The organism is Arenibacter sp. ARW7G5Y1 (assembly GCF_003201775.1).
In the GTDB taxonomy this organism is placed as follows: Bacteria; Bacteroidota; Bacteroidia; order Flavobacteriales; family Flavobacteriaceae; genus Arenibacter.
The window spans coordinates 57,672-104,630 of record NZ_QJJZ01000016.1; the positions used below are offsets into that span (position 1 = coordinate 57,672).

47 protein-coding genes and 1 pseudogene (1 of these 48 cut by a window edge) are annotated in these 46,959 nt (G+C 38.9%); 44 read left to right on the forward strand and 4 right to left on the reverse strand.

Annotated features, from left to right (window positions below):
* The 7 genes from C7972_RS19415 to C7972_RS19445 all read left to right on the forward strand — a co-directional run.
* A protein-coding gene (locus tag C7972_RS19415) for a M14 family metallopeptidase (RefSeq protein ID WP_110357836.1) crosses the window boundary here: on the forward strand, positions 1 to 2,275 show its 3' portion. Its footprint begins 182 nt before the window's first position; only the last 2,275 of its 2,457 coding nucleotides appear in the window; the start codon falls outside the window, past its left edge; it ends in the stop codon at positions 2,273 to 2,275.
* Positions 2,276 to 2,527: 252 nt separating this feature from the next.
* Positions 2,528 to 2,980, forward strand: a complete 453-nt coding sequence (locus C7972_RS19420; RefSeq protein ID WP_110357837.1) for a DUF1569 domain-containing protein — start codon at positions 2,528 to 2,530, stop codon at positions 2,978 to 2,980.
* 157 nt (positions 2,981 to 3,137) lie between these two features.
* Positions 3,138 to 5,234, forward strand: a complete 2,097-nt coding sequence (locus C7972_RS19425; RefSeq protein ID WP_110357838.1) for a family 20 glycosylhydrolase — start codon at positions 3,138 to 3,140, stop codon at positions 5,232 to 5,234.
* Between the two features lie 130 nt (positions 5,235 to 5,364).
* On the forward strand, positions 5,365 to 6,099 hold the full coding sequence (gene rluF, locus C7972_RS19430; protein ID WP_110357839.1) for a 23S rRNA pseudouridine(2604) synthase RluF: 735 nt from the start codon (positions 5,365 to 5,367) through the stop codon (positions 6,097 to 6,099).
* A gap of 43 nt (positions 6,100 to 6,142) precedes the next feature.
* Positions 6,143 to 7,672 carry a carbon-nitrogen hydrolase family protein gene (locus C7972_RS19435; protein ID WP_110357874.1) on the forward strand — a complete coding sequence of 510 codons (1,530 nt, stop codon included), beginning with the start codon at positions 6,143 to 6,145 and terminating at the stop codon, positions 7,670 to 7,672.
* Positions 7,673 to 8,131: 459 nt separating this feature from the next.
* Positions 8,132 to 9,469, forward strand: a complete 1,338-nt coding sequence (locus tag C7972_RS19440; protein ID WP_110357840.1) for a carboxypeptidase-like regulatory domain-containing protein — start codon at positions 8,132 to 8,134, stop codon at positions 9,467 to 9,469.
* 90 nt (positions 9,470 to 9,559) lie between these two features.
* Positions 9,560 to 10,618 carry an LD-carboxypeptidase gene (locus C7972_RS19445; RefSeq protein ID WP_110357841.1) on the forward strand — a complete coding sequence of 353 codons (1,059 nt, stop codon included), beginning with the start codon at positions 9,560 to 9,562 and terminating at the stop codon, positions 10,616 to 10,618.
* A gap of 169 nt (positions 10,619 to 10,787) precedes the next feature.
* Here C7972_RS19445 and recQ read toward each other — a convergent pair whose 3' ends face one another.
* Entirely contained in the window at positions 10,788 to 12,989 is a 2,202-nt protein-coding gene (gene recQ, locus C7972_RS19450) for a DNA helicase RecQ (protein WP_110357875.1), read from the reverse strand.
* A gap of 210 nt (positions 12,990 to 13,199) precedes the next feature.
* Here recQ and C7972_RS19455 point away from each other — a divergent pair, with 210 nt between their 5' ends.
* The 5 genes from C7972_RS19455 to tatC (C7972_RS19475) all read left to right on the forward strand — a co-directional run bounded on the left by C7972_RS19455 (position 13,200) and on the right by tatC (C7972_RS19475) (position 17,634).
* Entirely contained in the window at positions 13,200 to 14,165 is a 966-nt protein-coding gene (locus C7972_RS19455) for an SIS domain-containing protein (RefSeq protein ID WP_110357842.1), read from the forward strand.
* A complete protein-coding gene (gene tatC / locus C7972_RS19460; protein ID WP_110357843.1) occupies positions 14,165 to 15,004 on the forward strand; it encodes a twin-arginine translocase subunit TatC in 840 nt (279 codons plus the stop codon). The genes C7972_RS19455 and tatC (C7972_RS19460) overlap by 1 nt, the downstream gene beginning before the upstream one ends.
* Positions 14,988 to 15,338, forward strand: coding sequence for a carboxymuconolactone decarboxylase family protein (locus C7972_RS19465; protein WP_110357844.1), 351 nt, complete (start codon positions 14,988 to 14,990; stop codon positions 15,336 to 15,338). Before tatC (C7972_RS19460) ends, C7972_RS19465 begins: the two co-directional genes overlap by 17 nt.
* Before the next feature lie 63 nt (positions 15,339 to 15,401).
* The gene (gene lptB / locus C7972_RS19470) at positions 15,402 to 16,142 is read left to right on the forward strand and encodes an LPS export ABC transporter ATP-binding protein (protein WP_093978757.1); all 741 of its coding nucleotides are present in this window, start codon (positions 15,402 to 15,404) and stop codon (positions 16,140 to 16,142) included.
* Positions 16,143 to 16,803: 661 nt separating this feature from the next.
* Complete coding sequence (gene tatC, locus C7972_RS19475) at positions 16,804 to 17,634, forward strand: twin-arginine translocase subunit TatC (protein WP_110357845.1); 831 nt, start codon at positions 16,804 to 16,806, stop codon at positions 17,632 to 17,634.
* 189 nt (positions 17,635 to 17,823) lie between these two features.
* On the opposite strand, the gene C7972_RS19480 is transcribed toward tatC (C7972_RS19475), so the two are convergent.
* Entirely contained in the window at positions 17,824 to 18,585 is a 762-nt protein-coding gene (locus C7972_RS19480) for a phosphatidylcholine/phosphatidylserine synthase (protein WP_110357846.1), read from the reverse strand.
* Between the two features lie 198 nt (positions 18,586 to 18,783).
* Here C7972_RS19480 and C7972_RS19485 point away from each other — a divergent pair, with 198 nt between their 5' ends.
* The 8 genes from C7972_RS19485 (at position 18,784) to C7972_RS19520 (ending at position 28,679) form a co-directional block, all read left to right on the forward strand.
* Positions 18,784 to 19,968 (forward strand): DUF4105 domain-containing protein, encoded by a 1,185-nt coding sequence (locus C7972_RS19485; RefSeq protein WP_258364900.1) that lies wholly within the window; start codon positions 18,784 to 18,786, stop codon positions 19,966 to 19,968.
* An 8-nt stretch (positions 19,969 to 19,976) separates the two neighbouring features.
* Positions 19,977 to 21,857: an ABC-F family ATP-binding cassette domain-containing protein gene (locus C7972_RS19490; RefSeq protein ID WP_110357847.1), complete on the forward strand. Its 1,881-nt coding sequence runs from the start codon at positions 19,977 to 19,979 to the stop codon at positions 21,855 to 21,857.
* Positions 21,858 to 21,880: 23 nt separating this feature from the next.
* Positions 21,881 to 22,387 carry a hypothetical protein gene (locus C7972_RS23695; RefSeq protein ID WP_146216354.1) on the forward strand — a complete coding sequence of 169 codons (507 nt, stop codon included), beginning with the start codon at positions 21,881 to 21,883 and terminating at the stop codon, positions 22,385 to 22,387.
* 46 nt (positions 22,388 to 22,433) lie between these two features.
* A complete protein-coding gene (locus C7972_RS23920) occupies positions 22,434 to 22,589 on the forward strand; it encodes a hypothetical protein (protein WP_181422940.1) in 156 nt (51 codons plus the stop codon).
* A gap of 105 nt (positions 22,590 to 22,694) precedes the next feature.
* On the forward strand, positions 22,695 to 23,270 hold the full coding sequence (locus C7972_RS19500) for a cob(I)yrinic acid a,c-diamide adenosyltransferase (RefSeq protein WP_110357849.1): 576 nt from the start codon (positions 22,695 to 22,697) through the stop codon (positions 23,268 to 23,270).
* Positions 23,271 to 23,406: 136 nt separating this feature from the next.
* Positions 23,407 to 23,631, forward strand: coding sequence for a DUF2795 domain-containing protein (locus tag C7972_RS19505; RefSeq protein WP_013994285.1), 225 nt, complete (start codon positions 23,407 to 23,409; stop codon positions 23,629 to 23,631).
* Between the two features lie 172 nt (positions 23,632 to 23,803).
* Entirely contained in the window at positions 23,804 to 27,163 is a 3,360-nt protein-coding gene (gene secA / locus C7972_RS19515) for a preprotein translocase subunit SecA (protein WP_110357851.1), read from the forward strand.
* Positions 27,164 to 27,470: 307 nt separating this feature from the next.
* On the forward strand, positions 27,471 to 28,679 hold the full coding sequence (locus C7972_RS19520) for a sensor histidine kinase (protein ID WP_110357852.1): 1,209 nt from the start codon (positions 27,471 to 27,473) through the stop codon (positions 28,677 to 28,679).
* Positions 28,680 to 28,963: 284 nt separating this feature from the next.
* On the opposite strand, the gene C7972_RS19525 is transcribed toward C7972_RS19520, so the two are convergent.
* The gene (locus C7972_RS19525) at positions 28,964 to 29,203 is read right to left on the reverse strand and encodes a hypothetical protein (protein ID WP_110357853.1); all 240 of its coding nucleotides are present in this window, start codon (positions 29,201 to 29,203) and stop codon (positions 28,964 to 28,966) included.
* A gap of 504 nt (positions 29,204 to 29,707) precedes the next feature.
* On the opposite strand from C7972_RS19525, the gene C7972_RS19530 reads away from it, so the two are divergent.
* From C7972_RS19530 to C7972_RS19600, 19 genes and pseudogenes are all read left to right on the forward strand, one after another.
* On the forward strand, positions 29,708 to 30,271 hold the full coding sequence (locus tag C7972_RS19530) for a TetR/AcrR family transcriptional regulator (RefSeq protein WP_110357854.1): 564 nt from the start codon (positions 29,708 to 29,710) through the stop codon (positions 30,269 to 30,271).
* Between the two features lie 76 nt (positions 30,272 to 30,347).
* Positions 30,348 to 30,911 (forward strand): carboxymuconolactone decarboxylase family protein, encoded by a 564-nt coding sequence (locus C7972_RS19535; RefSeq protein WP_110357855.1) that lies wholly within the window; start codon positions 30,348 to 30,350, stop codon positions 30,909 to 30,911.
* A gap of 79 nt (positions 30,912 to 30,990) precedes the next feature.
* Complete coding sequence (locus C7972_RS24225) at positions 30,991 to 31,317, forward strand: SDR family NAD(P)-dependent oxidoreductase (protein ID WP_258364901.1); 327 nt, start codon at positions 30,991 to 30,993, stop codon at positions 31,315 to 31,317.
* A gap of 88 nt (positions 31,318 to 31,405) precedes the next feature.
* Positions 31,406 to 31,507: pseudogene (locus tag C7972_RS24230) on the forward strand (short-chain dehydrogenase); the annotation flags it as partial.
* Between the two features lie 39 nt (positions 31,508 to 31,546).
* On the forward strand, positions 31,547 to 31,744 hold the full coding sequence (locus C7972_RS24235) for a hypothetical protein (protein WP_258364902.1): 198 nt from the start codon (positions 31,547 to 31,549) through the stop codon (positions 31,742 to 31,744).
* A 29-nt stretch (positions 31,745 to 31,773) separates the two neighbouring features.
* On the forward strand, positions 31,774 to 31,953 hold the full coding sequence (locus C7972_RS24355) for a hypothetical protein (protein ID WP_309148938.1): 180 nt from the start codon (positions 31,774 to 31,776) through the stop codon (positions 31,951 to 31,953).
* Between the two features lie 126 nt (positions 31,954 to 32,079).
* Complete coding sequence (locus tag C7972_RS24360; RefSeq protein WP_309148939.1) at positions 32,080 to 32,259, forward strand: tyrosine-type recombinase/integrase; 180 nt, start codon at positions 32,080 to 32,082, stop codon at positions 32,257 to 32,259.
* Between the two features lie 347 nt (positions 32,260 to 32,606).
* Positions 32,607 to 33,440, forward strand: a complete 834-nt coding sequence (locus tag C7972_RS19550; RefSeq protein WP_110357856.1) for a helix-turn-helix transcriptional regulator — start codon at positions 32,607 to 32,609, stop codon at positions 33,438 to 33,440.
* Positions 33,441 to 33,559: 119 nt separating this feature from the next.
* Positions 33,560 to 34,162, forward strand: a complete 603-nt coding sequence (locus tag C7972_RS19555) for a collagen-like protein (RefSeq protein ID WP_110357857.1) — start codon at positions 33,560 to 33,562, stop codon at positions 34,160 to 34,162.
* A 153-nt stretch (positions 34,163 to 34,315) separates the two neighbouring features.
* Positions 34,316 to 34,510 (forward strand): hypothetical protein, encoded by a 195-nt coding sequence (locus C7972_RS19560; RefSeq protein ID WP_146216355.1) that lies wholly within the window; start codon positions 34,316 to 34,318, stop codon positions 34,508 to 34,510.
* Positions 34,511 to 34,534: 24 nt separating this feature from the next.
* Positions 34,535 to 35,866 carry a hypothetical protein gene (locus C7972_RS19565; RefSeq protein ID WP_110357859.1) on the forward strand — a complete coding sequence of 444 codons (1,332 nt, stop codon included), beginning with the start codon at positions 34,535 to 34,537 and terminating at the stop codon, positions 35,864 to 35,866.
* Between the two features lie 197 nt (positions 35,867 to 36,063).
* Positions 36,064 to 37,011, forward strand: a complete 948-nt coding sequence (locus tag C7972_RS19570) for a BspA family leucine-rich repeat surface protein (RefSeq protein ID WP_181422941.1) — start codon at positions 36,064 to 36,066, stop codon at positions 37,009 to 37,011.
* Positions 37,012 to 37,122: 111 nt separating this feature from the next.
* Entirely contained in the window at positions 37,123 to 38,049 is a 927-nt protein-coding gene (locus tag C7972_RS19575) for a BspA family leucine-rich repeat surface protein (protein WP_110357861.1), read from the forward strand.
* A 302-nt stretch (positions 38,050 to 38,351) separates the two neighbouring features.
* Positions 38,352 to 38,492 (forward strand): leucine-rich repeat domain-containing protein, encoded by a 141-nt coding sequence (locus C7972_RS24460; protein WP_375334794.1) that lies wholly within the window; start codon positions 38,352 to 38,354, stop codon positions 38,490 to 38,492.
* 18 nt (positions 38,493 to 38,510) lie between these two features.
* Positions 38,511 to 39,080: a peptidoglycan DD-metalloendopeptidase family protein gene (locus C7972_RS19580; RefSeq protein ID WP_110357862.1), complete on the forward strand. Its 570-nt coding sequence runs from the start codon at positions 38,511 to 38,513 to the stop codon at positions 39,078 to 39,080.
* Between the two features lie 618 nt (positions 39,081 to 39,698).
* Complete coding sequence (locus C7972_RS19585) at positions 39,699 to 39,905, forward strand: EthD family reductase (RefSeq protein WP_258364904.1); 207 nt, start codon at positions 39,699 to 39,701, stop codon at positions 39,903 to 39,905.
* A gap of 53 nt (positions 39,906 to 39,958) precedes the next feature.
* Positions 39,959 to 40,603 (forward strand): DsbA family oxidoreductase, encoded by a 645-nt coding sequence (locus C7972_RS19590; RefSeq protein ID WP_110357864.1) that lies wholly within the window; start codon positions 39,959 to 39,961, stop codon positions 40,601 to 40,603.
* A 75-nt stretch (positions 40,604 to 40,678) separates the two neighbouring features.
* Positions 40,679 to 41,920, forward strand: coding sequence for a beta-ketoacyl-ACP synthase II (gene fabF, locus C7972_RS19595; protein ID WP_110357865.1), 1,242 nt, complete (start codon positions 40,679 to 40,681; stop codon positions 41,918 to 41,920).
* A gap of 166 nt (positions 41,921 to 42,086) precedes the next feature.
* Complete coding sequence (locus C7972_RS19600) at positions 42,087 to 42,329, forward strand: DUF1059 domain-containing protein (RefSeq protein WP_110357877.1); 243 nt, start codon at positions 42,087 to 42,089, stop codon at positions 42,327 to 42,329.
* Between the two features lie 207 nt (positions 42,330 to 42,536).
* On the opposite strand, the gene C7972_RS19605 is transcribed toward C7972_RS19600, so the two are convergent.
* The gene (locus tag C7972_RS19605; RefSeq protein ID WP_110357866.1) at positions 42,537 to 42,776 is read right to left on the reverse strand and encodes a hypothetical protein; all 240 of its coding nucleotides are present in this window, start codon (positions 42,774 to 42,776) and stop codon (positions 42,537 to 42,539) included.
* 422 nt (positions 42,777 to 43,198) lie between these two features.
* Here C7972_RS19605 and C7972_RS19610 point away from each other — a divergent pair, with 422 nt between their 5' ends.
* From C7972_RS19610 to arsB, 5 genes are all read left to right on the forward strand, one after another.
* Positions 43,199 to 43,831 (forward strand): trans-aconitate 2-methyltransferase, encoded by a 633-nt coding sequence (locus tag C7972_RS19610; RefSeq protein WP_110357867.1) that lies wholly within the window; start codon positions 43,199 to 43,201, stop codon positions 43,829 to 43,831.
* 73 nt (positions 43,832 to 43,904) lie between these two features.
* Positions 43,905 to 44,237, forward strand: a complete 333-nt coding sequence (locus C7972_RS19615) for a helix-turn-helix transcriptional regulator (protein ID WP_110357868.1) — start codon at positions 43,905 to 43,907, stop codon at positions 44,235 to 44,237.
* 47 nt (positions 44,238 to 44,284) lie between these two features.
* A complete protein-coding gene (locus tag C7972_RS19620) occupies positions 44,285 to 44,758 on the forward strand; it encodes a DUF6428 family protein (protein ID WP_110357869.1) in 474 nt (157 codons plus the stop codon).
* A gap of 30 nt (positions 44,759 to 44,788) precedes the next feature.
* Positions 44,789 to 45,421, forward strand: coding sequence for a low molecular weight phosphatase family protein (locus C7972_RS19625; RefSeq protein WP_110357870.1), 633 nt, complete (start codon positions 44,789 to 44,791; stop codon positions 45,419 to 45,421).
* A 3-nt stretch (positions 45,422 to 45,424) separates the two neighbouring features.
* Entirely contained in the window at positions 45,425 to 46,477 is a 1,053-nt protein-coding gene (gene arsB / locus C7972_RS19630) for an ACR3 family arsenite efflux transporter (protein WP_110357871.1), read from the forward strand.
* Positions 46,478 to 46,959 lie beyond the last annotated feature (482 nt).

The window sequence follows — 46,959 nt, forward strand, 5'->3', positions numbered from 1 at the left end:
ATATGGAAAAACCAATGAACGTAGGCCCCTGATCGTTGCCTTTGTTTCTACTTCGGAAAACATGGCAAATTTGGAGAGCATTAGATTGGAGCACATGATGAATACCACGGGCCAGGGATCACCCACCAAGGCCGTCGTTTGGTTAAGTTACAATGTTCACGGCAATGAAAGCGTAAGTTCCGAAGCTTCCATGCAGACCACTTATGAACTTTTGACCAGTAAATCGGCTTATTTGGAAAATACGGTAGTAATCATAGACCCCTGCATTAATCCAGATGGTCGCGATCGATATGTTAACTGGTACAATCAATTCAAAAACACTCCCCACAATATAGACCCCAACAGCAAGGAACACCATGAAGGTTGGCTTAACGGGCGTTCCAACCACTATATGTTCGACCTAAACCGGGATTGGGCATGGCTTACCCAAATTGAGAGTCAACAACGTATAAAAGTTTTCAACCAATGGTTACCACATGTACATGTTGATTTCCATGAACAAGGAGTAAACAACCCCTATTATTTTGCCCCGGCCGCTGAACCCTTTCATGAAGTGGTAACCGATTTTCAACGCGATTTTCAGATTACCATTGGGAAGAACCACGCAAAGTACTTTGATGCCAATGGCTGGTTTTATTTTACAAAAGAAGTTTTTGACCTTTTATATCCCAGTTATGGTGATACCTACCCCACCTATAATGGCGGCATTGGAATGACCTATGAGCAAGGAGGCAGTGGACGTGCCGGACTGGGAGTAAGAACCTTTATTGGGGACACCCTTACCTTACATGACCGTATTGCCCATCATCTTACCACTGGTCTCTCTACCGTGGAAGTAGCTTCCAAAAACACAGAAAAATTAAATAGGGAATTCAAGAAGTTTTATCAGGAAAAAAGTTTCAAATACAAAAGTTACGTAATGAATGGGGATCCCGATAAAATTGATGCTCTTGCGAACCTCCTTAGGTCCCATGAGATTAAATATGGCTGGGCCAAAGAGGGTACTGCCAAAGGCCATCTTTATAGTTCGGGTAAATTGGGCTCCATAAAAACCACCCCATCCAGTTTGGTGGTTTCCAGCGATCAGACCAAAGGCACCCTGGCCCAGGTTCTTTTGGAACCCAGTACAAAGCTAAGTGATTCACTTACCTATGATATAACCGCATGGTCCTTACCTTATGCATACGGCTTGGAGGCTATTGCTTCCCAAGCATTAGTGGAATCTGTACCCTCTGGGGACTGGGAAATTTTCCCTCCCATGTCCGCCAACATCAACCTGGACACCTATGCCTATATAAGCGATTGGTCCAGCATGAAAGACGCCCGTTTTTTAACTGCATTGTTGAATGAAAATATCAGGGTGCGATTTGCTAAAAATCCTTTTCGGGCAGAAGGCAAAAAATTTGACCGGGGGAGCTTGATCATTACCAAAGGCGACAATAAAAACCACAAAGACTTTTTGGAAACCTTGAGTCGCGTTGCGAACAACACTAGGACCATATTGACCCCAGCCAATACCGGATTTGTGGAAAAAGGAAATGATTTTGGTTCCAGCTATGTCCCTATGATTACCGATACCAAAATAGCCATGCTATCCGGAGAACCTGTGAGCACCCTCGAATTTGGGGAAATTTGGCACTTTTTTGAACAACAACTTCACTATCCACTAACTATTTTGGATACCGAATATTACGATGAGGTGGATTTGTCCGAATACGACGTCCTTATACTACCCAACGGTTGGTATAGCCAATTCTTTACCAAGGAGAAACGACAAGAACTAAAGGACTTTGTCTCCAATGGAGGAAAGTTGATTGCCATGGAAGGAGCCATAAAAGGTATAAATGGGGAGAACGGGTTTGCCATAAAGGAAAAGGAAACAAAGAAAGACAGTACAGAGAATATACTCCCATATGAAGATGCGGAACGCGAAAATATTAAAAATGCAATTACCGGCGCCATCTTTAAAACCAAGGTCGACCAAACACATCCCTTGGCATATGGTTATGGCGATCGTTATTTTACCCTTAAATTAAGTGACGATGCCTTTGAAAAATTAGAGACCGGGACCGTGGTCTACTTGGAGAACGCCAATTCAAAGGTTGCAGGCTTTGCTGGTAGCGAGGCAAAGAAAAAAATTGCCAATACAATGGTATTCGGTGTAGAGGAAGTGGGCAAGGGCCAAGTTATTTATATGGTAGACAACCCATTGTTTAGGGGCTTTTGGGAAAATGGCAAACTCTTCTTCGTCAATGCACTTTTTATGGTAAAATAATGCAAGTAGGACCACTTCAGCCCTTTTACCAAACAAGTTCTATTTACTATCGCAACCTTTTAACATATTAATAAAAATCAAAAAAAAAAAAACATGTAGTAATTTTACACACCCCTTCCTAACCTAGGCACAAATTTGAATTTTATCCAGATCTTAAAATTGGACCAAAGCGGGCAACCCAAATATTTTGAATGCTTTACCCAAACCATACGATCGGTATAAGAAATAGCAACAACCATAAGATATTGAAACATGAAGAACATTTTTGAGAAAAAAGTAGTAGACGGACTTATAGAAAGAATCAATAAATTAACTCCCAAAAGCAAGGGAATATGGGGCAAAATGAATGTTGCCCAGATGTTGGCCCACTGCAATGTCCCCTATGAAATGGTGTATACCGAAAAGCACCCCAAACCCAACGGACCAATAAGGCTTATGCTTAAACTTTTTGTAAAAAAAACTGTGGTCGGTGAAAAACCTTATAAAAGAAATAGCAGAACTGCTCCAGCCTTCTTAATCGTTGACGAAAGGGATTTTGATGATGAAAAGATGCGATTGATAGACCATTTGATACAAACCCAAGAATTGGGGGAGGATTACTTTCACAATAAGGAATCACATTCTTTTGGAGCCTTGGGCAAAACGGAATGGAACAATATGTTTTACAAGCATCTCAATCATCATCTGGAACAATTTGGAGTATAGCAAATAAAGGAATATAGCTTTTAGCCACTTAATAAATACCTTCCCAGAGAGCTCTGTATCGTTCCCTGAAAAATGATTTATTATTTGAATATTATTCAATATTTTTACAGATTAATCAAAATACCAATTCCACTATCAATTCCCAATTTTAAATTTCATGAAAAGAATTACAAGTTTCTATCTATTGGCAATCTCCATTTTACTCCTCTCTTGTTCCCAAAAAAACAATAAGTTGGGCGACTTTAAATTGCTGCCACAACCTCAAGAATTTGAAGTGTCCGGTGTTAGTTCAATTTCCCACGATGGCATCCTCAAATTAAAAGCAGAAAACGGGGAAGCAACACCTGTAATCAACAAGGATATTTTAATGCTTGGAGCAGGAGGTAAATATACTTTGATCTACGGGATAGATGACAATCTTGATACTCCTGCCGAAGGTTACACCCTGTCTATTTCCGAGGAACAGATCCATATAAAGGCTAAGGATGAGACCGGATTGTTCTATGCCTTCAAAACCCTGGAACAATTGATGGTGGATGCTAAGGACCAGAAGGTGAACCTGCCACTGTGCCAATTAAAGGATTACCCCCTTTTAGCCTACCGTTCCATACACCTGGATGTAAAACACCATTTGGAAAAAACAGAATACTATTATGAATTGATGGATAAGTTAGCCAGCTACAAGATCAACGGTATTATTTTGGAAGTTGAGGACAAATTGAAATTTAAACGCCAACCTATAGTTGCTTCCGAAGATGCCTTGAGTATTGAGGAATGGAGAAAGATCAGTGATTACGCCAAGGACCGCCATATAGAAATCAGTCCATTGGTACAGGGTTTGGGACATGCCTCCTTTATTCTAAAGCACCCCGAATACAAGGAGTTAAGAGATAGTCCGGAAAGCGATTGGGCCTTTAATCCACTGGATCCCAAAACTTACGAAGTACAATTTGACCTTTATTTGGACGCAATGGAGGCTTTTCCTTACGGAAGATACCTGCATGTTGGAGGAGACGAGGTACACACTACTGGACGGGGCAGTAAGGAATCTCCTTTAAAACTACAGTTGATGTGGTTGGACAAAGTGTCCAAATTTGCTGAAGAACACGGAAAAACCCCTATTTTTTGGGATGATATGCCTCTAAAACAGGCCGATGTCTACGACCCCATGTTCAAAAAGGAAATGACACAGGAAGAAGTGGATCAGGTTTGGAAGGATAACGAGCACAAGTTATTGGAGTTTCTGGATATCTTCCCTAAGAATTGCATCTATATGCGATGGAACTATAGTTCACCACAAGCCTTGGGGAACATCAAGGCCATGCAATGGTTTACAGACCATGGCATGGAGGTTATGGGTGCCACGGCGGGGCAAACCAGGTGGGTTTTAATGCCTCAGGAAGAAAGTAATATGGAAAACATCCGATCTTTTGCGGTTAGCTCCATAGACAGTGGTCTAAACGGATTGTTATTAACCTTATGGGATGATGATTCACCGCATTTTGAATTGTACATGAGAGGTATCCTGGCCTTCGCTGAATATGCTTGGATAGGTGACAAACGAAATAAGGAGGAAATAAAATCGGCTTTTAGACAAAGGGAATATGGTTACACCATGGCCGATACCAATAAGGCTTTTATCACTGAACTTGAATCCCCAGTGGCCTTTTGGAAAAATGCACTACTTAAAAAGAACCAACGCAATTACCTTCCTAAGATGGAAGACCCCTTGAAAGAGGCCGTTATCGAATTCCCCAACAAAGAAAATATTGGGGCATGGAGCAAGGCCCAGGAGGAACGATTAAAGACTGCCGCCCAAACTTTATCCCTAACCGATAGTATAGCTAAAAAAATAGAGGATGCCCGTGCCCTAGCCTTGAGAAACGATTACAACCTACAAGTATATGCACAGGTAAACAAACTGGTAGGCTTTAGTCCAAAAATATTGCTGGCCCTACAAGATTACGATATGGCGCAAAGTAGGGAAGACATCATAGCCACCGCTTCAAAACTAAAGCAATTGGAGTCGGAATTTGATAGCCTTAGAAAGGAATTGGAAGTGGTATATGGCAAAACCCGTAAATTGAACAAACCGGATAGTTATATTTTAGACCAGGACCATCATGTGCATTTGGCAAATCAATCCTTAAATTTCGATTGGCAATTCTATGCAGAAATACTCTTCTTTAAAAAGTTGAACCAAGAACTTGAAAAGGAGATTTACATGGAGAATGCAGATTCCCTAAAAAAATAATTTTCCGCCAATATTTACTTCTGTAAAAAAAGGGGTGAAATATCTTGCGCCGATGTTAACAATAATAAGCGTTTAATTAAGTATATTTCGCCTCTAAATCCAATTTGGTAATCGGACTTAAGGAGCGTATATGAAAGAGAAGGAAGCCACCCGAATAAACAAGTTTTTAAGTGAAATGGGATATTGTTCACGTAGGGCCGCGGACAAACTTATTGAGCAGGGACGGGTAACCATTAATGGAAAAGTTCCTGAAATGGGCACCAAGATCACTACGGACGACGAGGTACGTGTAGATGGGGAACTTATTTCCGAACCACAAGAAAAGCCCGTATACATTGCCTTTAACAAACCTATTGGTATTGTCTGTACTACCGATACCAGGGTGGAGAAGGACAATATTATCGACTATATAAATTACCCAAGCAGAATATTCCCAATTGGAAGATTGGATAAACCTAGTGAAGGCTTAATTCTATTGACCAATGACGGGGATATAGTCAATAAAATTTTAAGGGCGAGAAACAATCACCAGAAAGAATATATAGTTACCGTAGATAGGCCCATCACCAAAGCTTTCCTTGAAAAAATGGCCAATGGGGTCCCTATCTTGGACAGGGTAACCCGAAAATGTGAAATTGAGGAAATTGGAAAGTTTCAGTTCCGGATTATTCTAACACAGGGCCTTAACCGCCAGATACGGCGCATGTGCGAGTATCTTGGATATAATGTAACAGCCTTAAAACGGATTAGGATCATGAATATTCAATTGGACGTTCCGGTTGGCAAATGGCGATATCTAACCGAAAAGGAATTGGGTGAAATCAATGAAATGATTTCCGACTCCACAAAGACCCATCACAAGTAAACATAAAAACAACCACCCCTAATTTAATTTTAATAACATGGCTATGAAGATGGAAGAAATAGAAAATATTGAGTTATTGTACTTGAGTGCGGACGACTACCAAGAGCTTAAAACAGCCATGATAGAATCTTACACCACTATGCCGGAATCTTACTGGCGGGAGCATCAAATAGACAATTTAATATCCAAATTTCCAGAGGGACAGGTGGTCATAAAAGTTAATGGCCATATTGCAGGCTGCGCGTTGTCCATTATTCTGGATTACGACAAATTTGAGGATAAGCACACCTACCAACAAATAACCGGAAATTACACTTTTAACACCCATTCCCCGGATGGGGATATACTTTATGGGATAGATGTATTTATAAAACCTGAATACAGGGGCATGCGTTTGGGCAGAAGGTTGTACGACTACAGAAAAGACCTTTGTGAACGCCTAAACCTAAAAGGGGTTGCCTTTGGCGGTAGGATTCCCAATTACCACAAATACATGGATAATTTATCCCCAAAGGAGTATATAGAGAAAGTAAAGCGTAAGGAAATAAACGACCCTGTTCTTAATTTTCAGATTTCCAACGATTTCCATCCCAGTAAAATTCTAAAAAACTATTTGGATGGTGATTCGGCCTCCAACGACTACGCCGTGCTTTTGGAATGGGACAACATATACTATGAAAAGAAGAACAAAAAGGCTAGTGTCGTAAAAAAGGTGGTACGGGTCGGACTCATACAATGGCAAATGAGACCCTATAAAAATTTGGATGATGTATTACAACAAGCAGAGTATTTTATAGATGCGGTTTCGGGTTATCGCTCAGACTTTGCCCTGTTCCCCGAATTCTTTAATGCTCCCTTAATGGCAGAGAACAATCATTTGTCCGAATCCGCTGCCATCCGGGAATTGGCAAAGCATACCTCCACCATTGTCCAACGATTTTCGGAACTGGCCATTTCCTACAATATCAATATCATATCAGGGAGTATGCCAGAAATAAAGGATGAAAGTCTTTACAATGTTGGGTATATCTGCAAAAGGGACGGTACCAAGGAGCGATATGAAAAGCTCCATGTAACCCCGGATGAGGCTAAAGTATGGGGCATGCAGGGAGGTAACGAACTAAAGGTATTTGACACGGATTGCGGAAAGATAGGTGTCTTGATCTGCTACGACTCCGAATTTCCGGAATTAAGTAGATTATTGGCAGACGAAGGAATGGATATTTTATTTGTCCCCTACCTTACCGATACGCAAAATGGCTTTTCCAGGGTACGGAATTGCGCCCAGGCAAGAGCCATTGAAAATGAGTGTTATGTGGCCATTGCAGGAAGTGTGGGCAACTTGCCCAAAGTTCACAATATGGATATACAATATGCCCAATCCATGGTGTTCACCCCCTGCGACTTTGCTTTCCCTGCCAATGGGATAAAGGCCGAAGCCACACCAAACACGGAAATGATACTTATTGTTGACCTGGATATAGATTTATTAAGGGAACTCAACCAATTTGGCAGCGTTAGAAATCTAAAAGATAGAAGAAAGGACATTTTTGAGGTGCGCAGAAAGAACTAAAACATGACCCCCACATAAAAGACCTTAAAGTATGCCGATCAACACATAGGGGCCAGGTACCTACTACGGCCAAATTGTGCTGGGATAATCATTAGGGCGAAGGCTCTTTCAATAGGTTGGTTGATTTAATTCTTGTCTCCCAAAAGCAACAATGCAAGCAAATTTGCCATGTACCTACACCGATTTCCCCCACAAAAATTGGCTTTAAATGCACCGCTAACTCTGTGGGCGTGTAAGACCAAACTCCAAAAGAAAGGGTTCAACACCTAGGGCCAACTAAAATTTAAACAAAATTTTCATAGGGTATTTCATTAAAAATCACTAACTTAGAAAGACGTATCGTTCATTGATATAAGTAATAGGCACATAGCTTGTATTTACCTTTGCCAACCTACACCAACTACTATTTAAATTTATTGCGATTACCTCTGAACGACCTGTACCATAAAATTTAAACAGATGAAACTCAAAAAAAATCCCATTGTAAAAACACCCCTTATAGCTGCAATATCAATTTTATTGTTCTTTGGGGCAATGCCCTCCGTTTCGGCGGCCTTCCCGTACCAAGATACACAGGAGCAGGAAAGTTCCTTTAACCAATACCAAGGTAAAATTATTGATAGTGAAACCAAACATCCATTGGTCTTTGCCACCCTTTCCATTGAAAACACGAACATTAGTACCGTCAGTAATACCGAAGGTTATTTTTCATTAAAAGTTCCCAAAGATATTAGCGAGGGACAGGTTATCGTTTCCTTTTTAGGATATAGGACCAAAACAATACCCTTAAGCCAGTTGAAGGAAAATAAAAATGAAATTGCCCTGGATGTAAGCTTCACGGAATTGTCAGAAGTAAGCCTTGCCGTACCGAAAGACGCAAAGGCCCTGGTTAAGGAGACCTTGCTCCGAAGAGGTGACAATTATTTTGACGACCCCACCTTAATGACTGCCTTTTACAGGGAAACCATTAAAAAAAGAAGGAAAAATGTATCCCTCTCAGAAGCCGTTGTCAATATTTACAAATCTCCCTACAATTCCGATCGTAAGGATGCATTACAACTGTACAAGGCCAGAAAAAGTACAGATTATGACAAATTGGATACCTTGGCCATTAAACTTCAAGGAGGACCTTTCAATACCCTCTTTGTGGATATGATCAAATACCCGCAATATATCTTTACGGAAGACACATTTGATGATTACAACTTTAGCTTTGAAAATTCCACCAAAGTCAACGACATACTTATCTTCGTTATAAATTTTAAACAAAAGGAATCTATCACAGACCCCTTATACCAAGGTAAATTGTACATAGATGCCGATAAAAAAATTCTTACCAGCGCCATTTATTCCCTAAACATTACGGATAGGGAAAAGGCTGCCAAAATGTTCGTTCGTAAAAAGCCTGCCCATGCCAATGTTTGGCCAACGGATATTGCCTACCGTGTGGATTACAGGGAAAAAAACGGAAAATGGTATTACGGATACAGCAACGTTCTATTGGAATTCAAGATAAATTGGGACGATCGACTTTTCAATTCGATTTATAGCATGACCTGTGAAATGGCCATTACCGACTGGGAGAAGAACACCACAGGTGAATCGCCCAAATATAAGGACCGGATTAAATCTTCCATAATTTTGGAGGACGAGGCCATTGGATTTTCAGATCCAGATTTTTGGGGGGAATACAATATCATCGAACCTGAAAAATCCATAGAATCCGCTATCAGGAAAATACAGAGACAACTAAGAAGGTCCAAGTCCAAAGAAGACTCCTCCTCCTTGGGCATGTAATTTTTTTATTTGAACAATAAAGTCCGTCAGGTTATTGGCGGACTTTTTTATGCGATTATTTATATCTTTAGGTGTCATAAAATATGATTAATGAAAAAAAGGAGACAGTTCTTTAAAACGGCCCTCGGGGCCGGGATAGCAACCATGGTGCCTGCAACAATATTTGCCAATCCTCTTGAAAAACAATCGCCCCCCACAAACCTAAAGCCCAGAGCATTGAAAAAGGGGGATACTATTGGACTTATTGCCCCTGGTTATGCCATAAAACCCGAAGTTTTGGTGGAGGCCAAAGCAACTTTGGAAAAAATGGGATTTAAACCTTTCCATACGGATCGCATACATGGAAACCATGGCTACTTTAGCAACACGGATAGGGAAAGGGTAGCAGATCTCAACGAAATGTTTGCCAATAAAAAGGTAGATGGAATACTTTGCGCACGTGGCGGATACGGATGTACCAGGATTATGCATTTAATCGATTATGAATTAATTGGCAAGAACCCCAAAGCTTTAATTGGTTTTAGCGACATAACGGCCCTTTTAAATGGTATACATCAAGAAACAGGACTTATCACGTTTCACGGGCCCGTTGGCAGCACCCTTAACGACCCCTATAGTATTGAGCAACTGCAAAATGTGGTAATGAAATCCGAAGATTTGCCACCCATTATTAACAATGTAAAAATATCAGATCTTGAAGAATATAGCAAGCCCGAATATGACAGGTATTGCATTCATCCAGGTATTGTAACGGGAAAATTGGTTGGGGGTAGTTTAACCTTGGTAAATGCCCTCATAGGTACTCCCCATGAAATTGATTTTACAGACGCCATAGTCTTTCTTGAAGATATTGAAGAAGCTCCCTATCGCGTAGACAGGATGCTGACCCAATTAATGCAGGGCAAGACCTTTAATAAGGCGGCAGGAATAGCCTTGGGCGTATTTAAAGGCTGCGATAGTGTTCCCAATCCCAAATCATTTACGCTTAGGGAAGTTATATTGGACAGAATTAAACCCTTGGGAATACCTGCCGTATATGGCATGACCTTTGGCCATATAGAAAATAATTTTACACTCCCCATAGGAATTAATGCAAAATTGGATACCGGGAAAATGACATTACAACTATTGGAAAAGGCGGTCCGATAAATATTAACCCCACAGATTACCCAACTGGAAATATTCCATAAAGCTAAATACCTCAAAAAACTAAGGAAAACATCTTAGGCCTGGCTGCTTCTAAGTAAACTACCTCGGGGCAAGCCTGCGAGGCATTCGTAGGAAACGAACTTTAATTTTCGAGGCAAGCCATCATTGGTTAGTTGGCCACCTCACTAATAAACTTCAGTCTGTACAACCTAAGTTCCTCATCCTCATATTCCCCATCAAATTCCTTTAAGGCCACTTCAAGATCGTCCGTATTGGCGTCCAAGAAATAATCGTGGATTTCCTCTTGCTGGTCCTCATCCAAAATCTCATCTATCCAGTAGGCGATATTTAATTTGGTACCACTAAAGACAATTTGTTCCATCTCCTTGATCAATTCGTTCAATTCCAGCCCCTTGGCCGAAGCAATATCATCCAACGGCAATTTTCTATCTACGTTTTGAATGATATAAAGCTTAAGGGAGGAATTGGCACCTGTACTTTTAACGATCAGATCATCGGGTCTTAAAATGTTGTTATCCTGAACATAGGCGGCAATTTGATCAACAAAGGGCTTCCCGTATTTTTTTGCCTTCCCTTCCCCAACGCCATAGATATTGACCAATTCATCCAAGGATATTGGATATTTAAGCGCCATATCGTCCAGGGACGGATCTTGAAATACAACAAATGGCGGAACCCCCAATTTATGGGCTTCCTTTTTTCTCAAATCTTTTAGAATCTTCAATAAATTATTATCTGCTACCCCTCCTGAAGATTTGGCGGCACTTACAATAGCATCATCGGTCTCTTTGTTGTAAACATGATCCATTGTCATCATAAATGATGTTGGATTCTCTACAAACTCTTTCCCTAGCGGGGTTACATGCAAAATTCCGTATTGTTCAATTTCCTTTCTAAGCAAACCAGCAACCAAGGTCTGCCGGATCAAAGCCATCCAATAGCCTTTATCCTTATCTTTTCCAATACCAAAGAATTCCTTTTCATCGGTCTTGTGAGAGGATATCAAAGCATTGACCTTCCCTATCAAGGCCCTAACCACCTCTTTGGACTTGAATTTTTCACTGGTGCCCATAACCACTTTTATGAGCTTAACCACGTCGGCCTTCGCCTCCTGTTTTTCCTTGGGATTCCTAGTATTGTCGTCCATTTCGGCACCCTCACCGTTTACCTCGTCAAATTCCTCCCCAAAATAATGCAGAATAAATTTTCTTCGTGACATTGAAGTTTCGGCATAACCTACTATTTCCTGTAGCAGGGCGTTTCCGATCTCTTGTTCCGCCACAGGTTTACCGGACATAAATTTTTCCAGTTTTTCCACATCCTTATAGGAGTAGAAAGCAAGGCAATGTCCTTCTCCCCCATCCCTACCGGCCCTACCGGTTTCCTGATAATAACTCTCTATACTCTTGGGGATATCGTGATGGATTACAAAGCGCACATCGGGTTTATCGATTCCCATCCCGAATGCTATGGTGGCTACCACTACATCAACATCCTCCATAAGGAACATGTCTTGGTGCTTGGACCTGGTCTTACCATCCAATCCTGCATGATAGGGTACCGCACTAACTCCGTTCACTTGCAATACTTGGGCCAACTCTTCAACACGTTTCCTACTAAGACAATAGATAATGCCCGACTTACCAACATTTTGTTTTATAAAACGAATGATGTCACTATCAACATTTTGGGTTTTCGGCCTTACTTCATAATAAAGGTTGGGTCTATTGAAGCTTGCCTTGAACACCTTGGCATCCGTTATTCCCAAATTCTTAATGATATCTTCCTGTACTTTAGGAGTCGCGGTAGCAGTTAGGGCTATTAAGGGAATATTATCCCCCAACCTGCCCACTATAGATTTAAGATTTCGGTACTCCGGCCTAAAATCGTGTCCCCATTCCGATATACAATGAGCCTCGTCCACCGCTACAAAAGATATCGTTTCGCCTTGTAAAAAATCCACATATTCCTCTTTGGTCAAGGATTCGGGAGCCACATATAAAAGCTTGGTTATCCCGCTGCTTACATCACTTTTCACCTGTTTGACCTCTGTCTTTGTCAAGGAGGAGTTCAAAACATGGGCCACTCCTATCTCGTTGGACACCCCCCTAATGGCATCTACCTGATTTTTCATCAGGGCGATCAAGGGAGATACCACAATGGCCGTACCTTCCTGCATTAATGCCGGTAATTGGTAACAAAGTGATTTTCCACCACCTGTGGGCATTATTACAAAGGTATTTTTACCTTGTACAATATTCTTAACAACATTTTCTTGTAAACCTTTGAATTGGGAGAATCCAAAATATTTTTTTAGAGAGGCATGTAAATCAATCTCATTTATACCCATTCCGTACTTCACCATTATTAATATTATATATTGGCGCCAACGCCAAAAGTGAAATTCCTTAAGTTAAGGAATTTTTGTCTTTTAAATAAGTATTTATTTGAAATATATTTGTTCAAATTTAAAATATTCTATAAACTTAAGTTTATGTAATTTTGTAAAATAAAGATAAGACTTTCTTTTAGGAAAATCATCACATAATTTTAATTTACTTTGAGCGACACCAAAGCTATATTGGCCATAGCAAAGAAAACCATAGATAATGAGGCCGAGGCAATATCCTATTTAGCAACCCTCCTAAATGAAGATTTTTCCAATGCGGTGGAATGCATCAGACATTCCAAAGGTAGGGTCATAATTTCCGGAATAGGAAAAAGTGCCCTAATCGCTTCCAAAATTGTTGCCACTTTAAATTCCACCGGTACCCCATCCATATTTATGCACGCCGCGGACGCCATACACGGTGATCTTGGAACCGTACAGAAAGAGGATGTGGTTATCTGCATATCCAAAAGCGGCAATACCGCGGAAATTAAGATGCTGGTGCCTTTGATAAAGCGGGGCAAGAACAAATTAATAGGAATGACAGGGAATCCCGATTCCTTTTTGGCGGCACAGGCAGACTATATCCTAAATACATATGTTGAAAAAGAGGCCTGTCCCAACAATCTCGCACCAACTACCAGCACAACTGCCCAGTTGGTCATAGGGGATGCCCTCGCAATTTGCCTATTGGAACTTAAGGGATTCAGCAGTAAGGACTTTGCAAAATACCACCCCGGAGGTGCCCTTGGAAAGAAATTATATTTAAGGGTGGGCGATATTGCCAGCAATAATCAGATTCCACAGGTACGTACCGATAGTGATGTAAAATCTGTGATTGTAGAGATATCCGAAAAAATGCTGGGTGCTGCGGCCGTATTGGAAAACCAAAAAGTTGTAGGAATAATCACGGACGGAGACATTAGGCGCATGCTCAACAAATATGACAATATCTATGGCTTAACCGCAAAGGATATCATGAGCGTCACCCCAAAGACAATACCCTCCGATGTCCTAGCGGTAAAGGCCCTGGAAACAATGCAGGCCAATAATATATCACAAATATTGGTCGTTGATGGAGAGAATTACAAAGGAATAGTACATTTGCACAATTTAATTAAAGAAGGAATACTGTAATGGCAAAAAATACTAAGACTCCAAATGAAATGTCGTTCCTAGACCATTTGGAAGAATTGAGATGGCATTTAATACGATCAACCTTGGCCATTGTTATTATAGGGGGGGTGGCCTTTTTAATGAAGGGCTTTATTTTTGATACGGTCATCTTTGGACCTATGATGCCAGATTTTCCAACCTATCACGTTTTTTGTGATTTTTCCAAGATGCTGGGTTTTAGCGAGGCGTTTTGCAATACGGAACCGGAATTTACGGTACAGAGTAGGCAAATGTCCGAACAATTCTCCGCACACATCTGGACTTCCATTTGGGCAGGTTTCATTATTGGATTCCCCTATGTGCTCTATGAATTATGGAAGTTTATTGCTCCAGGTCTATACGACAATGAGCGTCAGAATGCACGGGGATTTATCTTTATAGCCTCCTCTCTTTTCTTTATGGGGGTATTGTTCGGATACTACGTGGTAGCTCCATTATCCATAAACTTTTTAGGTGGCTATTCCATTAGTGACTCTGTGGTTAGGGAAATAGATTTGGTTTCCTATATAGCTACCGTAAGAGCAGCGGTAATTGCTTGCGGTCTAATATTTGAACTGCCCATTATCATCTATTTCCTGACCAAAATAGGCTTGGTTACCCCAGAAATACTTCGAAAATATAGAAAAATAGCACTCGTAGTGGTACTTATCATATCTGCAGTAATTACCCCTCCGGACGTGGCCAGCCAGATAATTGTGGCAGTTCCCATTTTAATCCTATACCAAATAAGTATATATATTTCCAAGGTCGTATTGAAAAAAGAGGCCAAAAAACAGAAGAAGAATGTCAAATCAAGTTAAGGAATTTAATGACTATCGTTTCAAAATGAACGAAAAGCTCCTGGCGGACAACAACAAGATCATAAAAAGAATCTTTAACTTGGACACCAATGCCTACGCCGCCGGTGCCCTGGACGTAAAGACCAAGGAGTTGTTGGGATTGGTTGCCTCCGCTGTGCTGCGCTGTGATGATTGTGTAAAATACCATCTGGAAAGCTCCTATAACGAAGGTGCCAGCAAGGAAGAAGTCATGGAAACTTTGGGCATAGCCACCCTTGTTGGTGGCACCATAGTAGTTCCCCATTTGAGAAGGGCCTATGAATATTGGGAGGAACTGGAAAAACAAGAAGGTTAAAAAAACTACAATATCTTTTCCCAAACTAATATAAGGCTTAGTTTTGGGGAATAGAAAGGTACTATGAAGCTAAGAGCAGATAATATAATGAAGTCCTACCGAGGGCGACAGGTAGTTAAAGGAATTTCATTGGAGGTAAACCAAGGTGAGATAGTAGGTTTATTGGGGCCCAATGGTGCCGGAAAAACAACATCTTTCTATATGATCGTTGGGTTGATAAAACCCAATGGAGGCAATATTTATCTGGATAAAAAGGAGATAACGCGCTTCCCCATGTACAAAAGAGCGCAAAATGGCATTGGATATTTAGCTCAGGAAGCCTCTGTATTTAGAAAATTGAGTATTGAAAAAAATATTCTTAGCGTGCTGCAATTGACCAAATTGAGCAAAAAGGAACAGTTAATGAAGATGGAATCGCTCATTGAGGAATTTGGACTTGGACATATACGCAAAAACAGGGGCGATCTTTTATCGGGCGGTGAAAGAAGACGGACAGAGATTGCAAGGGCCCTGGCCACAGATCCAAAATTCATCTTATTGGATGAACCCTTCGCCGGAGTAGATCCCGTGGCCGTTGAAGACATTCAGAGAATTGTGGCCCAACTTAAAAATAAAAATATCGGTATCCTAATTACAGACCACAACGTTCAGGAAACCTTGGCCATTACAGAGCGTTCCTATCTTATGTTTGAAGGTGGCATCCTCAAATCAGGAATTCCCGAGGACTTGGCTGCAGATGAAATGGTCCGCAAAGTATATTTGGGACAGAATTTTGAACTTCGCAGGAAGAAGTTGGATTTTTAGCACTTAGCAGCCCTTATCATATAATATTTTTAGATATCCAACAACCAGATATTTATAGCACATTCTTCCTTATAAAACCTTCCAGGTACCCGCTTTGTTAAAACCCAAATTATGGACCTGTAATTTGGACCCAAGTACACACTAATGGACTTAAACCAAATTCTCCTATTTGATAATAGAACTCTTTATGTTGCGGCCGCAACCAGCATGCCCTAACAATTTGGCCTCCACTACCAGAACGGCCCGATTGGTCATATGGAATGACCTGATTATCTTTCTATTGAAACTCAAGGGCTTTAAAAGACTTCGCAAAATATCCCCCAGAAGCTGCTCCAGGTAATGAATTACAAATAAGTATAAATGTTATAGCCCGTGATAGTCAAATGTCAAAGATCCGCACCAATTGTAACGCTAAATCCGTAATCAAAGAAGTTTTTGAAAAAATGGTACACCCCGCTGAAGGTTTAAAAATAATTACATTAATAACTGTTGGCATCATTGGGCGAGCTCAATACCCCTAAAACAATAGCTTCGGATGCCCTTGCCTAAAGGCTTTATGAAAAATGCAGTCCAATAGCACATAACAAATATGGCTTGTTGATATGGAGAACTACAAGGAAATAGTACATTTATGCAAATTAATTAAAGCAGGCATACTGTAATGGCAAAAGCGACTAAAAACCCAAATGAAATGTCCTTCCTGGACCATTTGGAAGAATTGAGATGGCATTTAATACGATCAACTTTTGCCGTAGTTATTATTGGAGGGATAGCCTTTTTAATGAAAAGTTTTATTTTTGATACGGTCATTTTTGGCCCAATGATGCCCAATTTCCCTACCTATCACGTGTTTTGTGACTTTTCCAAGATGCTAGGTTTTAGTGAATCCTTTTGTAATACACAACCCGAATTTACGGTACAGAGCAGGCAAATGTCCGAACAATTCTCCGCACACATCTGGACTTCCATTTGGGCCGGTTTTATCATTGGCTTCCCTTATGTACTCTATGAACTTTGGAAATTTATCGCCCCTGGCCTGCATAACAATGAGCGTGAGAATGCCCGTGGATTTATCTTTATAGCCTCCTCCCTATTCTTTATGGGGGTGTTGTTCGGATATTATGTGGTGGCCCCATTATCCATAAACTTTTTAGGAGGCTATTCTATCAGTGAGTCTGTGGTAAGGGAAATAGATCTTCTATCGTACATCTCCACCGTAAGGATTTCAGTAATTTCATGTGGTTTAATTTTTGAATTGCCAATCGTCATATATTTTTTAACCAAATTGGGATTGGTAACTCCCGAAATATTGATTAAATACAGGAAGATTGCACTGGTATTGGTTCTAACTATTTCTGCAGTTATAACCCCTCCAGATGTAGTAAGCCAGATTATTGTAGCAATCCCTATTTTAATCCTTTATCAAGTAAGTATCTATATCTCCAAGGTGGTATTGAAAAGAGATGCGAAAAAACAAAGGAAAAATGTCTGATCAAACATAGGAATGTAAGGACTATCCTCCATAGGGACATATAGTCCTTAAACGACAACAATAAAATTATAGTGCCAGTAATTTGGGGTCGGGAACAACACTTGTGGCCCTAATCCTAATTCTTGTATTTTAAGTCCCCACTTTTACAGAACTTTTTGTCCATAGCCCCATAATCAATTAAAAAATGGGCTAACCAATGGATTTTGTTCCCATTTGGTTAACTAACGAACTAATAATGTAGATAGCAATTATGGCAGGAATGGCCATAAATTTAATGGTGAGGATCAGCACAAAACTCACCACTATAAAAATATAGCGAAGGGCGTTATCCCGGAAACTCCAATTTTTAAACTTCAACGCAAACAAACCAATAGGGGCGTTCAGTAGATACGAACTCAATAGCGTAGTCCCGATCAAGAACCATTGATTTAAAATTATGGTATTTAAAAAATCATTGTTGTGATATAGTAATATTAAGGGAAAGGAAAGTATCAACAATGCATTGGCAGGTGTTGGGAGCCCTACAAAGGAGGAAACCTGATTTTCATCCAGATTAAATTTTGCCAAGCGATAAGCAGAGGCCAAGGTAATCAAGAACCCAAAAAAGGGAATCAACGGAATGTTGAATACAGCCCACTGTATGGTATCCGGTGTATTGGCCTGAAGAACAATGTTCCACCCTCCGCTATAAGACATACTCAATAGTTGAAACATTACTATACCCGGTACCAGGCCACTTGTTATTACATCGGCCAGGGAATCCAATTGCAGCCCCAGCTCACTTTTCACATTCAAGGCCCTTGCTGCCAATCCATCAAAAAAATCAAAAAATATACCTAAAAAGACAAAAAAAGCGGCCACCTCCAACTTGTTCAAAACCGCAAACACAGTGGCGATACAACCGCAAAAAACATTCAACAAGGTAATAAAATTGGGTATATGGCGCTTCATAGGTCTTATTTTACTTGGTTTAACTCCAACATTTGCACATCGCAACTTAGGTATCGTCATGTAAAAATACCATTTATTAAAAAATGCTGTTAAAATATATCCTGTTTTTTATAATAGCTTGGTCTATGGCACATAAATCCTATAATTTATTCGATATTTGCGTTGGTAATTTTAAAAAATAGTGGCTCCCAATTGTATATGAGCAAAAGGATTCTTTTTACTGCATTTTTTTTGGGCCTGATGTTCCACTGTGCGGCACAGGTAAGGGAATTATCCCCCGAATCCCAAATTAGCGTTTTAACCTGTGGTTCTGGCAGTGACCTATATACCACCTTCGGTCACAGCGCTTTCAGAATACAGGATCCAACCCAAGGTATAGATTGGGTTTATAATTACGGGACTTTTAATTTTGATCCGCCCATGTTCTATGTGGAGTTTGCGATGGGTAAATTGTACTATTCCCTAAGCAAGCAAAATATGCCCAATTTTTTGTACGCCTACGAAATGGAAAATAGATGGGTAAAAGAACAGCTCTTGCAACTTACCCCCACAGAAAAGAATAAATTGTTCCAATATCTGGAAAATAATTATCGCCCGGAAAATAGGGATTATAAATACGATTTCTTTTTTAACAATTGCGCCACTAAAATAGGGGATGTTTTACAGGAGTCCCTGGGTAAAAACCTCAATTTTAAAGAAGGCCATTTGGAAAAAAATTACACCTTTAGGCAGCTTATACACCAAAACCTAACCACCAATTCATGGTCCAGTTTTGGTATAGATTTGGCGTTGGGAGCAGTAATAGACAGAACTGCTACAATTAAGGAACATATGTTTTTACCCATTTATGTAATGGAACAATTGGGCAATACCACATTGTCCGAACACCATCTAGTAAATAGGGAAAGATCAATTTTAACTACCGTAAAAAAGAAGGGAAAGGAGTATTTTTTAGCCTCCCCCCTATTTTGGATATTGGCAATGTTATTGTTTGTTTTGACCATTACCTATATCGACTTTAAGAATAACGTAAGATCCAGGGTCATAGACTCCATACTGTTTTTTGTAACAGGACTGGCCGGTGCCCTGCTGATTTTTCTTTGGTTTTTTACCGATCATACGGCTACGGCCAACAACTTTAATATCCTATGGGTATTTCCGTTAAATTTAATTGTAGGCTTTACCCTTGTTAAAAAGAACAACGCTCCTGGTTGGCTACCCAAGTACTTACTAATTCTGTTGGGACTATTGGGCTTGACCTTGGTATTGACAATTTTCAAAGTTCAGGTGTTCTCCCCCTTGGCAATACCCCTTTGGATTATGCTTGGCGTGAGATATCTTTTTTTATGGAAGTATTTCCAACAACACATTAGTTTAAAATAACACCTTAGATGAACCTACTTACCGTTGAAAACATATCCAAATCATTTGGCGAGCTGTCACTTTTTTCAAATATTTCCTTTGGCATCAACAAGGACCAGAAGATTGCATTAATTGCCAAAAATGGAAGTGGTAAGACTTCCATTTTAAATATACTTTCGGGCAAGGATGCATCGGATAGTGGTCAGATAAATAGCCGTAAGGGCATTCGAATTTCATTTTTGGAACAAGAACCGGACCTAGATCCCAAATTGACCGTTGAGGAAACCATCTTTGCATCGGACAACGAGGTATTAAAAGTTATTCAAAACTACGAACATGCCCTTCTGGATCCAGAAGATGCGGACGCTTACCAAAAGGCCTTTGAAGCTATGGAACGCTATGACGCATGGGATTTTGAAACGCAGTACAAGCAAATCCTGTTCAAATTAAAATTAGAAGATCTAGATGTAAAGGTAGGACTACTTTCAGGGGGTCAAAAGAAACGATTGGCATTGGCCAATGCCTTGATAAACAGGCCAGACCTACTTATTTTGGATGAACCTACCAACCATTTGGATCTGGAAATGATCGAATGGCTGGAACAGTATTTTGCCAAAGAAAACATGACCCTGTTTATGGTTACCCACGACCGATATTTTCTGGAACGGGTCTGCAATGAAATCATTGAACTGGACAATGGACAATTGTATTCCTACAAGGGCAATTATTCCTACTATTTGGAAAAAAAGGAAGCCCGTATAGAACAAGAAGCCGTGGAACAGCACAAATCCAAAATACTGTTCAAGAAAGAACTGGATTGGATGCGTAGGCAGCCCAAAGCACGGACCACAAAATCGAAATCCAGAATCGACGATTTTCATACTATCAAGGAAAAGGCAAGCCAACGTAGAAAGGAACACGAGGTACAATTGGAAATTAATATGGAACGGATGGGGAGCAAAATTGTGGAGCTCCATAAAATATCCAAATCCTTCCCGAACAAGCCCATTCTGGACAAATTTGAATATAATTTCCTAAAGGGGGAACGCATTGGCATTATAGGAAAAAATGGCACAGGAAAATCTACCTTTTTAAATATACTGAGTGGCTCCGTACAACCGGACAGCGGCAAGGTCATCATAGGAGAGACCATTAAGTTTGGCTATTACACCCAAAAGGGCATTACCATAAAAGAAGGTCAGAAAGTTATCGACGTAATTCGCGAATTCGGGGATTACATTCCCTTGATGAAGGGGAAACAAATTTCTGCCCAGCAACTATTGGAACGTTTTCTATTCGACCGGAAAAAACAATATGACTTTGTAGAAAAATTAAGCGGAGGGGAACGTAAGCGACTGTACCTGTGTACCGTACTGATACAAAACCCAAACTTTCTAATCTTGGACGAGCCAACCAATGATCTGGACATTGTAACCTTGAACGTATTGGAAAGTTTTCTGCTCGATTTTCCCGGTTGTCTTCTAGTGGTGTCCCATGACCGTTATTTTATGGATAAGATTGTGGACCATCTCTTTGTTTTTAGGGGAAATGCAGAAATTGAGGACTTCCCTGGCAACTATTCCGATTTCAGAACTTACGAGGATAGCAACATACAGGAAAACAAAGCATCCAAGGAAAAAGCCAACGAACTAAAAAGTACAAAGAACACTTGGAAAGAGGAAGAAACAGGAAAAAAGCTGTCCTTTTTGGAACAAAAGGAATACAAGCAATTGGAAAAGGAAATCCAAAAATTGGAATCCAAAAAGGTGGAAATCCAAAATAAGTTTACGGACAGTACCCTTTCAGGTGAGGATATTTCCCAACTGTCCATTGAGCTCAAAACAATTACGGATGCCATAGAGACAAAAACGGAACGCTGGTTTGAACTTTCCATGTCCATGGACGAATAAATCCTGTCCTTTCAAAGTATAATATGTTATTTAAGCTATTCGCATTTATAAAGTTCAGGCTTACATCCAAGAACCAGCACGGGATACACTCCCCTTTTGTTTACCGGTATATAACAAAATGTCTTTACGCCGACCCTCGGTATAGACCTTCAAAATCCCATAATGTTCTGTTTAAGACAATCTCGTATTTTGATCTTCACACGATACATTTGACACCTACCAATATTGCCTTGGAAAAAGAATTATCGCAATATTTTAAAAAAGTAACTTTCACCAAAACCTCCGAAGAATTAATATATATTGATCGTTTGGATTTGGCAATGGTAAATAAAACAATTGTTCAGAACAGTAGTATCACCAACGATACCGTTGTTTTCATTAACAATATATACCAAACAAAAGATACGGGGAAACTATGGAGTAGTATAAAGGAATTGGACCAAGTAAGGGTTACCATAGACCTTTTTTACTGTGGCCTGGTATTTTTTAGAAGGGAACAGGTTAAGGAGCATTTTAAGATTCGGATTTAAACCCGTATTTTTAAAGAAGCAAAAGAAACTCTAAAAATTTGGACTTATGGACTACGTAATTTACATAGTATTTGCTGTACTATTAGTAGTTTTCTTTGTTGCCCAAGGGTTTACCAAAAGAAAATCAAGAGACCGAAAATCAAGAAAATTCATGGAAGATTATAAGCGGGAGGATAGAAGTAAGTCCAAAGACCAAGGATAAAACAATAGAAGACCGGTTTCCAAACAGAACCCAGTGTTGACCAGCCCTACCCTCTACTATTATCCATAAAATAAATATTCCTTAAACTAATATACATTGACCGGAATGAAAATCTACACCAAGACAGGCGATGATGGCACAACAGCTCTGTTTGGCGGTACGCGCGTACCCAAACACCATATCCGAATAGAAAGTTATGGCACCTTGGACGAACTCAATTCCTGGATCGGATTGATCAGGGACCAGCCAATGGAGACATCCTCCAAAGAGGTATTGATAAAAATTCAGGAGAAACTGTTTACCATAGGAGCCCTTTTGGCCATTGATCCCAAGAAAGAAAAATTAAAAAACGGTAAAGACCGATTGAATATTCCTAAAATTAACAATGGGGATATAGACCTTCTGGAGAAAGAAATAGACCAAATGGAAGAGCACTTGCCACCTATGACCCATTTTATATTGCCCGGCGGACATACAACAGTGTCATATTGTCATATTGCAAGGACCATTTGCCGTAGAGCGGAGCGTTTGGTTTCCCAATTGAACGATTTTGAGCCAGTTGACGACATTTTATTATCCTATATTAACAGACTTTCCGATTTTCTATTTGTATTGGCACGGAAATTGTCGTATGATGTGCATGCTGAGGAAATAAAGTGGATTCCAGAGAAAGGTGACTAATAAATTCGTTAATTCTTCGTTATCAAATTATTAAAGCGATATAACTGAAACTTTAATAGATAAATTTTATGTAAAAAAACTTGGCTGTTTCAGTTTAAAAATTACTTTTGCAAAATATTAAAAATAAATAATTACGATGTATTGGACATTAGAATTGGCATCATACCTAAGTGATGCACCCTGGCCCGCAACAAAAGACGAATTGATAGATTACTCAATTAGAACCGGTGCACCTTTGGAGGTTGTAGAGAACCTACAGTCCATGGAGGAAGAAGGAGGGGAAATTTATGAATCAATCGAAGAGATTTGGCCAGACTATCCTACGGAAGAAGATTATCTTTGGAACGAGGACGAGTATTAAAATATTAACGGAATTACAACAAAAAAGTCTCATATGAGGCTTTTTTTTTACGTAATTTTGATGTTGGAAATCTTATATCCAAAAGATGGCATTGCACGTGCCAACCAAATATTTCGTGCAGGTACAATGGAAAAGGCTTTTACCAAGTCTTTCATTAATAACAGAAATCATTATGAGTTTTTTAAATTCAGTATTAAAGGTATTTGTAGGGGATAAATCAAAGAAAGATGTCAAGGACCTACAACCTTTGGTCGATCAAATAAAATCATTCGAAGCGGCCTTGGAAAAATTGAGCCACGATGAACTTCGGGAAAAAACCACTTTTTTTAAGAATAAATTAAAAGAAGACTGCAAAGAGATCAAAGAGCAGATAGACAAGTTGCTAAAGGAAGTAAAGGAGTCTGCAGATATAGACAAGAACGAAGATATTTATGCGGAAATAGACAAACTAAAGGAGGAAATGTATACCATTTCCGAAAAAACCTTGACAGAAATATTGCCCGAGGCCTTTGCTGTTGTTAAAGAAACGGCAAAACGCTTTGCCAATAATGAAACCATTACGGTTAAAGCTTCCGAATATGACCGATTGCTTTCAGGCACAAAAGATTACGTTAGTTTGAACGGCGACAGTGCCATCTGGAAAAACTCTTGGGATGCCGCCGGTAAGCAGGTTACTTGGGACATGATACATTATGATGTGCAATTAATTGGGGGAATTGCCCTACATCAAGGAAAAATTGCCGAAATGCAGACAGGGGAAGGTAAGACCTTGGTCGCAACCCTACCCCTCTATCTAAACGCACTAACCGGAAACGGAGCCCATTTGGTTACCGTAAACGATTATCTGGCCAAAAGGGATAGTGCATGGATGGCGCCCATATTTGAATTCCACGGGCTTTCTGTAGATTGTATAGACAAACACCAACCCAATTCGGACGGACGCAGGGCTGCCTATAATGCGGATATTACCTATGGCACCAATAATGAGTTTGGCTTTGATTATCTTAGGGATAATATGGCCCATACTCCCAACGACCTGGTACAAAGGCCCCATAATTATGCCATAGTGGATGAGGTGGATTCCGTTCTTGTAGATGATGCCCGTACCCCCTTGATCATTTCTGGCCCGGTACCGGAGGGCGATCGTCATGAATTTAATGAACTGAAGCCCAAAGTAGGTGATATTGTTGGCAAGCAACGCGCCTATTTGACCGGAGTTTTGTCCGAGGCCAAAAAATTGATTGCCGAAGGGAATACCAAAGAGGGCGGTTTTCTATTGTTACGTGTACATAGAGGCCTTCCAAAGAACAAAGCCTTGATTAAATTCTTAAGTGAAGAAGGGGTAAAACAATTACTGCAAAAGACCGAGAATTTTTATATGCAGGATAACAACCGGGAAATGCCGAAGGTAGATGAAGAACTTTGGTTTGTTATCGATGAAAAGAATAATCAAATTGAACTCACGGAAAAAGGGGTCGAATATCTATCAGGGGATGGCGAAAAGGACTTTTTTGTAATGCCCGATATTGGTAGCGAAATAGCAAAAATTGAAAGTCAGGATCTTGAAATAAACAAGGAAGCCGAATTAAAGGAAGAGTTGTTCAAGGACTTCGCCGTTAAAAGTGAACGTATCCATACCATGAACCAATTGTTGAAGGCATATACCCTTTTTGAAAAGGATGTGGAATATGTGGTTATGGAGAACAAGGTAATGATCGTAGATGAACAAACAGGCCGTATTATGGATGGCCGACGTTATTCGGACGGATTGCACCAAGCCATAGAAGCAAAAGAGAATGTAAAGATCGAGGCAATGACCCAAACCTTTGCTACCGTAACCTTACAGAACTACTTTAGGATGTATAGCAAATTGGCCGGGATGACCGGTACAGCCGTTACCGAAGCAGGGGAATTTTGGGAAATCTACAAGTTGGATGTTATGGAAATCCCTACCAACAGGCCTATTGCAAGAGATGACAGACAAGACTTGATCTACAAGACCAAGCGCGAAAAATACAACGCCATTATTGAGGAGGTAACCAAAATTTCACAATCCGGTAGACCAGTACTTATTGGTACCACCTCTGTCGAGATTTCGGAACTTCTTTCCCGTATGTTAACTATCAGGAAAGTACCCCACAATGTACTGAATGCAAAATTGCATAAAAAGGAAGCGGATATTGTAGCCGAAGCAGGAAATGCAGGCGTGGTAACCATAGCTACCAACATGGCAGGTCGTGGTACCGATATTAAATTAAGTGAAGAAGTAAAGAAGGCCGGAGGTTTGGCAATTGTTGGTACGGAACGCCATGATTCAAGAAGGGTGGACAGGCAGCTTAGAGGTCGTTCAGGGCGACAGGGAGATCCTGGAAGCTCTCAATTCTATGTTTCCTTGGAAGACAACCTTATGCGGTTGTTCGGATCGGACAGGGTGGCCAAAATGATGGATAAAATGGGCTTGGAAGAAGGTGAGGTTATCCAACATTCCATGATGACAAAATCTATTGAGCGTGCTCAAAAGAAAGTGGAGGAAAATAATTTCGGTGTGCGTAAGCGATTGTTGGAGTATGATGATGTTATGAACGCCCAAAGGGAAGTAGTCTACAAAAGAAGACGACATGCCTTACAAGGGGAGCGACTTAAAGTAGATATCGCCAATATGATCTACGATACCTGTGAGGTAATTGCGGATACCAACAAGGCGGCCAACGACTATAAAAACTTTGAATTTGAACTTATAAAATATTTCTCCATCACCTCCCCTATTAGCGAAAATGACTTCTCAAAAATGGGTGTACAGGAAATGGCGAATGTTATTTATAAAACTGCATATACCCACTATAAGAATAAAATGGAGCGCAATGCTGCCACAGCCTTCCCGGTTATAAAAAAGGTATATGAAGACAATGCCAATAAGTTTGAAAGAATTGTGGTGCCTTTTACAGATGGCATAAAATCCCTGAACGTGGTTACCAATCTACAGGATGCCTATGAAAGCAATGGCACCCAGTTGATTACGGATTTTGAAAAGAACATTTCCCTGGCCATCATTGACGATTCCTGGAAAACACATCTGCGTAAAATGGATGAGTTAAAACAATCTGTCCAATTGGCCGTACATGAACAAAAGGACCCTTTGTTGATCTACAAATTTGAGGCCTTTGAACTTTTCAAGGGAATGATAGAAAAGGTGAACAAAGAAATCGTCTCCTTCCTGTTTAAAGGAGAGCTTCCAACACAGAGTCCGGAAATCCAGGAGGCCAGAAATATTCGCAGGCCAAAGGAAAACTTAAAGACCTCCAAGGAGGAAATCCCCAACAGCGATGAAATGTCGGCCCAAAGCAGGGCTGTAGGCCAAAATCAGGGTGGACGGCCACAGGTAACCGAAACCATTGTGCGCGAAAAGGCTAAAATAGGGAGAAACGAAAGGGTCACCATTAAGAATGTAATGTCCGGTGAAAGCAAAACGGTAAAATACAAACAAGCAGAACCGCTTTTGGACAAAGGCGAATGGGTAATTGTAGAAGATTAGCACAACAGCCAATGACCTCATAATTAAAATAGTACATCCAAAAAAAGCGACACCCTTAACAGGCGTCGCTTTTTTATTGTCCAAATTTTAATATATTTATAACAACACTAAGGTTCTTTCTGAAGGCTAAATGAAATTAAAAACGACTTGGAATGGAGCAAATTTGGGCCGAAAATCAATAGATTTAAAATCCAACCTGCCATGAAAAAGGATTTTTATAAAAGTATTGTTTTAACCCTAAAATTCATCGCGCTTTAATTCAAACGATTATCTTTACCCTCAGAATACAACCATTAACCATTTTTTAATGCAAATACCCACTCAGGATAAGTACCGACTGAAGGACAAAGTCCGTTTAACTTTAAGGGTCAACTATATTTCCTCTGTCCTCTCCATTATTTTTGGTATTATCTGCATATTTCTCCTTAAGATCACTGAAATAATTCCGGCCACCTTTATTGTCTTTGGCACTTTAAATTTGGCCAACACCCTATTGTTCCACAGGCACAAACTACTGGGATTAACTTATAATATTACCTCAATAATGGCCTTGTGCTCCTCTGTTATTATTACCATATTCAGTGGCGGTATCAACAGTCCATTTATTTTTGTTTTGGCCTTGGTGGTATTTGCCGGCTATATCAGCACAAAGGTTTATGGTAGGGTTTACCTAAATTTAAACCTGCTTATTATTATCCTGATTTATTCACAAAGTATAGCAGAATTTAATTTTACTGAAAACGTGGTCCCTATTGAAAGTAAGAATATGTTTGCGCTTTTTAGTATTCTTTTCTCGGTATACCTCTTAGGCGGGGTCATAGGAAAAAACCTTCTTAAGGCCCACAACGAATTACATAGGATCAGAAACGAAAATGAGGCCCGTATTAAGGAAAAGGACACGCTTTTAAAAGAGATTCACCATAGAGTAAAGAATAACCTGCAAACCGTATCCAGCTTACTTAGTCTTCAATCCAGAAGCATTGAAGAGCCTAAAATGAAAACTTTAATAAAAAGCAGTCAAAACCGGGTAATTTCCATGGCCATGGTGCATGAGATGTTATATATGCGCCACGATCTGTCCAAAATTGAATACAAATCCTATGTAGCGGAATTAAGTGATTATCTAATACGCTCCTTTAAAGGAACTGAAAACAATATAACCCTCAACATCAAAATCCCGGATATTAAACTCGGGATAGACACGGCTATCCCATTGGGATTATTGATCAACGAAGTAATTACCAATGCCCTTAAATACGGTATTAAGGATAATGATCAAGGGGAAATACATATAGAACTTGTAAAAACAAATGCTAAAGATTATATACTTTATATTGGTGACGATGGCGAAGGCTTTCCCGAAGACATTAGCCATAGGAACACCAAATCCCTGGGGCTAAAACTTATCCATAACCTGTCCAGGCAATTAAAAGGATCATTGAACAGGGATTCTTCCAAAAAAGGCACGAACTACATTGTTAAATTTTCCGATATTCAACATCCGTTTAAGACCTAGCCCCACAAGTAGATGTTACACTTATTGATATAGTCCTTCTTATTTTTACTTTTCAAAAAAAAATGGCCAGGGAAAATCCCAATGGCCATAAAATTGAATTATAAACAACGGCTTATTTCCTTTCCTGTTTTGCCGACACTTTCAAGGGTCTAAGAACCCCCTTCGTTTTAGGGAAAATAATGATATGACTAAGTCCAAGAAATACCATAATTAAAAGAGCAAATAATATCATAATGGTCTATTTAGGGACTGACCGTTTAGGGGCAGTGGGTTAGCGTATCGTATTAGGCCAATTTGGCTTTGTTTAATTTAGTTGAAAAAGACAATGCTTTGGTAATCTTCGAATTTCTGAACATATACAAGCGTGCAACCGCGTTCTCATTTTTTAAAACAACCTCTGGTTCCAAAGTAGTAGCAATGACACTCATGGCAACACTATCAACCTTTACTTCGGCCGCAGCGTTTTGTGATTTTGCAGCCATTCCGACAAATAAAGCTAGAGATAGGGTAAATATGGTTTTCATGACTTGCTTTTTGTTATATATATAACTTTGGCAAGTGTATTTTTATAGGTTCCGATTCGTTGAAAAGCACTGTTATTCGTTCAGTGGAAAAAGGGCTGTTAATGTGCAAAATATTGTCGATAAACGTCAGGAAGTCTAAATCCACTTTAGCGGAAAAAGAAGTAATTGCCCGATGTTACCTAGTTGAAATTATTGATCTTATATCATTTCATGACTTAACATTAATTGCATAATGCACTTATGTGTATACTCTGGAACAGTGATGCCAGCGATAATGAAAATTAGAAATCGCAGATGTGGCTCCTATCCAATATGTGCAACTTCCTTCCAAATAACTACGGGTATCCCTAAAATGGCGATCATGTAGAAGTAACTATACCAATGATCCAGGCAGCCGAAAACTCCTTTTGGGAAGTACAGCTACAACCGTAGGGAAAGTCACAAAACATGTTAAATATTTTTTTATTTCAAAGCAACTGCTTAGTTTTGTCCAGTATTTAAAAAATGGCACGTAGCAAACAATATAACGAAGAGGAGGTAATAGAAAAAGCCATGGGCTTGTTTTGGCGAAATGGGTATGGGAATACCTCAGTTCGTATGTTGGAAAAAGAAATGGGTATAAACCAATTTTCCATTTACTCAAGTTTCGGAAGTAAAAACGGGGTTTTTTTGGAATGTATTAAGTCCTACAAAAAAAAGATACACCGTATCACGGAAATTCTAGAAAAATCGAACAACGGGGTTATAGGTATTAAACAATATTTTTACGACTTTTTGGAATTCTCCAAAGATGATAATGGCAAAAAGGGATGTTTGGTGACCAATACCGTAAATGAATTAGGAGAACATGGGGATCCGATTATTATGACAGAATTAAAGAGTTTTTTTAATGAAATTAAAACCCTATTTGCAAATAATTTAAAACAAGACAAAAATAAAGCCCAAGAAAGTATCGATAAACAAGCTAATTACTTGGCGGCATCCATGTTGGGACTTTCGTTGGCCTCCAAAATATTAAGACGGGAGCAATTGGAAGATTTTATAGAAACAGCATTCAACAACCTTTGACTTTTTTTATCACATTTCTAAGCATTTGCTTAGAAATAAATCCAGAATTAAATAAACAATAATTAAAATTTGAATTATGACAACATTAAAAGTACACGACATTGAATCCGCACCGGAAGAAAGCAAGCCCTTTTTGCAAAAATCGGTTAAAGCCTTTGGCATGATACCTGGTTTACATGGGGTTTTGGCCAGTGCTCCCGGCATCCTAGAGGCATATCAGACATTGCATCAATTATTTGTGGACTCTTCCTTTAACAACGAAGAATTAACCGTAGTATGGCAAACTATTAATGTGGAGCACGAATGTCATTATTGTATTCCGGCACATACAGGCATAGCCCATATGATGAAAGTAGATCCGGCTTTAACTGAAGCCTTGAGAAACAGGACCGTAATGCCCACAGAAAGACTTCAGGTATTACACGAGACTACTCTATCTATTGTTCGGAATCGCGGTAATATTTCAGAAGAAGAATTGAACAGATTCTATGCTACGGGCTACACGGAAAGACAAGTTTTGGAAATCATCCTCGGTCTATCACAAAAAGTAATAAGCAACTATTCCAACCATATTGCCAACACTCCGGTTGACGCTCCATTTCAAAAATTTACCTGGAACAAAGACAAGGTAGGAGTCTAATTCCTTGATTAGATAATTAGCTTAAACCTTCCTCTTATTCGGAAGATCTATCATTAATGCATATTAAAAAAATAAAATTATGAGCATTTCAATTGCAAACAAAGTCGCACTGGTAACAGGAGCAAATAGAGCAATTGGCAAAGCTATTGTGGAATCTTTTATAAATCACTGTGCTAAAAAAGTATATTTGGCCGTCCGTAATACAGAATCTACCAAATATTTGGAAGAGAAATATGGAAATAAGGTGTTAACCATAAAAGCGGACGTTGCCAACGCAACTTCCATTCAACAATTGGCAGAACAAACTAAAGATGTGGATATTGTCGTAAACAATGCAGGAGTAGGAGCCCCTACCCCACCCTTGGCAATGATGAGGAAAAGGATTTTGCCTATAACCTGGAAGTAAATGCTTTTGGATTAGTCCGTATTGCCAATACTTTTGCCAAAACATTGGAAAAAAATAAAGGTGCCCTGGTCCAACTAAACTCCATTGCATCTATCAAAACTTCCCACAACTTTCTACCTATTCTGCCTCGAAAGCGGCCTCCTATTCCCTTACCCAGGGTCTAAGAACTCAGCTCGGTGCTAAAGGTGTACATGTCCTTAGTGTTCGCTCCGGTCCTATTGCAACTGATATGGGAGTTGCAGCAGGTTTTGAAGATGGAGCTGCCACTTCTGTGGTTTCCGAAGGTATTGTAAATGCCCTTAATGTTGGGGATATCCATTTGTTTCCGGACGAAATGGCCAAACAATTTGAAGGGGCATATCAAAGTTTTTCCGATAATATTGTAATGGCAGATTTCTCTGAATTACCTATTAGGAATAATTATTAAAAATTCATAATCTGATTAAATTAACTGTAATGTATCCGAATAGTGAGGGTCTAGAATTCAACAAGGCGTATTACACTAGGCAGCATGGTCAACTATTCTCCGATATATTAGGTGATGCTATTGTATCCTCAGATATTAATTATGGACTTTTGGGTGCCAGTCCTGACCAGACCGCTAATATTGTGGTTGGCGTTGACGGCAATCCTTGAATAATGTCTGAACGGGTAAAAACAGGCACACCGTTTAAAATTCCAATGTAGCCAAAAGCGGAAATCTTAATCGATAAATATAAAGACGATTACCGAACCTATGAGAAAATTAATCTTCTACCTAAGCTGTCCAACCAAAAACTGAACAGCTATCTAAAAGAAATAGCAGACCAATGTGGTATAAAGAAGAACCTAACTTTTCATATGGCACGTCATACGTTCGCTACTACGGTGACTCTAAGCAACGGTGTTCCTATAGAAACAGTATCGAAGTTACTGGGTCATACTAAATTGGCCACGACCTAAATTTATACTAGAGTAGTTGAAAGAAAAGTTAGTAACGATATGCACTTGTTAAAGATTATGTTAATTTATTTTTAGAGTTTTTTCTAAAATAAAAAACGATTCTAAAGTTGCAAAATACCTTGTTAGTCAACTGAATAATAATTCTTGGTTGCCTTAAATTTCCTAAATATTTTATTACTAGACAACCGTATTATTCAATAATGTTTAATAAACAAAAAACCAATGAAGAGTTTTTGACGTTTATACAGTATAACTATCTACACATACATTTTTAACTACATTAAGCATGAGTAGATTCTATTTTTATCGCTATTACATTAATATTACAATTTAACTCAAGTTAAAATATGTCTATATTAAAATATACAGTACTACCACTAAAACAAAGAGCTTTAGAACCTTTCGTAAAGCGGATATCATATATTGAAAATGAAACGGTAGAACCTCAGTTTCACTCTATACCTCCCATAGGTGCCAATGGACTCTCTTTTTACTTTGGAGCTCCCATGCGACATATTATTAATCATGAAACTATTCCTTTACTCAAAGGAGCTTCTGTATTAGGTACTATAACAGAAGATGGTATTACCGTAATACATCAAGGTTGTGTTAAACAAATCTATATTGAGTTTACACCTACAGGGTTTTATCGTTTATTTCATAAGCACGGAAGCAAATTTACAAATAGTCCTCCTGCCGATTTCTCTACTATAGATGCACAAATGTTGGAAAATGAATTAGAAAATTGTTCTAAAGATGTAAAAAGTATACAAGACGTTTTTGAAAACTACCTATTACGTATAATGCCAAATGCACTTCCTGAAATTCCTTTAATAAATAACGTTGTCTCATTGATGCAAGCAGATGTTGCAGATAAAAACAGGGTAGAGGACATTTGCAAAAAAGTAGGTGTGAACCAACGGTATCTTTCTCGCTTATTCAAAAAAGTAATAGGCATGTCTCCTAAAAAATATTATAGAACACAGCAATGGAACACTATTATGAGCATTATCAATCAAAATAAAGAAGAAACCTTAACTAAATGGGCTCTAGAGTGTGGGTTTTATGATCATCCTTCTTTCACAAAAGAATTTAAAAAGTTTATGCAAATTCCTCCAAGTGAATTTATTAATGGAGACGTTAGCTTAGTTCAAATGGTTCTTAGACAAAATCGGCAATAATAAGATCAAGAACCTGTAACATATCCAAGCATTTAGAATTAAATGAGCCTGTCCATTTTATACAAGACTTGATTGATTTTCATATTTAAATTTGTCCCTTCATTACAAAATATATAATTATGAAAGCAAAAATGAAATTAGTCAATTTATTAATGATACTTATGGTATCTATTTCAATTTTTTCATGTTCAGATGGTGAAGATGGAGCAGATGGTATTAATGGAGCAGACGGTGTTAATGGAGTAGATGGTGTTAATGGAGCAGATGGGGAAGATGGGGAAGATGGGGAACAAGGCGTACCGGGAACGGCAAATGTTATTTATTCTGATTGGATAGACTCTCCATTGGATGGTGATATTCCATCATCAACAGCAAATGGCAGTATTGATGTTGCCGGCTTAAGCCAAGAAATATTTGATCAAGGTACAGTTCTAGTCTATGGAAAAGCTGGAACTCTTAATGTATTTGCCCTGCCATTTATAGGTGAAGCGGGGGTGTCTTACTATTACCGTTTAGCATTAGGAAGTATCAATATAAGGCTAGCAAGTGTAGATGGTTCTTCTATAGGTAATCCTCTTTTTGGTCAGTATCGCTATGTTCTAATTCCTGGTGGTGTTGAAGCAAGTACCGGAATAGGTGGTATAGGAAGTAAAACTGCAACCGTAGATTTTACCAAATTGAGTTATGAAGAAGTAATCGCTCATTTCAATATTCCTGAATAATACGTTCTTCCAACGTAAACAAGGGCTGTTTAAACGTCCCTTGTTTACGTTTTAAAAAGTTTAAATTAATGAAACAACAAGTCATTACTCTTTTTATACTGTTTTAGTACTATGCTACGGGACCGTAGTGCAATAATAGCCCAATTCTATAAAATGATAGAAGAAGGTATTTTATACGTAACATATCTCTCTAACCTTTCAGGTAGAGCCAATACCTATAGGAAAGGTGCAGTAACTTTCGATTCAAACACAAAAACACCCCTATTTCATGGCGAATACGGCACAACGCTTAACGAAAACCAAGAAATAGAAAACCCTACAGTAATATTCACATTTAAAAGGGAATAGAATCGAGGCCAAAACTACAAACAAATGAAAACAATTATCTATATCCTCTTGTTTACCCTACTTTTATCAAGTTGTAAAAAGGACGATAGTGAGCACACAAATATTGCTCCAGAAGCTTTTAACTTGCTCACTGTTGAAAACCAAGCGGAAAATGTTTCATTGACCCCTGTCTTTACTTGGCAAGCAGCAACGGACCCAGATGGTGATTCAGTGGTCTACGACCTATATTTAGAAGTGCTTATTGGCGGCTTCTTAGTTCCCAAATTGAATGCCAATCAACAACCGCCCGACCCAACCCTTATTATAGCCCAAGGTATCACAGAAACTAGTTATACCCTCACCGACCCTTTATCCATAAACAGTTCCTTTACATGGAAAGTAGTTTCTCGTGATAACCAAGGGGGAACTGTTGAAAGCGATATTTTTAGCTTTGAAACCCGCCCGTTGAATACTAGCGAAGAAGCCTTTGTAGCATCTACACCTTTTGATGTTAGAGAAGGACATGGCAGCGTTTTTTTTAAAGATAAATTCTGGGTTATTGGTGGTTTCGCCAATATTGAAGATGTAAAAAATGATGTGTGGTCTAGTGCGGATGGAATTACATGGGTACAAGAAACCGCAGAAGCAGGTTTCACTGGACGCGGTCAATTTGGAATCACCGTTTTTAAAGATAAGATTTTCATCTATGGAGGTCTTGGAGGTGGTAATTTGTTAAGTGATGTATGGAGTTCAATAGATGGGGTGAATTGGATACAAGAAACTGCTGACACTGGATTTAGCCCCCGAGGACAAACTAAACTACTCAGCTATAATGATAAATTATATGCCATAGGTGGTTTGGATAATCCTCTTGACCCTACTACTGGAAGTACAGAAGAGATTTGGAGTTCTAACAACGGTGCAGACTGGGTACAGGAGACCAATGCTGCTCCCTATTTAGCTAGGTATGGGTTTGAAGCTTTGGTCTTTGACAATAAAATGTTTGTTATAGGCGGAGCATTAAGTACAACCTTTGAAATCCAAAATGATGTCTGGTATTCAACGGATGGAAAAAATTGGACGCAAATAGTACATCCGGGAAGCAGTTACCCAAAACGCTTACTCTTTAAGAGCACCGTATTCAATGAGAAAATTTGGATTACTAGTGGATTTTTTGAAGATGAGATAGAAGAATTTCATTATAATGATTTTTGGTCCAGTAGTGACGGCGTTTATTGGAAAAAAGAAGTTTCAAACGCTGGTTACGAACCTCGTTTTTCTTCTACTTTGATATCAAACCAAAACTTTATGCTTCTAATTGGAGGAGGTGAAATTAGCACTAATGCTAAATTTAATGATGTATGGAAATACGATTAATATAGTATAAAAAAGCATTATCCAGGTTACCAATCTACATCTATAAATTTTTAAGTTAAACAAAAAATATCATGAAAAATAATTTTCTATTATCAAACTTATTCCTCGCATTAATCTTGAGTATGTCCAATATTAGTTATGTTATGAAAACAAAACAAATTTTAAAAACAGCATTACTAGCATTTACATCCTTAATAATGGTAATCTCTTGTAATAAAAATGATGATGGCGGTAGTAATACACCCATAAAAGAAAAAGGTTTTATAACCACTTGGAAAACAACAGTAGCTAACGAAGAGATTTCCATCAAAACATTCCCTTCCAACTTTATTACAACTCCCTATAATTATACGGTAGATTGGGGAGATGGAAACGTTGACAGTAATGTAACCGAATCCATTACGCATGGTTACACTACTGCAGGAATCCATACAGTAACCATAACAGGAGATTTTCCGGGTATTTATAATCATGAAGATTCCTCCAATGCTGCCAAACTACTAACTATTGAGAGCTGGGGTGACAATATAGTATGGGAATCTATGAGAAAAGCTTTCTATCAATGCGAAAACCTAACAGGCATAAATGCTACAGATACTCCTAACTTAAGTTATGTAACCGATATGTCTTATATGTTCAGTTTTGCTATCAACTTCAACAGCGATATAAGCAATTGGGATGTTAGTAATGTAACCGATATGTCTTTAATGTTCTATAATGCTACGAGCTTCAACAGCGATATAAGTAATTGGGATGTTAGTAAGGTAACCAGTATGGATTACATGTTCTATGATGCTACTAACTTCAACAGGGATATAAGTGATTGGGATGTTGGCAATGTAACTAGTATTGGCCAAATGTTTAGTGGTGCTACGAACTTCAACAGTAATATAAGTAATTGGGATGTTAGTAAGGTAACCTATATGAGTGGCATGTTCAAAGGTGCGACGAATTTTAACAGCAATATAAGTAATTGGGATGTTAGCAATGTAACCGAGCTATCTTCTATGTTTGAAGATGCGACTTCATTCAATCAAGATTTAAGTGGCTGGGCAACTATCAATGTAACGAGTTGCTCCAACTTTTCAGCAGGTAGTTCTGGTTTAGAAGACACAAACCTACCAACAGCAGGAACTTGTTTTTAAATAATAATTAATAACGTATCCCCTCATACCAATTACCTGAAGGGGGTAAAAATAAACTCAAGTACATAATGCCACTAACAGTAGGAACCTATTAAATAAAAACAACAAGCTATGAAAACAAAACAAATTTTAAAAACAGTAGTTCTAGTATGTACATTAATATTAATAGTAACCTCTTGTAATAAAAATGATGATGGCGGTAGTAATACACCCATAACAGAAAAAGGTTTTATAACCACTTGGAAAACAACAGTAGCTAATGAAGAAATTACCATCACAAAAGATTTTAACGAGGGAATTACGACGCCCTATAATTACAATGTAGATTGGGGGGATGGAAACATTGATAATAATGTAACTGAATCTATTACGCATAGTTACACTACTGCAGGAATCCACACAGTAACCGTAACAGGAGATTTTCCAGCTTTTAATTCAGGGCCTAACTCCAATGCTGCCAAACTAATAACTATTGAAAACTGGGGTAGCAATATCGTCTGGGAATCTATGTATCAGGCTTTTTCTCAATGTAAAAACCTAACCAGCATAAATGCTACAGATATTCCTATCTTGGGTAATAATATAACTATGTATCGCATGTTCTATGGCGCAACTAACTTCAACAGCGATATAAGCAATTGGGATGTTAGTAATGTAACCAATATGAATTATATGTTCTCTTACGCTACTAATTTCAACAGCGACATAAGTAATTGGGATGTTAGTAATGTAACTGGCATGAGAAATATGTTCCATTACGCAACCAACTTCAACAGCGATATAAGTGGTTGGGATGTTAGTAATGTAACCAATATGAGCTATATATTCCATTACGCAACCAACTTCAACAGCGATATAAGTAATTGGGATGTTAGTAAAGTAACTGGTATGGATCATATGTTTCACAATGCGGAGAGTTTTAATCAAGACTTAAGTGCTTGGGAAACCGACAATGTAACAGCTTGCAATAGCTTTTCAGTTGATAGTGGTTTAACAAACGTAAACTTACCAACAGCGGGAACTTGTTTTAATAATTAAGAAAGTAACCTCTAATAATAACTATATATGAGAAGATAGATTACAATCCACAATATGTGTGGGAGTATAATGAAAAGGAAGGGTGATATTTTATATATGAAGATGAAATAAATACAGAAGATACATCTGACTCTGAAGAATATGAGAAAACATTTCACATTGAAATAAAATATAGAAAATGGTGATTTATCAATAGTTTTCCTCCTCATTATCTTGAAGATATTGAAGAATTTGAACTTGATCAAAGTCATATAGAATTATTAGATGGAGTAGCATATTGTAAACCCGTATTTAACTTTAACTTGTATTATAATAAAATAACCGGCATTTCGGAACTTAACACATTAAATGTGCTGGAAGAACTGTATTTAGGAAATAATAAAATTGGATATATTGATGCTTTGAGCAGCTTATTCGAATTAAGATTAATTGAATTTAATTAAAGTTATTCAGATTTTAATATGAGATTAATAACGCCCACATACAAAACATACCAATCTACACTTCTCCTAATAATAGGTATATTTTTAGGAAACTCATGCTCTAAAAAGGATATAGATAATGAGCCCCTTGTTTTAGGAATACCCCCAATAGATATTTTAGAAATAAAGAATGTCATTGCGTTTGGTCAGGAATTATCAAGCACCAAAAAAAGTCCAGCCATCGAATACATCACTAAAAACAGTGATGTTAACGTTAGGGCTGCCAGTAATGGTCTGGTTAAAGCCGTTGTTTTAAACGAAGGGGAATCTTCAGATTATGAAATTCGTATACAACCAACAGCTACCTCTCAATGGCTCATTATATATGATCATGTTTTAGAGGTCGCTATTTTAGAAGGTGACAACATTCAGCAAGGCGATATTTTAGGAAAAGTAGGTTTAGGTAACAGGACAGAACTCCAATTAAACAAAACAAATGGTGCAAATACTATTTCCTATTGTCCTTTAAATTATGCTAGCAATACCTTTTTAGAAGAACATCTAAGTTTTATGGCAAACTGGTGTTTAATAGAAACTGTAATACCTTAAACTAAGATATGATAATAAAAAGACGATTATTTGTTTTCTTTTTTTGGTAATAGGTGCTGCAATGGTAGCTCAAGTAGATTTACAGATTTAAGTGAATAGAACAACAGGTACAGCACCCTTATATGTTTTTTTGTTGTTACATTTTCCTCAGGTCTTTCCGAAGGAAATGATTTAGACAACTCAGATTTCTCTTGGAATTTTGACACAAATAATACAGACCCTAACGGAAGTTGGGAAATTACCAAAAGAAGAGTTACAGGGCATGTATTTGAATTAATTGGAAACAATAAAGTGTTCCTTCCCAGTATAGCGGAAAGGTTCACGTAATGGAAAGCTAAAATTGGGGATTGTGTCCAAGACCTATGTATTGAAGCTTTTCCCGAAATGCAGCTTTTCGCGGAATACAGGGAAATGTGATGAGTGTGATAACAAAGACAGTACTTCTTCATTGTAGAAAAATCAGTTATACCAATCAGTTTATTTTATTCAATTAGATACAGTTAATTAAAAAGAATTCCTATTTCTGCAACAGACGAAAACAAGTTGAACTACCAATCATTGTAAATAGGTCACAAATCGTCAACATATAAGAAGATATTTGGTAGAAATACCACGGCGATTGGGCTCGCTGAGCAAGGTTCGCGTCCCGTCCAGTCCGCCCCCTATGTAGCAATTGCGAACCTAACATTTGAATCCTTGAAATCTTTTCAAGGATCATTTGGGGCAAATGCAGCTAAAATCTCCGCAGATCTTCCTAATTTTACCAATGTTCAGCCCTTAGTTCAAATTAGCGAGGTAATTAAAGTCCAAAAACCTTTAAATTAGGCTGGGAACCTAATAATTAAGTTTCCAGCCTGATTAATAAAATAATCATAATTATGGCAGATAAAATTAAAATAGATATTGTGTCCGATGTAGTGTGCCCTTGGTGCACCATTGGCTACAAACGTTTGGATAAGGCCATCTCGGATTTGGGTATTCAGGACCAAATAGAGATTGAGTGGCACCCTTTTGAACTTAATCCAAATATGCCAAAAGAGGGGCAGAACGTACAGGAACATCTTACCGAAAAGTATGGTTCCAGTTTGGAAGAACAGAGGCGCTCCCAGGAATATATGGCCGAGGCAGGGGCAGAACTGGGATTCACCTTCGATTATTTTGAGGAAATGAGAATGGCAAACACATTTGAAGCCCATATTTTATTGGAGTACGCCAAGGGTTACGGAAAGCAAACCGAATTAAAGATGCGCTTAACCACAGCCTTTTTTAGTGAAAGAAAAGATGTCTCCAACAGAGCTGTTTTAAAGCAAGCTTTATTGGACATTGGATTGAACGCGGCGGAGGCTTTGTCCAAATTAGATAATGATGAGGCCCGTTACGACCTCAGAAGCAAACAGAATTATTGGAAAAACCTGGGTGTCAACTCAGTACCAACCATCGTATTTAACAAAAAAAGTGCCGTAACGGGAGCACAGGCCGTAGATGTCTTTAAACAGATCCTTAGCGAAATTATTGAACAATAGGCTAACATACTAATTACCAACAAGTGCCAATGCAACTGGAAACCGACATTGGCTATCCACTTAAAAAACTCAATTATGAAGAGAGTAGTAATTACCGGTATGGGAGCCTTGACTCCCCTAGGAAATTCGGTAGATGAATTTTGGCAAAGTGCCATCAATGGCAAAAGCGGTGTATCCAAAATCACCAAGTTCGATTCTACATTGTTCAAAACAACCTTTGCCGCCGAGTTGAAACATTTTACACCTGAAAACTACCTTGACCGCAACGAGATAAAAAGGAGTGATCGGTTTACGCAATACGCCCTTTATTCAGCAACTGAAGCTATAAATGATAGCGGCCTGGATATAAATTCCCTATCTCCTTATGATATGGGCGTAATATGGGGATCGGGTCAAGGAGGAATGCAAACCTTTGAAGATGAGGTCATGAACTTTATGGAAGAGGGCAAGCGTCCCAGATTCAATCCTTTCTTTATACCAAAAATGTTGGTAAATATGGCCTCGGGAATGATTGCCATGAAGTTTGGATTAATGGGCATCAACTATACGGCAGTATCCGCTTGTGCCTCCTCCAACTCTGCCATAATGGATGCTTTCAATTACATTCGTTTGAACAAGGCCAAAGTTATGGTTACCGGAGGATCTGAAGCTCCCATAACCCAAGCTTCCATTGGGGGTTTTAATGCTATGAAAGCCTTATCCACAAGAAATGACGACCCACAAAGGGCCTCAAGACCATTTGATGAGGATAGGGACGGCTTTGTAATGGGCGAAGGTGCAGGTGCCTTAATCCTCGAAGAATATGAACATGCCAAAAAAAGGGGCGCAAATATCTATGCAGAAATTGTAGGAGCGGGCATGACCGACGATGCCTACCACATTTCAGCCACACATCCCGAAGGGATTGGCGCAATAAAGGCCATGCAATTGGCCATGGAGGAAGCACAACTGGTCCCGGAACAGATCAATTATTTGAATGTTCATGCCACTTCTACTCCAGTTGGGGATTTAAGCGAAATAAAAGCAGTGGCAAAAACCTTCAACAACGAGTTCGACAATTTGAAAATTAGTGCTACAAAATCGATGACGGGACACCTTATGGGAGCCGCTGGTGCCGTTGAGGCAATCTTAGCTATAAAAGCCATTGGGAACAACATTATCCCCCCGACCATCAACACCGTAAAGATAGATCCCAATATTCCCAAAACCACGCCTATCGTAATCAAAGAAGCCATAGACCATACTGTGAACGTGGCCATGAGCAACACCTTTGGTTTTGGTGGGCACAATGCTACCACCATCTTTAAAAAAGTATAGAAACCTGTAAAACAATAACTCAAAGGCTCCAATTTTCTCAAATAATCGGGGCCTTTTGCTTAACTTGTAATCACAACCCGTGCCATTTGGACAAAACGCAGGGTATGCAAGAACCTTTTCGGAGCCAGAGGCCTACAGTAAAAACCATCTTAAGAAAACGATCGATATGAAAACAATGACATGCAAACAATTGGGAGGTGCCTGTGACATGCCATTCCACGCCACGACTTTTGAAGAAATAGCAGAACAAAGCAAAAAGCATGGGATGCAAATGTTCAAGGCTGGTGACAAAGAACACCTGGAGGCCATGAATAAAACGCAGGAACTTATGAGAACACCGAATGCGATGGCCAAATGGTTCGAAAACAAGAAGAAGGAATTTGAAAATCTTCCGGATAACAAATTATAGATCTTGAAGCCTTGAATGTAACCTAAGCGAGGCGGAATTATTTATCCCTTTTCACCGGCTCCTTCAACATCCTTACACTATCCTTTTTTTCAGGAAAAACCACCAAATAATTAAGACAGATACAAAAGAAGATCAAAAGGGCTACTGTTAACATAATATTTATCTGATTAAAGGTCAAAAACCGACCTAATTAAAGTTATTCCTGTATTAAGCCAGTTTGGCCTTATTTAACTTGGTAGAGAAAGTCAACTCTTTGGTTATCTTGGAATTTTTAAACATATACAAACGGGCAACAGCCTTATCCTTTTTCAAAACAACCTCTTGTTTTGCCGTAACAGATACAATACTCATGCTAATGGTTTCAACCTTGACTTCGGCCGCATCGTTTTGGGCCTGGGCAGCTACTCCGATAAAAAGAACAAAGATTAAAGTTAAAATGGTTTTCATGACTTGCGATTTGTTATATATATATAACAGGGGCAAGTGTATTTTTCCAGGTTCTGATTCGATGAAAAACACAGTTTTTCGTTAAGCGGATAAAATCCAGATAAAGTGCAAAATAATCCCGATGAACGTAACGGGCTCAAAAATCACTTTAACGATAAAAAAATGTATTTCATCGATTAGAGTAGGTATTTACTTACATTTTTAGCTTTCCAGTTTTATCATTTTCCACATTAAAGTAAACTACCTCGGGGCAAGCCCGCGAGGCATTCGTAGGAAACGAACTTTAATTTTCGAGGCAAGCCTCGGGTATTATACCCTTTGGCGGTGCCAATAAAAACAACAATAAAATACAGCCATCCTAGGCCGAAAATTATTCCCGATATTTGTGTCCACATATACCCATTTAAAAATAAAATACACCATTGGACTCCTATAGGGAAACATTTGAGACTTGGAACAAAATAGCCAATCTATATCAAGACCGATTTATGGATCTGGACTTGTACAACCATAGCTATGATCTTATTTGTAAATCAATAAGAAAACAAAATGCAGGAATTTTGGAAATAGGCTGTGGTCCTGGAAACATTACACGATACCTATTATCCAAAAGGCCCGACTTCAAAATATTGGGGATAGATATAGCCCCTAACATGATTGCATTAGCAAAAAAGAACAATCCAACCGCTACTTTCAAGGTAATGGATTGTAGGCAGATCGGCGAACTTGAAACCTTATTCGATGGAATTATTGGTGGTTTTTGTTTGCCCTACCTCTCCTACCCCCATTGTGCCCAGTTAGTTTCAGAATCCTATAGACTACTATCAAAAAACGGATTGCTCTATTTAAGTTTTGTGGAAGGTGACTCCAATAAATCGGGCTTTAAGGTAGGCAGCAATGGAGACAGAGTGTATTTCCATTACCATAATTTGGATGCACTAAAAAAGCTTCTAACTCAAAATGCATTTCAAGAACCTGAGGTTTACCATGTAGATTACCAGAGAACGGAAGCCCTGATTGAAAAACATACCATTCTTATTAGCTCAAAAAAATGATATGAAAAAAAAAGTGAAAATGTTTGTTGAATAAAATATTAATCGTAATATTGCGATATACAAATAAATTAAAATGGGATTAGCCAAAACAGAAATTTTCTCGGATCAACAAAATGAAATTGCCATTTTTGCCAAGGCATTTGGACATCCGGCACGCGTGGCAATTCTGCAGCATCTATTTAAAATAAACACCTGTGTATGCGGTGATCTTGTAAATGAAATTGGCTTGGCCCAACCAACCATTTCACAGCATTTAAAAGAATTGAAACTCCTGGGACTCATAAAGGGCAGTGTTGAAGGTACCAGTGTTTGTTATTGTATCAATACTGAAAAATGGATGGAAATGAAAGAGATTATCAAACAATTTCTAAATCTCGACATTACCGAACAGGAAGATTGTTGCTAAAAAATTTAAACTCATTAATCGCATAATCGCAATAAACAAATAACAAAATGAAACTATCAGAGATAAAAACAATTTTAGGGAATTTGGAAACCATTGCATTTCAATTGCCGGATGGTAAACTAGTACCCAATCATTTTCACGTTACCGAAGTAGGTAAAATAACCAAAAACTTCATAGACTGTGGCGGTACGGTTCGTAAAGAGGAAGTAGTGAACTTTCAGCTATGGGATTCCACCGACTATGACCACCGACTTCATCCAGAGAAATTGGTCCACATCATTGAATTATCGGAAAAGGTATTGGAAATTGGGGATTTGGAAATTGAAGTAGAATACCAAGGAGATACCATACAAAAATTTGGATTGGATTTTGACGGCACCAATTTTTTATTGGCCACCAAACATACAGATTGCCTGGCAAAGGACAATTGTGGTATTCCGACAGAAAAACCAAAAATAAAGTTATCCCAATTGCAAGAGACTTCTGCAAATTGCTGTACTCCAAACTCAGGATGCTGTTAAACCCTTTAACCACACTATAAACCTTATTTAATGATGCCCGTAAAAACGAAGGTCTTTGACCAAATAGATCAGGCTATCTCTGAACTCAGTATTGATAATATTAGTGAGGAGCGAAAAGAAATTTTACAGCCCCTTGCTGACTATATACAGTCTAAAACAGATACCCAACAACCCATTAGAATTAATTTTATTTGCACCCACAATTCCAGAAGGAGTCACTTATCCCAAGTCTGGGCGCAAACCTTGGCCTTCTATTTCAACCTTAAGAATGTACAATGCTATTCGGGAGGAACCGAAGCTACCGCCCTATTCCCAATGGTTGCAGAAACCTTGAAAAATTCGGGATTTGGCATAGCGACCCTAGCGCAAGGAGAAAACCCAATATACAGCATAAAATATACCGACAATGAGCCTCCAGTGATAGGGTTTTCAAAGAAGTTCGATGCTGCTTTTAATCCTAAATCCGAGTTTGCAGCGGTTATGACCTGTTCACAGGCAGATGTTGGATGCCCGTTTATAGCCGGGGCCGAAAAGCGTATCCCAATAACCTTTGAGGATCCAAAGGCGTTCGACCATACCCCACAACAGGCCGAAAAGTATCGGGAAAGAAGCCTTCAAATTGCAACCGAATTAATGTACATTTTTGCTCAAATAAAATCATAATCAATGGCCTCGAACAAAAAATTAAGCTTTCTGGACAGCTATCTAACCATTTGGATTTTTTTGGCGATGGCATTGGGGGTAGGCATAGGCTATTTTGTACCCACTTTTCCCAAAATCATTGATAGTTTTAGTAGTGGAGCAACCAATATCCCCATTGCCATTGGACTAATCCTAATGATGTACCCTCCCTTGGCCAAGGTAGACTACTCGCTTTTGCCCAAGGTTTTTAAAAACACCAAGATTTTATCCATATCCTTGATCCTGAATTGGGTTATTGGACCAATTTTGATGTTTGCACTGGCCATTACCTTTTTAAGGGATTACCCGGAATATATGGTTGGGTTGATTCTTATTGGTTTGGCGCGTTGTATAGCCATGGTACTTGTTTGGAACGATCTGGCCGAAGGAAGTAGCGAATACGGTGCCGGCTTGGTTGCCCTTAATAGTATTTTTCAGGTATTTGCCTATAGTTTTTATGCCTGGATCTTTATAACCGTACTTCCTCCCTATTTCGGATTTGAAGGGGCCATAGTAGACATTTCTATTGCTACCATAGCCGAAAGCGTAGCTATTTATTTGGGAATTCCGTTTGCATTGGGTTATTTAAGTAGATTGATCCTCGTTAAACTGAAGGGTGGGGAATGGTACTCCAACACATTTATTCCTACCATATCCCCTATGACCTTGATTGCCCTCTTGTTTACCATAGTGGTCATGTTTTCCTTAAAAGGCGAAATGATTGTTGAGATCCCCATGGATGTTCTCATCATAGCGGTACCTTTACTCATCTATTTTACGCTGATGTTTATTATTGGTTTTTTCGTCACAAAAGCCATGGGGGCTGAATATGACAAAACGGCTTCTGTGGCCTTCACAGCGGCGGGGAACAATTTTGAATTGGCCATAGCAGTGGCTATAGCCGTCTTCGGACTAAATTCAGGGCAGGCATTTGCTGGGGTCATTGGGCCCTTGGTGGAAGTGCCGGCCTTAATTTTATTGGTGCGCGTAGCCCAGAGGTTGCGCAAAAAATATTATCCGATAGTCAAAGTACAGTAAGGACGGATCAATCCCAAAAGTTGTGTGTGAATTAGAAAAAGAAATAATCTACTATCTCATTTTTGTGTCCTGTTCATTTTTTGCATCGCCCAAATGCGTAGCATTCATGAATACCATTAAAAATCAATAGACCAGCCGATGAATAAAAAACGACCAGGGCCGAATAACCAAGGTACGGTGTACCTTGGTTAGGAGGAGCCAGCTGTAGCCATGGCCAAGCTGATTTTAAATTTCTTTAAATCTACGCACTTTCCACTGCCCCGGCGTCCAGGCCTCTTTCACTTGGGTGAAATGCTCTATGGACGCCTTCCACCTTCCAATGTGAAAACCACTTGATTTAAGACGAAATCGAAGATTCACGAAAACCTATAAAAAACAATAATAACCACTTAAGTAAATTGAAAATAGGCCGGTCCTTTCGTTGCGTCAACCTTCATGTGGGGATAAGTCATTTTCCGTTATTAAAAACCTTTGGCATTGCC

What these genes read in the sequence shown, in the direction of transcription:
- C7972_RS19560 (WP_146216355.1), top strand. Translation starts at nt 34,316, where the DNA reads ATGATAGAAGAAGGTATTTTATACGTAACATATCTCTCTAACCTTTCA.
- C7972_RS19485 (WP_258364900.1), top strand. Translation starts at nt 18,784, where the DNA reads ATGAGCAAAAGGATTCTTTTTACTGCATTTTTTTTGGGCCTGATGTTC.
- C7972_RS19500 (WP_110357849.1), top strand. Translation starts at nt 22,695, where the DNA reads ATGAAAATCTACACCAAGACAGGCGATGATGGCACAACAGCTCTGTTT.
- recQ (WP_110357875.1), bottom strand. Translation starts at nt 12,989, where the DNA reads ATGGGTATAAATGAGATTGATTTACATGCCTCTCTAAAAAAATATTTT.
- C7972_RS24225 (WP_258364901.1), top strand. Translation starts at nt 30,991, where the DNA reads ATGAGCATTTCAATTGCAAACAAAGTCGCACTGGTAACAGGAGCAAAT.
- C7972_RS19525 (WP_110357853.1), bottom strand. Translation starts at nt 29,203, where the DNA reads ATGAAAACCATATTTACCCTATCTCTAGCTTTATTTGTCGGAATGGCT.
- C7972_RS19565 (WP_110357859.1), top strand. Translation starts at nt 34,535, where the DNA reads ATGAAAACAATTATCTATATCCTCTTGTTTACCCTACTTTTATCAAGT.
- C7972_RS19600 (WP_110357877.1), top strand. Translation starts at nt 42,087, where the DNA reads ATGAAAACAATGACATGCAAACAATTGGGAGGTGCCTGTGACATGCCA.
- C7972_RS19620 (WP_110357869.1), top strand. Translation starts at nt 44,285, where the DNA reads ATGAAACTATCAGAGATAAAAACAATTTTAGGGAATTTGGAAACCATT.
- fabF (WP_110357865.1), top strand. Translation starts at nt 40,679, where the DNA reads ATGAAGAGAGTAGTAATTACCGGTATGGGAGCCTTGACTCCCCTAGGA.
- C7972_RS19550 (WP_110357856.1), top strand. Translation starts at nt 32,607, where the DNA reads ATGTCTATATTAAAATATACAGTACTACCACTAAAACAAAGAGCTTTA.
- C7972_RS19590 (WP_110357864.1), top strand. Translation starts at nt 39,959, where the DNA reads ATGGCAGATAAAATTAAAATAGATATTGTGTCCGATGTAGTGTGCCCT.
- C7972_RS19435 (WP_110357874.1), top strand. Translation starts at nt 6,143, where the DNA reads ATGAAGATGGAAGAAATAGAAAATATTGAGTTATTGTACTTGAGTGCG.
- secA (WP_110357851.1), top strand. Translation starts at nt 23,804, where the DNA reads ATGAGTTTTTTAAATTCAGTATTAAAGGTATTTGTAGGGGATAAATCA.
- C7972_RS19445 (WP_110357841.1), top strand. Translation starts at nt 9,560, where the DNA reads ATGAAAAAAAGGAGACAGTTCTTTAAAACGGCCCTCGGGGCCGGGATA.
- arsB (WP_110357871.1), top strand. Translation starts at nt 45,425, where the DNA reads ATGGCCTCGAACAAAAAATTAAGCTTTCTGGACAGCTATCTAACCATT.
- C7972_RS19580 (WP_110357862.1), top strand. Translation starts at nt 38,511, where the DNA reads ATGAGATTAATAACGCCCACATACAAAACATACCAATCTACACTTCTC.
- rluF (WP_110357839.1), top strand. Translation starts at nt 5,365, where the DNA reads ATGAAAGAGAAGGAAGCCACCCGAATAAACAAGTTTTTAAGTGAAATG.
- lptB (WP_093978757.1), top strand. Translation starts at nt 15,402, where the DNA reads ATGAAGCTAAGAGCAGATAATATAATGAAGTCCTACCGAGGGCGACAG.
- C7972_RS19520 (WP_110357852.1), top strand. Translation starts at nt 27,471, where the DNA reads ATGCAAATACCCACTCAGGATAAGTACCGACTGAAGGACAAAGTCCGT.
- C7972_RS19425 (WP_110357838.1), top strand. Translation starts at nt 3,138, where the DNA reads ATGAAAAGAATTACAAGTTTCTATCTATTGGCAATCTCCATTTTACTC.
- C7972_RS19605 (WP_110357866.1), bottom strand. Translation starts at nt 42,776, where the DNA reads ATGAAAACCATTTTAACTTTAATCTTTGTTCTTTTTATCGGAGTAGCT.
- C7972_RS19575 (WP_110357861.1), top strand. Translation starts at nt 37,123, where the DNA reads ATGAAAACAAAACAAATTTTAAAAACAGTAGTTCTAGTATGTACATTA.
- C7972_RS19420 (WP_110357837.1), top strand. Translation starts at nt 2,528, where the DNA reads ATGAAGAACATTTTTGAGAAAAAAGTAGTAGACGGACTTATAGAAAGA.
- C7972_RS19480 (WP_110357846.1), bottom strand. Translation starts at nt 18,585, where the DNA reads ATGAAGCGCCATATACCCAATTTTATTACCTTGTTGAATGTTTTTTGC.
- C7972_RS19465 (WP_110357844.1), top strand. Translation starts at nt 14,988, where the DNA reads ATGTCAAATCAAGTTAAGGAATTTAATGACTATCGTTTCAAAATGAAC.
- tatC (WP_110357845.1), top strand. Translation starts at nt 16,804, where the DNA reads ATGGCAAAAGCGACTAAAAACCCAAATGAAATGTCCTTCCTGGACCAT.
- tatC (WP_110357843.1), top strand. Translation starts at nt 14,165, where the DNA reads ATGGCAAAAAATACTAAGACTCCAAATGAAATGTCGTTCCTAGACCAT.
- C7972_RS23695 (WP_146216354.1), top strand. Translation starts at nt 21,881, where the DNA reads ATGTTATTTAAGCTATTCGCATTTATAAAGTTCAGGCTTACATCCAAG.
- C7972_RS24355 (WP_309148938.1), top strand. Translation starts at nt 31,774, where the DNA reads ATGTATCCGAATAGTGAGGGTCTAGAATTCAACAAGGCGTATTACACT.
- C7972_RS19625 (WP_110357870.1), top strand. Translation starts at nt 44,789, where the DNA reads ATGATGCCCGTAAAAACGAAGGTCTTTGACCAAATAGATCAGGCTATC.
- C7972_RS19530 (WP_110357854.1), top strand. Translation starts at nt 29,708, where the DNA reads ATGGCACGTAGCAAACAATATAACGAAGAGGAGGTAATAGAAAAAGCC.
- C7972_RS19615 (WP_110357868.1), top strand. Translation starts at nt 43,905, where the DNA reads ATGGGATTAGCCAAAACAGAAATTTTCTCGGATCAACAAAATGAAATT.
- C7972_RS19490 (WP_110357847.1), top strand. Translation starts at nt 19,977, where the DNA reads ATGAACCTACTTACCGTTGAAAACATATCCAAATCATTTGGCGAGCTG.
- C7972_RS19555 (WP_110357857.1), top strand. Translation starts at nt 33,560, where the DNA reads ATGAAAGCAAAAATGAAATTAGTCAATTTATTAATGATACTTATGGTA.
- C7972_RS23920 (WP_181422940.1), top strand. Translation starts at nt 22,434, where the DNA reads ATGGACTACGTAATTTACATAGTATTTGCTGTACTATTAGTAGTTTTC.
- C7972_RS19570 (WP_181422941.1), top strand. Translation starts at nt 36,064, where the DNA reads ATGGTAATCTCTTGTAATAAAAATGATGATGGCGGTAGTAATACACCC.
- C7972_RS24235 (WP_258364902.1), top strand. Translation starts at nt 31,547, where the DNA reads ATGGGAGTTGCAGCAGGTTTTGAAGATGGAGCTGCCACTTCTGTGGTT.
- C7972_RS19440 (WP_110357840.1), top strand. Translation starts at nt 8,132, where the DNA reads ATGAAACTCAAAAAAAATCCCATTGTAAAAACACCCCTTATAGCTGCA.
- C7972_RS19505 (WP_013994285.1), top strand. Translation starts at nt 23,407, where the DNA reads ATGTATTGGACATTAGAATTGGCATCATACCTAAGTGATGCACCCTGG.
- C7972_RS19535 (WP_110357855.1), top strand. Translation starts at nt 30,348, where the DNA reads ATGACAACATTAAAAGTACACGACATTGAATCCGCACCGGAAGAAAGC.